The following is a 56825-nucleotide window of genomic DNA, read 5'->3' on the forward strand; positions in this document are numbered from 1 at the left end:
CGCACAGGCCCCAGCGTCACCAGCAGCCGTTCCAATTCCGGCTCACGTATCCCGAAGGACCGCAGCTCATGGAGTGTGGAGACAAGGTACTCCAGATTGCTGCCGGTCGTGCCCGCCGCCGAAACGAGAATGTTGGCCTGCTGTCGTAGCGTGAGCCCGCGCACGTAGCTCGGGTGCGCGCGCTCGGCGAGGAAAGCCAATGCAGTGAGCCGGTCGTGCGATCCAGACATAACCCGCACATTGACGTGCGCCTCACGATAGACGCCGCTGATCTGCTCGCGCCTGCGCAAATAATGCAACACCGCGTCGGCGTCCGCCTCGCCCACGCGGAATACCCGTCCGTGGCACGATCCGCCCCGGTCCAGGCCCAGTACGAGCCCCGGACGCTCGTCGGTGCCGCGATAGTGGCGTGATATGATGCAGAAGCGACGATGGAAACCATCGAGACGCGCCGGATGGACCTCTGCAAAGGGAAAGTCCGGCCGCCACATCAGCGAACCGTAGGCGAACACCCATAATCCGGGCGCCATATCGCCCATTGCGAACGGTCCTGTCAGCTCTGCCCACCAGCCCCGGACGGCCGCCTGCCGAAGTCTGGAGTTGGCGTGTCCTGGCCCGCCTGGATAATACCACGCCGGATGCTGCGCGCGTCGGTGAACAATTTTTCAAGTGTCTCGCCATCGCCAAAGCGAATGGCACGCTGAAGCACCGTCAGATCTTCGGAGAAGCGGCCCAGCATTTCGAGCACCGCTTCCTTGTTGTTCAGGAACACGTCGCGCCACATGACGGGATCCGATGCAGCAATGCGGGTGAAGTCGCGAAAACCGCCAGCCGAGAACTTGATGACTTCGCTGTCCGTGACGCGGGCGAGGTGCGCTGCGGTGTTGACGATGTTGAAGGCGATGAGATGCGGCACATGAGAGGTTATCGCCAGGACGAGATCATGATGTTCCGCGCTCATCAGCTCCACTTTCGAGCCGAGCCGCTGCCAAAACGTCTCCAACTGCGCCAAAGCGAGGCGATCCGTATCGGCATCCGGCGTGAGGATACACCAGCGACCGTCGAACAACTCGGCAAATCCCGCTTCTGGGCCGGATTGTTCGGTGCCCGCGATCGGATGACCTGGGATGAAATGCACACCCTTGGGCAAGTGAGGCGCCACGTCTCGCACCACGGCGGCCTTGACCGAACCAACATCGGTCAGAATGGCACCGGGTTTCAGATGCGGCCCTATCTCTTGCGCAATTCGTCCCAGCACGCCCACGGGCGTACACAGGATCACGAGATCAGCATCCTTTACGGCATCAGCGGCGCAAGCATACGCCTTCGACACGAGCCCAAGCGCCTCGGCCTTCTCGCGCGTTTCGGGTGTCGCCGAGGAGCCGACAATATCGCCAACAAGGTTGGCGCGGCGTGCCGCATGGCTGATCGACGAACCGATGAGTCCGACGCCGATCAGCGCCATGCGCTGAAACATGACATCATTGGTTCCGCTCATCACTTCACACCCATGTATTCGGCCAACGCCGAAATCGCCCGCTTGTTCTCTTCCTCCGAGCCGATAGTCATGCGCAGCGCATTGGGGAAACCGTATGCGCCAACCTTGCGCACGATGACGCCCTGAGACTTAAGGTACTCGTCAGCACCCGTCGCCGTCTTGGTGCCGCCCTTGGGAAAATGCATCAATAGGAAGTTGGCCACGCTCGGCGTCACGTCGAGGCCGAGCGCGCGTGCCTGCTCGCTCACCCAGGCAAGCCAGGTGTCGTTGTGGATCTTGGCAGCATCCATGTGCGCGACGTCGTCCATGGCCGCGGCCCCAGCCGCAATCGCAGGCGCCGAGAGGTTAAACGGACCGCGGATTCGATTTAGAGCGTCTGCGATGCCAGCCGGGCAATAGGCCCATCCGATACGCAGCGCAGCTAGGCCGTGAATCTTGGAGAACGTCCGCGTCATCACCGTGTTCGGCGTGGTCGCGACCAGTTCAATGCCAGCCTCATAGTCGTTGCGATCGACATATTCGGCGTAAGCGGCGTCGAGCACGAGTACGACGTTGGCCGGAAGCCCCGCACGCAAACGGCGAACCTCTGTAACGGGTAGATAGGTGCCGGTTGGATTATTCGGGTTGGCTAGGAAAACGACCCGCGTGCGATCGGTGACGCGCGCAAGGATCGCATCGACATCGGTTGTCAGGTTTCGCTCTGGCGCAATCACCGGCGTCGCGCCATTGGTCAGGATAGCGATGCGGTAAACGAGAAAGCCGTGCTCGGTGTAAATCCCCTCATCACCCGGACCAAGGAAAGCGCGTGCAATCAGCCCGAGCAGCTCATCGGAGCCCGATCCGCAAACGATGCGCGAAGCATCAAGACCGTAACGACGCGAAATCGCATTGCGCAGCGCAGTTGCCTGGCCGTCGGGATATCGCTCCAGTTCGCTCGCCGCAGAGGTGAATGCGGCGATTGCCTTGGGGCTGGGTCCAAGCGGTGTTTCGTTGGACGATAGCTTCGCGGGCTTTAATCCACCGGGCACCTTGCTTTCTCCGGGGACGTAGGCCTCGATCTGCTCGATACCGGGTCTTGGTTGAGGGCCGGCAACTACCATGGGACGTCTCGTCTTTTCGCTTTTCTCTGAGCCCTCGACGGGCTGCCCCACCCAGCGCGCGAGGGCTGGTCCGAAGCGGGTTGATTGATAGGGTAGGCCTTTAGAAAATCAAAGATTAAAGTTGACTTTCTGCCGCGGCAGCCTAGCTACGGCACGATCGGCGAAAGCTGCGAGGCGCATTCTGAAAGTCCATGACATCCGCTAACCCCGAGACCGGTTCAGGCACCAACGCCAGCGCGCGCTATCACGAGGTGCATACACCGCAGAGCCAGGTTGTGCGTTTCCCCGAAAGCGCACCTCTAAAACTCGCTTGTGGGCTGGATCTTAAGCCGTTCCAGATCGCCTATCAAACCTATGGCAGCCTTAACCCCGCTAAGAGCAATGCCATCCTCATTTGCCATGCCCTGACGGCCGATCAGCATGTCGCCAATCCCCACCCCATCACGGGCAAGCCAGGCTGGTGGGAGAATATGATCGGGCCGGGCCGGCTCATCGACACCAATCGCTTCTTCGTCATCTGCTCCAATATTCTCGGCGGCTGCATGGGCTCCACCGGCCCAGCGTCATTCAAGCCGGGCACCAACGAACCTTATGGTCTCGATTTTCCAGTCATCACCATCGGCGACATGGTCGACGCCCAGGCTCGGCTGATCGATCATCTGGGTATCCCCGATCTGTTCGCGGTCATCGGCGGCTCGATGGGCGGAATGCAAGTTCTGGAATGGGCCGCGCGCTATAAGGATCGCATCTTCGCGGCCATGCCCATTGCAACCGCACCGTGGCATTCATCCCAGAACATCGCGTTCCATGAAGTCGGCAGACAAGCCGTCATGGCCGATCCGGAGTGGAGCTCTGGAAATTACTATGCACAAGGCAAGGTGCCACGAAACGGCCTTGCCGTGGCGCGCATGGCCGCACACATCACCTACCTGTCCGAGGAGGCGCTCCATCGCAAATTCGGACGAAGTCTGCAGAACCGGTCGGCAGTGACGTTTTCGTTCAACGCCGACTTTCAGGTGGAAAGCTACTTGCGCCATCAGGGTTCGTCGTTCGTCGATCGCTTCGACGCCAACAGCTACCTCTACATTACGCGCGCCATGGATTATTTCGACATGAAGGCTGAGCACGGAGGTCAACTTGCCGAGGCTTTTCGTGGAACCAAGACCCGGTTCTGCGTCGTCTCCTTCACGTCCGATTGGCTTTATCCCACCCGCGAAAGCCGCGCGATTGTCCACGCGCTCAATGCTGTCGCGGCAAATGTGTCGTTCGTCGAAATCGAGAGCGACAAAGGGCATGATGCGTTCCTGCTCGAAGAGCCGGACTTCTTCAACACCATGCGCGGATTCCTTCACGCTGCCGCCGTCAAACGCGGCCTAAACGGCAACGGTGCGGCATGAGCGGGCCTTCCATGCCGAGCAAACCGACAAGTGCGAACGATGCGCGCGTTGACCATCTTCTCATTGCGGAGATGGTCGCGCCCGGATCGCGCGTGCTAGATGTCGGCTGCGGCGACGGTGCATTGCTCCAGCTGCTCAACGAGACGAAAGCCGTCGATGGTCGCGGCGTGGAGCTGTCACGCGAGAAGGTCAATGCGTGCGTGGCGCGGGGGCTTTCCGTCATTCAAGGCGACGCCGACCGCGATCTGTGGGACTACCCGGATCAAGCTTTTGACTACGCCGTGTTGTCGTTGACGATCCAGGCTACGCGCAGTCCCAAGACCGTATTGCAAAACCTGCTGCGCATCGGACGCCGCGCTATCGTTTCGTTTCCAAATTTCGGCCACTGGGAGATCCGCACTGCGCTGTTAATGAGCGGACGGATGCCCGTCACCCACAATCTGCCCGAGACTTGGTACGACAGCCCCAACGCACACCTTTGCACTATCCGTGACTTCACAGATCTTTGCGGTGAGCTCGGCGCGACCGTCGAAAGCGCGGTGGCCTTTAATGCTGCGGGCAAACGCTTGCCGATCAAGTGGTCGCTGTCGATGCAGAACCTATTTGGCGAAAAGGCTGTGTTCCTACTCAAGGGGCGCGAGGCTCAGAGCTGAGCTTTTACCCTCACGCCCACTCATCTGCTTTTGTTGGAAGGCTCCAGCAAGCGCCCGAAATTTCCAACTGGCTTGAATGCGGGCGCGGTTTTGACTGCGCGCACCCCGCCTCCAACCGGCGCCATCAGCTCTTTGTGCGCCTCAACCACGATGACACCGCCAAAGCCACGCGACAGCCGCGCGCCTGTACGCTCGAGCGCGGGCGCCATGCGCAAGAGGACGCGATTGGTCACCGGGGGAAAGAACAGCGCATCCCCCCAATCGACCGGGGTAAGCAGAGCGTCGGACAGCTCATGGGAAAGCTGCGTGCGGCTGAACGGCAGTCCCTGTCCGAACGGCGTCGTATCGATCCGCGACCACACACCTGAGCGGTTCGGCACGATTAAGATTAGCCGCCCATCGGGTGCCAGCACGCGCCACATCTCGCGCAACACAGGCCCGGTTCGCTCGGCCGCCTCGATCATGTGAACGGCAAGCAGGCGATCGACACTATTATCGGGAAGCGGCCAGTGGTGCTCTTCGACCAAGACCGTATGGCACTTCCCGGATGGCGGCCAGACCAGCGCCCCCTGCCGAGCCGGCATCAGGCAACCAGCACGCGCAGCCTCGGCACGGAACGAGCCTAAGAAGGGTGTCGGAAATCCAGCCCCTATCACCGTTAACCCGCTGATCGATTTCCAGCGCCGACGGATCTGCGCGATTAGCTGCCGGCGCACCACCTGCCCCAGCGGCGTCCGGTAGAAATCCCGCAGTCGCGCAGCGTCGAGTTGCATCAGCAGGTCCGATAAATGCGAAAAGCCGACTTTTCCTCATCCATAGTGCATTCGGCGCACTTGCTAAAGCCGGGGTGCTTTGATCAACCTACACGGACCGCGCGCGCCAAGGCTACCGGCAGCCTTGGCGCGCCCCTTTGACCTTTAAGCCACCTCCTGTTCAGATTGAAAATATGACCTCTCTTGAAATCGTCCTCCTGCCCTGCCTCTCCGATAACTATTGCGTGCTACTCCACGCTCCAAGCGGAGAGACCGCAGCCATCGACGCGCCGGACGCAACCGCAATTGAACAAGCCCTCGATGCGCGCGACTGGAAGCTGACCGATCTTTTTATCACTCACCATCATAACGATCACACAGGCGGAATCGCTGCACTCAAGGAGCGGTATAACTGCACGGTAACGGGCCCGGCCGGAGAGGCAGATCGCATTTCCGGATTGGATCGCACCGTCAGCGAGGCCACGCCATTTACCTGGGCTGGCCATAACGTTCGTGTCATCGAGACGCCCGGCCACACGCTTGGCCACATCGTTTACGTCCTGCCGGACGAGAACCTCGCCTTCACCGGAGACACGCTATTCGCAATGGGCTGCGGTCGCATCTTTGAAGGCGATGCGGAAGGCATGTGGAACGCGATTGAAAAGCTCATGTCGTTGCCCAACGAGACGACGATCTATTGTGGACATGAGTACACGGCGGCAAATGGCCGTTTCGCTCAGTCGTTGGAGCCCGAAAATCAAGAACTCACAGCACGCATGGCCCGGGTGACGGCGTTGCGCGCCGAGAACAAGCCGACAGTGCCAACCACGATGGCGCTTGAGAAGGCGACCAACCCCTTCTTGCGCGTGAATTCCTCGGCCATCCGCGCGCGGCTCGGCCTGGAACGTGCGCCGGAATGGGCGGTCTTCCAGCGTCTGCGTGAGCTGAAGAACAAGGCTTGAGCTACTGAAATCATACTACCTTTGAGCGAATTGCGCTTCGGCAACACCTAAAGTTCAAACCGCACGTTTTGCTGGTTTGTCCACAATGTCGACGACGTCCAGCGTGGCAAGAACGCCTTCAAACCGCAGATTATTTTCTTCTCCCCAGACCATCTTGGGGGGTCGGCTTGATGAGCACTTGCGACTCGTAAACATTGACCTCGAATCAAGTTCTACCGGCTTACGGGGGTTGCCGTCATATGAAGCGCGAGTCCTCAGGACCAATTCTGACAACGGTGTTTGTCGATTACGACAACATCTATCTGTCCTTGAAAAGAAAGAACGAAGAGGCCGCCAAACGCTTCGCCAAGGATAGTGCGTTGTGGTTGCAGGGCATCCTGTCGGGTGAATTGATCACACCGACCTCAAGCTATTTGTCGAATGGCGAACGTCGGCTTGCGATGAACCGCTGCTACGGTAATCCCGTGCCGCGCCGTAACTCCAACGACAATTCCACCGACATGAACTCTTTCCCGTTCATTCGGCATCACTTCCTGAAAGCCGGCTTTGAAGTTATCGACTGCCCGCCGCTGACCGCACAACTCAAGAATTCTGCCGACATCCGCATCGTAATGGATATCCGCGATATCCTTACGCACGACACATTCTTCGATGAGTTCATCATCTTGTCGGGAGATGCAGATTTCACCCCGGTTCTGCATCGGCTGCGCGCACACGCACGCCGTACCGTCGTATTTGCCAACGACAGCACCGTGCAACCGTACACAGCAATCAGCGATGGCGAGATTCGCGAAGCCAGCCTGATCCAGTTGCTGACGCGACCGCAAGGCGTGGCACAGATCACCAATGCCCGTGCCGAGCCCAATTCTCGCGAACTAACGTCACCCGCACGCTCCACGCCGCCGGTCGACATCGATGCTGCCCGCCGTTCGATCCTTTCCGAGGTTGTCAATTTCGTGCGTAGCGCGCCGCAGGCGGTTCCCATGGAAACGCTTGCCGATCGCGCCGTTCGCTTCGTCGGACACGATCGTACAATCGGTACGCAATGGGCCGGGCACGGTACGTTCCGCGACTTACTGCTTGCCAATCTGCCTGACGACATCCACCTGTCAGACACACCGCCGTACACGGTGTTCGACGCCAACAGGCACATCAATGCATCAGGCCTGATCGCGCCTCAGTTGCCGCCACCCACTGCAGAATACCGACAAGAGCCGGAACCGCGCCGCAGCGAGTCACGCTTTGGACTAGGCGAGCTTGCGCCAAGCCCTCAGCAGCGCCCCTTCCAACCTGCACCGGAAGCACGCTACGAGGCGCCGCGCACCGAAACACATGCGCCGGAAGTTCCACGTATGGCGGAGGCTCCGCGCATGGAGGCTCCTCGTCAAACTGTTCCCAGCCCGGCGCAATCGCCTTATGCCAGCGCACCGCTCGCACAGCAGCCGGCGAGGCGCCCCCCCGATGCGTTGCCGCCGCTGTCTTCGCGCCCCGTCGATCCTGCTTTCACGGCACGTCAGCAGCCTTTGCCGGGACAATCCTATACCTCTCAGCCTAGCGCTCCGGGCGCAGTGCCATCGCACGATGAGCGGCCAGCAGCGCAAGCTCCTGCCCCGCAGGCTGCACCTGCCGAGCCGCGTCGCGAGCCAGCACGCGCGCCGGCCGCACAGGCGACCTCTACGCCGAATGCCCAGCGCACTGCTGATCAGGCTACGCAGATCCAGCAGTCTATCGCTCGCATCCATGAGGCTTGCCAGGCACCGGCCCTCGCGCCCGCTGAATATCGCGTATTGTTCGAAGTGATGGCGCAGGAACTGACGGCCAACGGCCTTCAGGGCGCACAAACGCTTTCCAACATCACGCAGCGCGCACGCGAGTTCGGCCTTGATCTGAAGCGCGACGATCTTCGCTTCATCTTGGAGGTCGTGAGCGAAAGTGATCCGTGGTTCGAGCAGGGCGCTTCGGCGAACCTGTTTGCCGGACGCTTCCGCAATTTCGTAGTCGCACGCTGCCGCAGCCAGGGGCTCAATCTCTCCGCTGACGAGCTCGACCTTGTTGATGCCTGGTTCTCTTCGCAGAGCCCGCAAGCGTCCCGTGCGCCCGCCTATGGGCGCACCAGCCAGCCTGCAGCGGCGCCTCAGCAGCAGCCCGCTGGACCCCAGGCGGCTCCGGCGCAGCGCACCGATTATCCAGGACAGCCGCAAAGCGATCGTTGGTGGAGCCTTGAGGAAGGTCGCCAGCATATCGCCGAGCAGCGCTCGCAGGGCAGCAACTTGGGTGCTGAACAAGAGGACGAGTTCCCGCGTATCGTGCGTAGCCGGCTTCGCGGATAGATGCCGGCGCGCGGACACCAGTCCGCGTCCTCATTGCCAACGACCCCAGCAAAACGCCCCGGATTTTTTCCGGGGCGTTTTTAAATCCACCTTGCTTCGCACCACTCTAGAGGTTTGAGGAATCTTCCGCTGGAGGTGCGTCCTCTTTATTCTGCTTGTCGTCAGCTGGCGGTGATTTGCTGGCGTCCGTTCCGCTGCCTCCGGTCGCGCCCTTGGCTTCATCCAGTGCGTCGTTGGTGGCTTCTTTAGCCTTGTCGAGCACCTCGTTAGTGGCCTCTTTGGCCTTATCGAGGGCTTCATTGGTAGCCTTCTTGGCTTTGTCGATGGCCGGACCAGCTTCCGTCTTCGCCTTATCCAGTGCCTTCTTCACAGCCTCGGCCGCGGCCTCAATGGCTTTGATCGTGGCGTCCTTAGCCTTGTCGATGGCCGACTTCGTAGCCTCGGCAGCCTCGTCGATCGACTTTGCTGTATCGTTCTGTGCAGGGGGAGCCTGCGTTGCGGGCGCTTCTGCGGAGGGTGCTGGAGTGGCTGGAGCTTCCTCCGCGATGGCAGGTGTCGCCAGCAGGAGCACCAATACGCCCGCGCGCCAGAATATCGTACTCATGGAAAACCTCTTTGGGGAACCTGTGTGGGGGCCTTGGGCAAGCCGGAATTTAGCGGCTTTGAGTTTGAATGACGACTGTGGCCTTCTTCGGTTTCCTGAGTATGACAGACGGCCAGCACTTTCGGGCCCTATCACGACATCGTGCTTTTGCTCGAAAGCTGAGCTTATGCACTGAGCACATTTTAATCGACCACTCTGATTGCCAAAAAATACGTGGGCCAAACAAAAGCGGCGGAGAGGAGGCCCCTCTCCGCCGCTTCTTTTCTTGACTCAAGACTGCCGCGTGCTTCCCAGCACGTGCAGATGCAGCCTCAGATGAAGTACTGCCCGCCGTTGGCGGTGATGGTCGCGCCGGTGATGAAGCCAGCGTTGTCGGCGGCAAGAAACACCACACACCGAGCAATCTCCTCAGGCTCGCCGAGACGGCCGACCGGGATCTGCGGAAGGATGTTCTTTTCCATCACCTCTTGCGGTACGGCCTTGACCATTTCGGTCGCGATGTATCCGGGGCAGATCGCATTGACGGTGATGCCCGCGCGTGCACCCTCTTGAGCAAGCGCTTTGGTGAAGCCGAGATCACCCGCCTTGGAAGCGGAGTAATTGACCTGACCCATCTGACCCTTCTGGCCGTTGATGGAGGAGATGTTGATCACGCGACCGAACTTGCGCGCGCGCATACCTTCCCAGACCGGGCGGGTAACGTTGAACAGACCATTGAGGTTGGTGCCGATCACGGCGTCCCACTGCTCCCGGGTCATCTTATGGAACATGATGTCCTTGGTGATACCAGCGTTGTTCACCAGTACGTCGATGGGACCAAGATCCTTTTCGATCTGCTTGATGGCCTTATCGGACGCTTCGAAGCTCGAAACGTCGAACTTGTAGACCGGAATACCCGTTTCCGCCTGAAACGCCTGTGCGGCAGCATCGTTTCCGGCGTAGCTCGCCGCGACGCGATAGCCGGCATTCTTCAGTGCCACCGAAATAGCGTGGCCAATACCGCGCGTACCGCCTGTAACCAGGGCCACTCGTGCCATGTGTCTCCTCCTGTATGTTCTTTTGTTTTGCGTTCTTGTGAGTGAGTTCTAGTCGGGCGCTTCAGACCCCTGAAGTGAGGTCATGACGCCGCCGGAAGCAACAAAACCGGCGCGACCTCGGGGCCGCACCGGTTTTACTGGTCATCAGATTAGTCGCGCGCCACGCACATCGCAACGCCCATACCGCCACCGATGCAAAGCGTGGCGAGACCCTTCTTGGCGCCCGAACGCTTCATTTCGTGTACAAGAGTGTTGAGAATGCGGGCACCCGAAGCGCCGATGGGATGGCCGATCGCAATCGCGCCGCCATTGACGTTCACCTTGCTCGTATCCCAACCCAGGCCCTTGTTGACCGAGATGGCCTGTGCGGCGAACGCTTCATTGGCTTCGATAAGGTCGAGATCGTCGATCGTCCAGCCGGCGCGTTCCAATGCTTTCTTCGAGGCCGCGATCGGACCCGTGCCCATGATGGAGGGATCGACGCCCGTGGTTGCCCAGGAGACGATCCGCGCCAGAGGCGTGATCCCGCGCTTGGCGGCTTCAGCAGCCGTCATCAAAACCACAACCGCAGCACCGTCGTTGATGCCAGACGCATTGGCCGCTGTGACGGAACCTTCTTTGTCGAAAGCGGGGCGCAACTTGCCCACGGACTCAAGCGTTACCCCGTCCTTGATGTACTCGTCGGTGTCTACGACGACGTCACCCTTACGACCCTTGATCGTGACCGGAGCGATCTCGTCTTTGAACTTGCCAGCCTTGCGGGCGGCTTCAGCCTTATTCTGCGAGGCAACGGCGAACTTGTCCTGCTCTTCGCGGCTGATCTGCCACTGGCGAGCCACGTTCTCGGCCGTCGTGCCCATGTGGTAGTTGTTGAAGGCATCCCAAAGACCATCGCGCACCATTGTGTCGACCATCTTCACGTCGCCCATCTTGGTGCCTTCACGCATGTAGACCGCATGGTTCGATTGGCTCATGCTTTCCTGACCGCCTGCAACGACGATATTGGCCGAGCCGGTTGCGATCTGCTGCATGCCGAGAGCGACCGCACGCAAGCCCGAGCCACAAATCTGGTTGATGCCCCAGGCTGGCGCGTCGACGGGGATGCCGGCGCCAATCGATGCCTGGCGGGCTGGGCCCTGACCCTGACCGGCGGTCAGCACCTGACCAAGGATCACTTCAGACACGTCGCCGGGAGCAACGCCAGCCCGTTCGAGGGCCGCGCGAATGGCGACTTCGCCCAATTTGTGCGCCGGGACGCTTGCTAAAGACCCATTGAACGAGCCGACCGGCGTACGGGCGGCACTTGCGATTACGATGGTGTTAGAATCCTGGGTCATCTTAGCCCCTCCCTGGGCGCGAAGGTTATCCTTGAAACTTATTGCTGGGCTGGAATTGACTCTATCGCACAGTTTTTCCGGCCGTGAGCCGCTGGTTCGCTGCAGCGCGACCTTACCTTAGCTTTAGCAGTTGCTCGGGAAAATGAGCAATTGCGACGTGTTGACTAGTGCTGCTGAAAGATTTGGCAGAAACGTCTAGCAGCAGCGCCCCGGCATGTGGTACGCTGCCGCAGTGCAGCAACACCCTTACGAGCGCGTGCGCTCACAAAGGGTTTGCTGCGGTCCACGTTAAGCATTTCACTCAACCGGTCTCAACAACAGAGAACGCATCAACGATGCTCCCCAATGCTGAAGCTCCGACGCCGAGAAAAGAATCGGTTGTCATCAAGAAATACGCCAACCGCCGTCTCTATAACACCGAGACCAGCACCTATGTGACGCTGGAAGACTTGGCGAAGATGGTTCGGTCGGATCGTGATTTCGTAGTTTACGACGCAAAGAACGGGGACGACCTCACGCATCAGGTGCTTACGCAGATTATCGTTGAGCAGGAGAGCCGTGAAGGCGGGCAGACCCTTTTGCCCATTCCGTTCCTGCGGCAGCTCATTCGCTTTTATGACGACAGCATTGCCCGCATGGTTCCTAGCTATCTGCAATTCTCGATGGAGAATTTCGCTAAGGAGCAGGCCCGCTTCCGAGAACAATTCGCGACCGCATTCACCAATCCGTCGGCAGCCTTCGAGTTCTATCAAAAGCAGGCGCAGCAGAACATGGCGATGTTCGAGCAAGCGATGCAAATGTGGGGAGCCTTCGGGGCGGCTGCAGGCGGCAAGAAACCCGGTGGCGAGATCGATCCAACCAAGGCCTCAACGGAAACTGCAACCACAACTGGTCCTTTGAAGGATGAACTAGGCGAACTCAAAGCCCAGCTCTCGGCCATGCAGCAGAAGATCGAGAAGCTAACGCAGAACAAGCCCTGAGTTTCTAGGAGCGGCACGCCCGCTGATCCGGATCTTGAACCGCGAGCGACGATCGGACCGTGTCTGGTTTGCGATCAGGCAGCTTCTTCGAGTTCGTCCACCTCGATCGGCAGCCCGTAATAGAAGCCCTGCAAATATGTGATGCCGGCTTTCTTCAGCAGATCGACCGAGCGCTCATCGCCCACCCATTCGGCGACCGTTTCAAGCCCGAATGTGTTGGCCAATTCAATCATCGTCTTGATGAAGATTTGATCGGACGTGTCGTCGGCAACGTTCTTCACAAACGCACCGTCGATTTTGACCATATCGACGTTGAGGAGCTTTAAGTTCTTGAACGAGGTGTATCCCGCGCCAAAATCATCAATGGCGACGCGGCAACCGAGTTCCTTCAAGGTGTCGACGAAGTTGATCGACTGATCCAGGTCCTGAATGGCAGCCGTCTCGGTGATTTCCACGATAAGCCTGCTCGTCAGTTCCTTACGGCCGCCTGTCAGGCGCCGGAGCGTTACCAGCCACTCGTGATCGGAGCACGTCAGGCCCGAGACGTTGAGCGAGAGCGTAATTTGTGGATTGCGCTTCAGTATGCCAATCGACAATTCCAGAGTGCGCCTGTCGATCAAGCGCGACAACCCAAGTTGCTCGGCAATGGGAATGAACTCTCCCGCAGACGCTATGCTTCCGTCTGCCCGCTCCATGCGCAGCAGACATTCATAGATCTCGGGTTTGTCGGATTTTGCGCCGACCATCGGCTGCAGCACGAGCCGCATGCGCTGCTGATCGAGCGCCTCGATAACGTCGTCGGCCACTGAAATGGACTTGCGCCGATTGGACTCGGCCGCGCTAAGCGGCTCATAAGTCATGAAGCAGTCAAAGCGCTTCGACTTGGCACGATCGAGCGCATGCAAGGCATAGTTCAATGCCTGCTGCACGCTGTTGGCTTGATCTGGCAGTATCACGCCGCCGATTGAAAGCGTCGCCGTCAGATGGCAAGCCGAGGTCTTGATCGTGTGTTCGCGCACGGCCTTCATAAATCGTTCAGCCGCGATCCGCATCGCGCCGGGTCCGCAGTCGTGTAGGATGATGCCGAACTTGTTCGACGAATAGCGGCCAAGCACGTCGCCACCGCGAAGACGCTCTTTGATCTTGTGTGCCGCCGCCGAAATCACCTCATCGCCAACATCAAAACCGAAGGTCTCGTTGACGACGGCGAGGTTGTTCACCGCGGCCATCAGAAAGGCGCACGGCTGTCCCGTCCGTTGCGTGCGACCCAAGACGGCAGTCAGCGCCTCCGTCAGGCGAATGCGATTGAGCTGCCCAGTGAGCTCATCGTGATCGGAGCGATACAGAAGTCTCTGCTCCTCCAGATAGCGATCGTTGATAACACGCATCACACCGCGCGCACGCGCGGGCTTGCCGTCGGGACCGGGCCACCAGCGGCCGTGGTCCTCCAACCAAATGGAAGTGTCGGAGCGACGCCCCACGGGCAGAAAGCGATACTGTAAGCGGTAAGCTACCCCGCGCACGCCATCGATGGCGGCTGATTGACTGAAAGCTTCGGCGCGGCGCGCTAGATGCTCCGGCGAGATCAGAAGTTGAAAACCCGTCCCGGTGGCGATGCATTGCTGGTTGGGGACGCCAAGTATTTCGCTGGCGTTGCTTTCCCAATCGATCCGATCGCTTGCGATATCCCAGACGTAGGCCGTCTCGTCGATAGCCGAAAGAATACCGATAAGATCCAGTCCTTCGCCCTCAGTCAAAGGATCTGTCTGGACGCGACCGGCCTTTTGCAAACCGTCATCCATTGCCCGTCTTGCGCCGTTTCCTTCAGCGGAAGGAGGAGTGCCCACTATCGGCCTCGTGCTCGCACGCCCGCAGGCGAAAAGGCCATAAGCCAAGCCCCGCGGGTTAAATAAGGAGGAATTGTTTCTGTTCTGAACGTAGAGCGAAATTGCTAACAAGGCTTAAAAACGTGCCTCTGAAAGCGCCACCAGAAATAAAAACAGCCGACGCGAACGCCGGCCGTTGGATTTCATTGCCCTGATATGGCTGTCGCTGCGCCTTATTGATCGGCACCAATGGCGAGGTCGCGGCGGGCGACGCGGATACCGATCGTATAGCCCGCGATTACATCGATCAGCGACGCCACCAGAACCAGAAAGAAGACCGAGGTCGCCGCCTGCGGCGCCATCAGGAATTCAACGAGTATCGCGACGAATACGATCATGGAAAGAGCATGGTCGATCAAGGTCGACGTCGAGGTGAAGGTTGCCTTCACGATCTCGATGAACAGTAGCATCAACGTGACGAGCAAGATGAGATCGCCCCACGTGAAAACCCAATGACCTCCGCTCAAGAGGTTGACGGAAAAGATCTCGCCCCAAAGGCCACTAGCCGGCGTGTTCTCCGTGCCTGGCGCTCCTACGCCCATCGCCAGAACAATCGCGTTGTAGAGAAGGAATGAGAAGACAAGTGTGGGGATAGCTCTGAGCGACATATCGATTTCTCCTGGCGATCCGGTATGCGAAACCGGCGCGACCTTGTGGCATGCGTCAGCCCATTTGCCAAGCTATCCACCTACATTCTTCAACGCGAACAGCGGATGCCCGGTATGGACACCCGCTGAATATGCAGCTGAAAAAGGCTAAGCAGAGGCTAACCGTAGACCTCTCAGGCCTCGGTCTTTCAGACCTCGGTCTTGGGCTCGAGAATCTGACGGCCGCGGTACTTGCCCGACTTCAGATCGATATGGTGCGGGCGGCGACGCTCGCCTGAGTCCTTGTCCTCGACATAGGCCGGGGCGGAAAGCGCGTCGTGCGCACGGCGCTGGCCGCGCTTCATGCGCGAAACCTTTTTGCGCGGAACTGCCATCGTATTAGCTCCAAAACTTGAGCCCCAGGAACCAAATAAGGCCAGCGCCCGCGAAAGGGGCTCGCCAACGTGAAGCCTAGGGGTGAATATCCGGCGGGGGCCGTAGCAGCCGCTTTAAGCCGTCCATGGCGCGGGCTTATACGCGCAAAATCGGACCAGCGCCAGCCCCCCTTGAAAACATTCCAGGCGGCGTAGGAGCCCAAAATTGGGTCTTCGGGCCTCAGTTGGGCGCATACGACCCCAAGACGCACCCTGTGAGTGCTGATGAACTCCCTCGGGAACGGGCCATATTGAGCGATGCCAACCGCCGCGTTCCGGGGCCCGGTTTGCCGGCGTCTCGCCGAATTGGGTTGGGCAGCGCCACCGCAAGTTGCGACGCCTCCCGGTCGCTGAGCCTTCGGGCAGGCTTGCGGAAGTGATGGCGTGCTGCTTCTTCGGCGCCAAATACCCCAGGCCCCCATTCGGCAATATTCAGGTATACTTCCATGATGCGCCGCTTGGGCCAAAGCGTTTCAATGGCGACCGTCAGCGGCACTTCCAGCACCTTGCGAACGTAGCTCTTGGACGGCCAAAGGAAGAGGTTTTTAGCCACCTGCATGGAGATTGTGCTGGCGCCTCGTGGCGTGCCGTCACCCGATTTTGCAATGGCGGATTCGATTGCTTCGACATCGACGCCCCAATGCTGGCAAAAGCGCCCATCCTCGCTGACGATGACGGCGCGAACCAGTTTGGGCGAAATGGCAGCCAAAGGAACCCAGGTGTGCTTGACATCCTCTCCAATCAGTTTGCGCTGAAGCATGAGCGCCGACATCGGAGGATCGACGAACCGATAGGTCAAGATCAACAGAAAGACGGCCACCAGCCAGACCAATGCGGCGGCCATCAAGTATCTCGCGCAGCGCGCAACGACCCGTCCCCAATCTGCCTTCGGCGGCTCGGCCCCTGGTGCAGATCGACCATCGGAAAGTCCAGTCCAGGCATCCAAATTTGCCGAGGGGTGGTCTGCCCCTAAGCCGAGTGAAGGTTGTTGAGGCGGGACATAGACTTCGGAAGTCGGAAAGAAGCCTTGCCGGTCCGGCACAGCTTCATTTCCATTCAAGGCGCGTGGACTTGCGGCGAAAAGCGAGGAGAAATCTGGCTCGATACGCTTCGCAGCCCCTCGCGGAGCTGGAGCGGCGAAAGGTGCGGAACGAATATTCGAACCTGCCATCACGCCCGAAGGCGAGGGATCAGGCACACCGGGCCGTACGGGCTCCACTGCGCTCAAGCGCCGCGAAACCCGATCTGAGACGCCGCTGCGCACCGTTGGCGGCATGGCACCTTCTTCTTCATCCTGGCTGTACGACCGATCGTCCATGCTTTCCTTGAGCCAGCCAATGCGATATGGCCCCGCCTAGACCTAAACAATGGCCGAGTTACGAGTGCGCAACAAAGGATTTCGCCGCAGAGGTTAAAGGATTGATTCAATTGCCACAGCGACTCAGCGACGCCGCCGCGCTCACCGACCGCCGTCTGAGCGCCTTGCTCGACTTGCAGATCGGAGCCGGAACTCCGAAGCGTCTGGCTTCAGCCATGCAACATGCCGCACTGTCAGGGGGTAAGCGATTCCGCCCCTTCCTGCTGATTGAAAGCGCAGCCTTGTTCAATGTTCCAGCACACGCCGCCGTCGATGCGGCCGCGGCCCTTGAATGCGTGCACTGCTACTCTCTCGTTCATGATGATCTGCCTTCGATGGACAACGACCGGTTGAGGCGCGGACAGCCCACGGTTTGGACGGCCTTTGACGAGTGGACTGCAATTCTGGCGGGCGACGCTCTGCAAACCCTGGCGTTTGAAATTCTGGCCGCGCCGACCACGCATCCTGACGGAACCATCCGCAGTATGCTCGTCAGCGTACTCGCAAAGGCGTCGGGCCCTGCGGGAATGGTCGGCGGTCAAGCACTCGATCTTGAGGCGGAACGGCTCGCTGGCGACGGCCGTTCGGACGCAGCGCACATTTCAAATCTGCAAGCGATGAAGACCGGCAGACTTATTCGCGTAGCCTGTGAAATGGGTGCCATCCTTGGCGGCGCGAGCGACACAGAGCGAGCCGCACTTGCCAATTATGGTGAGGCGCTCGGCCTTGCTTTCCAGATCAGTGACGACCTGCTCGACGCCGAAGGGGGAGAGGAAATAGTCGGAAAAGCCACCGGCAAGGATGCAGCCGCAGGCAAGGCAACGCTCGTCGGCTTGTTGGGCACAGGACCTGCGCGAAAGGCACTCGATAAAACGATAGACGATGCGGTTCGGCACCTCGCGCCATTCGCCAGCAAGGCCGAGCATCTCGTTGAAGCAGCCCGCTTCATGGGGCGGCGGAAATCATAAAGCTCAACCAGGAGGGCGTTCGCCGGTGCGCCAGCGCGGATAGAGCCACGCCGCGTGCTTATTTTATTCCGCCGCGGCACCTTCGCCGTGGTTGGAAGACTTTGCGCCTGCACCGAACCGCTGCTGGATATAGTCCTCGACGATCAGCTTGAACTCGGCGGCTATATTCGGCCCGCGCAGCGTCATCGCCTTTTTGCCGTCGATGAACACGGGTGCCGCCGGCTGCTCTCCGGTGCCCGGAAGCGAAATACCAACATCTGCGTGCTTGCTCTCACCAGGGCCATTTACGATGCAGCCCATGACCGCGAAATTCAGCGTTTCGACGCCTGGATAAAGCGCCTTCCACTCCGGCATCCGGTCGCGGATCATATTTTGAACGTCGCGCGCCAACTCCTGGAAGACGGTTGAAGTCGTACGCCCGCAACCGGGGCACGCGGCAACGACGGGCACGAACGAGCGCAGTCCCATCGTCTGGAGCAACTCCTGCGCTGTGCGCACCTCCAGCGTGCGGTCCCCACCCGGTTCCGGCGTCAACGAGAAGCGGATGGTATCGCCGATGCCTTGTTGGAGGAGAATACCGATCGCAGCCGACGAGGCCACAATCCCTTTCGAGCCCATACCGGCTTCCGTCAGCCCCAGATGCAGCGCGTAGTGGCTGCGCGCCGCGAGAAGGGCGTAAACCGCAACCAGATCCTGCACGCTCGACACTTTCGCCGAGATGATAATTCTATCCGCGCCAAGTCCCATTTCCTCCGCACGCGCGGCTGACAGCAACGCGGAGCGAACCATGGCCTCGTGCATGACGGAGCGTGCCGACAACGGAGAACCTTTGGCCGCGTTCTCGTCCATCAAGAACGTTAGCAACTCCTGATCGAGCGATCCCCAGTTGACGCCGATGCGAACCGGCTTTCGGTGTTTCAGGGCAAGTTCGATGATGGCGCCGAACTGCTTGTCCTTCTTTTCCTTGAAGCCGACGTTGCCTGGATTGATGCGATACTTGTCGAGAGCCTGCGCGCAATCAGGATTTTCGCCCAGCAGCTTGTGGCCAATATAGTGAAAGTCGCCAACGATGGGCACCTCGACGCCGCGCGCGCGCAGTTGATCGCGGATGTGCGGTACGGCCTTGGCGGCCTCGTCACGATCCACCGTGATGCGCACCAGTTCAGAGCCCTGGCGCGCAAGTTCGGCAATTTGCTTGACGGTGCCAGCGATGTCGGCGGTATCGGTGTTAGTCATCGATTGCACGACGACAGGTGCGCCGCCGCCCACGATCACCCCGCCGACATCGACGGCATGGGTCTTGTGGCGGGTTGACAGCCCCAGATCGGGATAACTGGTCATGGGTTTTGCAAGCCTTAGCAGTTGCAGTCTCAGACAGTCCTCAAGTGGCGCGTCACCGTTTCAACGCGCGCCCAGCGATCAGAGAAATCACCGCCAATAGCGTCATCGCCAGTACGATGCTGGGCCCGCCAGGGGTATCATGAACGAGCGAAAGCGTTAAGCCCAGCACAGATCCGATGACGCCGAAGAGCGCGGCTAGAACCGCCATAGATTCCGGCGTGCGGGCAATGAAGCGAGCAGAAACCGCTGGAACGATAAGAAATGCCATCACCAGCAGGACGCCGACGATCTTCATGGCCACCGCAATAGTCACCGCGAGAAGGATGTCGAAAACAGCCTTAGGCACGACCGGATCCACGCCTTCGGCCGTAGCGAGGTCGGCGTCGATGGATAAGCGCAGCAACGGCCGCCAAAGCTTGATCATCACCGCGAATACGAAGCCTCCGCCTAGCGCGATCCAGCCAAGATCTCCGTTGGTAACGGCAAACACATCTCCAAACAGGAAACTCATAAGATCGACCGACGGACCTTTGAGCATGGATATGGCGAGCACTCCGAGCGCCAGCGTTGCGTGATGCATCAGGCCCAGGATGCTGTCGAGCGCAAGGAGCCGTTGTTGACCAAAGGCGATCAACACCGTCGCTGCGATAATCGCCGCCAAAATGACCGTGAACGTCAGATTGATTTGTAGCGCCAGGCCGAGGGCGACGCCGAGCAGGCTCGCCTGCGCCAACGTTTCCCCGACATAGGCCATGCGCCGCCAGACGATGATGCACCCCAACGGGGCCGCAATCGCAGCCAGTGCGGCAGCGGCGATCATCGCGCGCACGAAAAAAGGCTCAGGCCAAGACACGTTCGCTATCTCTCCTGCGCGTCCGGCGCATCATCGGAAATGGGCATCGCCGCACCCGTAATGTCGTGCTTGTGGTCGTGATGATGATGATAGATGGCTAATGACTTGGCCGCCTCTTCACCGAACAGGCGGATATATTCATCAGATCGCGCCACCGCCTCCGGGCGGCCCGAACAGCACACGTGTCCGTTGAGACAGAGGACCCGGTCGCTCTTTCTCATCACGACATGAAGGTCGTGACTGACGAGCAGTACGCCCAGCCGGTGTCGATCCCGAAGGCCGCCAATAAGATCATAAAGCTCGGCTTCCCCTGCGTAGTCCACGCCGCTCGCGGGCTCATCGAGCACGAGCAGATTGGGTTTGCGGAGCAACGCCCGGGCAATTAGTACCCGCTGGGTCTCGCCACCTGAAAGCTGGGTCAATTGCTGGTTTGCCGTGTGGGCCACGCCGGCTTCGTCCAGAGCCTTTGCGACCTCCGCCGCGCTCACGTCATTCCCCAACGCAAGAAATCGCTCGACCGTCATGGGAATTGTGCCGTCGGCCGCGAACTTCTGCGGAACATACCCGATGCGCGTTCCAGGCTGTTTGAAAATCGTTCCACGATCCGGCTTCAGGATCGAAAGGATGAGCTTGACCAGAGTGGATTTTCCAGCGCCGTTCGGCCCGATCAGAGTGACGATCTCGCCGGATCGGACATCGAGATCGACACCGGACAGGAGCGGGCGCCCTCCCCGAGTGATGGCGAGGTCGCGCGCGGAGATCAGCGCGTTCCGATCCACGGGGGCGGCCACATGATGGCCGCATCCACAGTCCGGACCGTGTTCAAAGTGTCGGTGAGCCACGTGGTCGTGGTCGTGAACGATTGTGGCGGGTTCAGCAGCGGACACGCTGGCGGACCTCCCGATGAAATGACTTCCAACTCAAGACTTCAATCGCCCGCCTTCTCCGCACACATTTGACAGGTGCCGGAGACTTCGACGAACTTTACGCGCGCCTCAAACTTCGCATCGTGCGTGGCTGCGTCGATGGCCGCGAAGATCTCGTCTCCGTCCGTCTCGAAGACACAACCGCACTGTTCGCAGGACAGAAAGATCGGACGACGCCCGTTGCGGCCCAAGGGACGGCGGCTGGCGAAATAGGCATTCTTACTTTCCAGCCGGTGGACGACGCCCGCTTCCAGGAGGGCATCGAGCGCCCGATAAACCGAAATGGGTGCCAGACGCGTGCCCTTCTTGGCGAGCCGGTCCAAAACCTCATAAGCTCCAACGCTTTCCTGCGTGGAGGCGATCTCCTCGAAAACCTTACGGCGGAGCTCCGTGAAGCGAAGGTTCTTCTCTGCGAAAATCTGCACAGCCTGCTCGATGGTCGCCTTGAGGCGATCTTTGGCTTTGGCTTCATCGCTTGCGGCCGTCGGCATCTGAACCTTTCAGCGTTGACTGCAATACCTTCTCCCCGCCCTTGCCGTGCCGGCGGCAATGGGTCAAGGATGAACTTTCAGGCGAACCGCGCCCGCTTGAAATTTCATGCCATAATATAGCACCTTGACGCACGGAGCCACGAAACCGCACCGACTTAGACGCAAACGGCCTTAACAATTGCGTGTTTGCTACCCAAATATGCGGTTCGTTCGCCATGGCCCCCCGTCGGTTCGACCTTCAACCGCCCCCCATGGCCGAGCCGGCGCGGGCCGGTGGTAATCTTCAGACCGATTTTCTGAAATAATTTCATGCGCAAGGCGCGATTGGGACGTAATCTTGGCCGGTTCGTCCGCCAAATGTCGCCAGAATGCTGGTAACGGATGCGTGGTGATCTGTCGGGAAGAAGGGTTAGCAAGGGATGGATTTCGTCTCACTGACAGCCGCACTGGGCGATAATGCCCGGCCACTTCTGGCTGCGTTTTTCCTTTTTGCGACAGTTACGTTCCTGCTGCGGACCAACCTTGCCAAACGGCTTTGGGCGGGGCTTGAGGAAACCGTATTCTCCAGCTGGCAGCTGGCGCTCCTTGGCCTTACCGGGTTCGTGCTTTCCCTCGCCTCGGGCTACACCACCTGGGACGGCATGCGCAATTTCACCGGCGAGCCGCTCTTATCCGGCATGATCACCTTTGGCATCCAGGGCGTGATGCTGATCGTCGCATGGCTGATCGGCGAAAGCTTCGCCACCGGCATGAACATGCAGGCCAAGCGGGCGGGCAGCAACCTCGTCAACGCGCAGGCACAAAGTTGGGTCGGCGCCGTCATTGGCCTGTTGCTGTTCGTCACCGGGCTGACGCTGATACTGCAATGGACCGGTCAAGCTGATGTGCGCCAGGCCACGAGCGATGCACTCGCGTGGTCCAAGATGGGCGACAAGATGCTCATCTTCGCTTTCGGTATCCTCACCGTGGCGCTGTTTGCGCTGTACGCGGCCAGCGATTTGATCCGCCCTTATATCCAGGGCAGCCGCGTGATCGTTCGCAACGCAATGCTGTGGGTGATGTTCTTTGCCTGCATGACGACCAGTGTGTTCTTCTCATTCGACTCGCTCTTTACGTCGATTTTCCCCCAGTCAGAGCGTGTGCGTGCCGCTGAATTGCGCGCGCAGAACCAGGTCTCCGGCCTCATCTCGGACATCGAGGCCGCACTTGGAGAGCGCAATGCAACCGAGGTCGGCAGCCTTCTGCAAAACGAGGCCTGGCTGGAGTACGAGAACAACCTTAACCAGATCGGCAAGGTGGCCGCTACGTCGCAAGGCGCGCTGGAACGCTACATCAACGGGCAGATCGAGGACCGCCGCCGCGCCGTGAAGGAGCAGCAGGAGCGGATGGCATCTGCCCAATCCGGACAGGCTGGTCTGGCCCAGAAGAAAGTTTCGTTGACCGAGGAAAAGAGCCGCTTGGCCGCCGAGCGCCCCGGTCTTGCGGCTGAATATGCCGAAAAGAAAGCGGATCTCGACGCCAAGGCCCGCGAGGTCGATGCCAAGCGCATCGAGGCGATGGCCGAGGACAAGGGCGTGGAAGGCACTGGTAAACAAGGGCGCGGTCCAGTCTATCGTCAGCGCATGGGTGAGCTGAACCTGCTTCAGAACGCCTACAAGATTGCCGATGAGCGCGCCAAGGATGCGCAAAAGCGCCTTTCGGCCACCGAAACACGGCTCGCGGCCATCGACCGTGAACTCGCCAACATCGACGGCGATTTGGCAAAGTTCAAAGGCGAAGCGGAAACCGCTCAGCAGCGCATCGACCTGGCGAAAGACACTGCCAGCGAGGACGTCGGCCAACGGCTTGATCCGTCGCGCCTGGTGCCCTCGTTCGACCGCGCGATCGCTGAGTTCCGAGAGAAGCCCTCTAGCGAGCAGCTCGCTTCGATTCAGAGCCTGTGTGGCGACATCTACACCGCCTTGCAGGGAACGCCAGAAACAAAATCGCAGATTCAGAACCTCAGCTGCGACCCCAAGAGCACATCCGACGCTGCGTCTAACCTGTTTGCGCTCCAGGCTGGGATCAAGCAGTTCGCCGCCACCTGTTCGGGCGGCGACAAACTCATCGCAAACCGCAATGCGGACGAGCTATTTGCGTTTGCACGTCGATGCCTCCAGGACAGCGGCTTGCCGAGCTCGGACACCGACGCGCTGCGCAACAAGATTAACCAGGTTGAGCTAGGGCGCGATGACAAGGCCCATCGCTTCGTTGTGACCTGGAACGCCTTTAACGATGGCAATCGGCTCGCCTACCTGGCGCTGGCCATCGCGATCGCCATCGATAGCCTTATCTTCATGTCAGGCTTGTTCGGCGCCAACGCCGTGCGCTCGCCGCTGTCCGACGTGCCGACCTTCAAGGCGCGTTCGGCGGCGCAGCTCGAAGCAACGATCAACGCGGCGCTCGGCCCACATCCGCACGAAACCGCGTGGTTGACCCTTCATGCCTTACGGCCGATGACCTACACGGACGGGTTCTCGGCCATATGCGATCTGTCCACGATGGACCGCACCACCGCTGGCCGCGTGCGCATGGTGCTGACGGCGGGCGCCGACATCGGAGCGGTAGAGACCATCAGCCACGACCCCGAATGCTACCGGGTGCGCAGCGAGTTGCGCGAGTACCTCTCGACGGTATGCTCCAAGCACTTCAACACCGACGCGACGGCCAAGGAAAAGGCTCAGCTGCAGAAACTGGTCGGTGCCGCGCTTGAGCCCCATCCGCGCGAGCACGCGGATATCGTTCTGCATTCGCTGGAGCCAATCCGCGAAACGGAAGGGTTCACCTCGATCGTCACGCTGGGTGAGGTCAAAGACCCCTACGAGTTGCGTGTCGTGCGCCGCGTCTTGAATGCGGGCGCTACGGTCGGCGCGGTTGCGCCCGACAAGAACGTTGAGGATCGCTACTGCATCCGGCCGGTGTTGTATGAGACGCTGCTGACGATCCTCGCCGGTTCGCAGCCCAGCCCGCAGTATGCGATCGAGCGCGGATTTGTCCTGGAGGATCGCACCAGATCCGTCATCGACGGTGGCCGCCTCAATGAAGCCACTGCGGAGCTACCGCTCGAACAGCAGCCACAGCGGTTGGAGCGGCCCCAGGCCAAACTGCCGGAAATGTCTCAGGAGCAGATCGACCAATGGCAAGTCTATTGCCGACAGGAGTTGCTCGGCGCCATTAACCTCGACATCGAAACCGTCGACCAGAGGTTGCTGTCGCAGGCGGCCCGTTCGTCCATCATGCAAGCCTACAAATCGCTTCTGGCAGTGAGCTATTCCAACGCGAACCTGGCGAACTACCTCGACACGTTCCAGAAGGAGCAGGGCCAAGTCTTGGATGACGCCATCCAGAGGCTCTATATCGAGGCGGGCGAAAGCAACGCTAAGCGTCAGATCGTCGATCTCGTTCAGAACCGCATGGAAGAAGACCATGCGCATTATATGCTGTTTCCAGAGTCGGGCATGATCTCATACCTGATTGAGGAGCTGGAGCGCGCAGCAACGCCCGATGATGGATTGTTGCAGGAGGAACAGCAGCTTCTGGAACAGTTGAAGTACGTGCGCGACGGTCTCTACGAGCTGAACCTCGCCGATCCGACTTCGTGGGCCGAGATCAACCAGCGTCTCGCGCCGCGCAAACCTCAACGCTATCCTGGCTTCGTGCAAAAGCCGGCACCGCGCAACCGGCAGAGCTAGTCTCACGCTGACCAATACTCTGGCCCAATGAGCGACCTGCGTGTCCCGCCACATGCAGGTCGAATTCTATTCACGATTTCGCCGCAGGAGTTTCCAGCTTTGGCCGTTCGATGCGGCTACAATCGGACTCATGTATCTCGGTCTGAGGGTCCCTGCCATGATCATGTCGCGCTTTGTTGCCGTTCCGCTGCTCGCTGTGTTTTCATTAGTTTTGAGCTTGGCGCTCCTCCCGCTACACCCAGGGGAGCATGAGATGTCGGCGCGCGCAAAGGTCGTAACAACACGGGCCTGATACCGCCCGCCTGAAGTCACTCGAACTAAAACGCAAAGGCCGCGCGCCCAAATGGAGCACGCGGCCTTCTTATATTTTCTCCAGTTGCTGGCTTCAGGCCTTAAACGGGACAACCAGCTGGCGCTGCTCGCCGAGCTTCTCAATCTTCAAGGTCATCACGTCTCCCGGTTTCAGATATTCCGGCGGCTTGCGGGCGGCGCCTACGCCCGGAGGCGTACCTGTGGTAATGACGTCGCCAGGCTCCAGCACCATGAACTCTGTCACGTAGGCGAGCAACTCAGGGATCTTGAAGATCATCGTTGAGGTCGATCCGCGCTGCTTGGAGACCCCGTTGATGTCCAGCGACATGGCAAGACTGTGGGGATCGGGCAGTTCGTCGGTTGTGACGAGCCAAGGCCCCAACGGACCGAAAGTTTCGGCTGATTTGCCTTTCACCCATTGGCCGTTGCGCTTCATCTGCCAGCGGCGCTCCGACACGTCGTTGCAGATGGTGTAGCCCGCGATGTACCTAACCGCATCGGCGGCGGTCACGTAACGCGCGCGTGTTCCGATCACGAAGGCGATCTCGCACTCCCAATCCATTCGATCGGAATTCTTCGGGTTCATCACGTTGTCGAACGGCCCGCAAATGCAGCTCGCCGCCTTATTGAACAGGATCGGTTCAGTGGGGATCTCTTGCCCGGTCTCCTTCGCGTGGTCGGCATAATTCAATCCGATCGCGATGAAAGTGCGTGTGCCCGCGACGGGTGCGCCAAGGCGGACACCTTCAGGCACAACGGGAAGTGCAGTGACATCGATCTTGCGGATCGCATCGAGGGCTGCCGGGCTCAAATGCTGTCCCGTGAAGTCGGGAACATGAGCAGACAGGTCGCGGATCTTTCCCGTGCCATCGACGATGCCCGGCTTTTCGGCGCCAAGCTCACCAAATCGAACCAGTTTCATGGGTAAGGCTTATCTCTTTTTTCGAGGACATTTTGGCCGTAAAGGGCAAGCGCGGCGCGGTCAAGGGGACATCGTAGATGAGACAGCCCCCGGCAAGTGTCCAGCGCTCAGGCAAACGCCTCTCGGGCAGCTGCTTGCCGTGCAGCTGCTTGTCGACACTGAGATCGCGCCGCACAATCCATCCGGTATCGGAACGAGTCACATTTCTGGCACCACAAAGCAGTCGCGCCGGATAATTCATTCAATGCGCGTGATACAGTAACAACAAGCCGTCTCTTCACGAGATCACACGAGCATTTTACCGATCGACGATCCTCCATAAGTCTTGTTTGGCTTCATTTTAGACCTCCGCCGCCTTGCTGAAACGACGTTCACATGTACCTTGACCATTCGGTACGCGAGTTGCGTGTCAGGCTTGTCTTGAAGGTCGATCGCCTCAGCCAAGTCAGCGCACCGTAATCCATATCGCCGGCATCGTTATTAACGATGACGCCTCGCCATTCGTCCTGCACTCGGTGATCGACATGAGATTCTTAATCAAGGCAGCAGCGCCACTTGCCCTGCTGATCTGCATGAGCCTGAACGCGACGGCTGCGGATACCTGCACTGGTGGCGATGATTGGATCGATGACCTCACACCGATTACGGCCGCTGATTGGAACGAAGGCAGAGCGGCCCACCTCATCGAACGCGCAGGCTTCGGCGAAACTCCCAGTGGAGTGGCCGAGCTGGCGAAACGAGACCCTGCAGACCTCGTCCATGAACTGACTGCACCGCAAGAAGTCGACAACTCTCAGCTTCAGCCCTTCGATGAGTCCGGCATTTGGGAGGAAGGCCTTGATCCGTTCCCACCGAGCCGCCCCGCCGTCACGGACCTCGCGAAAGAGAAAGGCGAGGCTCTGGGTGTCAAGGTCAAGCCCGAGGGCAATCGCCGCTTACAGCCCGTCGTCAATCGCTTCTTCTACTGGCTGCGAGCCTCCAAGCTCGAAACAGAGCGGCTTGGATTCTGGTGGGCCAACCGTATGCTCACGACCCATCGACCCCTTGAAGAGAAAATGGCGTTGTTCTGGCACGGCCACTTTGCAACCAGCGAAGACAAGGTGCGTGACTATCGCAAGATGCTCAAGCAGGTCACGCTGTTCCAGCAGAATGGACTTGGCGATTTCCGTACACTTCTCGTCGGTGTAGCCCAGGATCCGGCCATGCTCGCATTCCTGGATGCTGGCGTGAACGTGAAAGGCGCGCCCAACGAAAACTTCGCCCGCGAAATCATGGAACTGTTCACCATGGGCGTCGGCAACTACAGCGAATCCGACATCCGGGAGGGCGCCCGAGCCTTCACAGGCTGGAATTTCAAAGGCACGAAGTTCGTCGTAAACGACGCTCAGCATGATGGCGGTGAAAAGTCTTTCTTGGGCCAGAAAGGAAACTTTGACGGCGTCGACATTATCGACATCATCCTGAAGCAACCCGCTACGGCCGACTTTGTCGCCGCCAAGATTTATCGCTATTTCGTGCGCGACGACATCTCTCCAGAGACGCGCACGAAGCTTGGTGCGGTGCTACGCGACAACAACTATCAGATCGCCCCGCTGCTCAACACCATCTTCCTGTCTCGCGACTTCTACTCGAGTGCCAGTTGCGGCGGCCACATCAAGAGCCCTGTCGAGCTGCTGATCTCGACATATAAGAAGCTCGGACAATCCGCGGTTCCGGGCGTTCCCGACTTCTACGACACGACGACGGCTCTCGGCCAAACGCTGTTCTGGCCACCGACGGTTGCGGGCTGGGCACAAGGGCGCAGCTGGATTACGCCTGGCTTGCTCATCGAGCGGGGAAATTTTGCGCGTGACGTTGTGTTCCCCGATGTCGGCTTCATCCCGCCGGATCGCTATCCCGGCGCCGTCTATCAGATCCTTTCCGTGAGCGAAAAAACCGCTCAAGGCGTCGATATCTCGTCAGCAACTGCGCCCGACGACAAGGACCTGATGTCGATGTCCAACATGAATGCCGATCGCGATGAGGACTTCAACACGCGATATGCCAGCTATCGCGGCTGGCAGGAGGCTCTGGAGCGCGTCAAGCCGCTCCCGCGGGCGACTGCGCAACTCAATCTGACGCGGTTGGTACTCGATTCCAAAACCCCTCTGAAGACGCCCGAGGACGTCGTTGGCTTTTTCGTTGCGCGCATGTTCATCGTGCCACCGTCTGAAAAGGCACAAAAGCGGCTTGCCAAGTTCCTCGAAGGCGAGCTTGGCACCAGCAACATCGCCGACGCCCAAACCTACATGGAGGAGAGCCTGCGCATGTTGATGCACGCCCTTCTCAGCCTGCCCGAATATCAACTTGGATGACACCCAACGGCCTAAGCGGCCGGGAGACGACCATGAAGACGATCTATACCTCGATGACCCGCCGCAACGTTCTGCGTTCCGGTGCTGCTGCGCTCGCCCTTGGTGCTGCCGGTGAGGGTCTTACATTCGGGCTGACGCCGACGCTTGCGCGGGCTGCCGAAGAAACGAAAAAGAAGGGCGAGCGCATCCTCGTTGTGCTGGAACTTTCCGGCGCCAACGACGGCCTCAATACCCTGGTGCCATTTGCGGACGATGCCTACTACAAGCTCCGTCCGAAGATCGGCATCTCATCCGACAAAGTTCTCAAGATTGATGACCACTATGGCTTCAACAGCGGCATGAAGGGCTTTGAAAAACTCTACAAGGATGGTCATCTCGCTGTTATCCATGGATGCGGCTACGCACAGCCGTCCTTCTCACATTTCACCTCCATGGCCTATTGGCACACCGCAGCACCCAACAGCGGCCAGACGCTCGGATGGGTCGGACGGCTGGCCGATACGATGGATGCATCGGGCGCTTCGAACTACATCGTCAACATCGCCGAGTCCCAATCACTGGCCGTGAACGCCAAGATGCATACGCCGGTCGTCTTCAACGATCCCGACCGGTTCGTGCGCAAAGGCGATGCCGAAATCCGTCCTGTGTTCGACATCATCGAGGACCCTGATAGGGCGGAAACCAACGCTCAGCAATATCTTCGCCAAGTCGCCACCAGCGCGCGGGATGCGTCCAAGCAGGTGCGCGAGGCTTGGTCCCATTACAAGACCCCCGTCGATTACGGAATTATTCCGCTCGGACTGAACAAGATTGCGTCACTCATTGCTGCCGACATGCCGACGCGGCTTTACTACACGTCGTATCCTCACAACACGTTCGACACGCACGTCCATCAGGTCGATGCACACGCACGCTATCTCACATACGTCTCCGATGCCGTCCAAGGTTTCATGATGGATCTGGAGCGCATCGGGCGGGCCGACGACGTATCGGTTCTGATCTTCTCCGAATTCGGACGGCGCGCCGCTGAGAACACCTCGCTGGGTACCGATCACGGCACCGCCAACCTGATGTTCGTCGTGGGTAAAAATGTGAAGGGCGGTCACTACGGCGCGCCCTCAAGTCTCACCGAGCTGATGCCCGACGGAAACCTGCAATACACAACGGACTTCCGCCGCGTTTACGCAACGATGATCGATGGCTGGCTACAGCACCCAGACAGCGCATCCATCCTGCGCGATAAATTCGAGACGTTCCCGATCTTTGCCTGATTTCTGCATTCAGCCCGGAACTGGCGCTTAGCTTTCAAGAAGACCAGATGGCGCGGCCCTAATGAGGCCGCGCCATTTTTATGTCGCGCCCCGGTGTCGCACTTTCCCCTTCACAAGCCGTCCATCAACAATATAGCTTACAGGAAATAACGAAACGGAGCTTGTGACTATGGACGTCAAGAAGATTTCACCATCTCGCAGAGCCTGGTTGGCAATGCTTGCGCTACTTTTTTTGGCCTCTTACTTTCCCTGGCAAGGTCAGGTGGCCCATGCAGAGGGCCCCGCGCTCAAGATTTTCGCCGCAGCCAGCATGAAGGACGCATTCGACGCGGCGGGCCACGCTTACACAGAGAAGACAGGTCAGACGCTTTCCATCTCCTACGCGGCATCGTCCGCCCTGGCCAAGCAGATCGAACAGGCCGCGCCGGCGGATGTCTTCATCAGCGCGGACCTTGCCTGGATGGACTATCTGGCAGAGCGGTCATTGCTTCTTAAAGGCACGCGAAGGAATTTGGCGGGCAACGCACTCGTGTTGATCGGTCCCGCAGCAAGCACGCTCAACATCGATATCGCTCCGGGGTTTGATCTTGCTGGCGCGCTCGGTGACGGCCGACTTGCCGTCGGAAACGTTGCAAGTGTCCCTGCGGGCAAGTACGCCAAGGCGGCGCTTGAATCGCTAAAGGTGTGGGAAAGCGTAGCTGACAAACTCGCGCAGGCAGAAAACGTGCGCTCCGCCCTCGCCTATGTCGCCCAAGGTGAAACGCCGCTGGGCATTGTCTACAAGACAGACGCCGCAGCGGAGCCGAAGGTCAAGGTGATCGCCTCCTTCCCTGCGAACTCTCACCCGGCGATCATCTACCCGATCGCAGTCATGAAGCAGACCACCGCGCCCGACGCCGCAAAGGCGTTCGTCGCCTATCTCGGCACGGCAGACGCAATGGCAATTCTCGAAAAGCACGGCTTCGTCCCAGCGCCATAGCGGGACTGGAAGTTTCAAACATCCCGGCGGCCATTCTCGCAAAGCCGCGCTGGCGAGGGTAGCCGTTGCTGCGATCAGCGGTACCCAGGCGTCTCTACCTGGACCGCAGAACTCACGATTTTCAGAAAAATGATTGGTCGGAGCGAGAGGATTTGAACCTCCGACCCCCAGTCCCCCAGGCTACTGGTGCGAACCCTACCCAACCCTAGGGTTACCTCCGCATCATTGTTTTTTCAGCATTTTTACGCTAACATGGCCCTCTCCTACCCTCTGGAGGCCCCGGTAGGGGCGGCCCTGTAGTGTTCGAATAGTGTTCGGAGTACCCAATGCCTGCCCGCATCCGCATGACCGAGGCCAAGGTGAAAACCCTGCCGCCCGGCCTACATCGCGACGACAAAGTCCGTGGGCTGTTCGTCATGGTCGGCCCCCAGGGCAGCAGCTACAAGATCCAGTCGAGCTTCTACGGGTACGGCAAGCCAGTCAGCATCCGCATGACGTTGGGGCGCATAACGGACTACTCGCTCGATGAAGCCCGCAAGTGGGCCGACGACAAGCTGGGCATGATCCGCAGGGGCGAGGACCCCCGGTACGAGACCAAGGTCGAGCCGTGGACCGTCCGCCAGATGTACGACGAGTTTCTGGCCAGTCGCGCCCAGGAGCGACGCGACCCGGTGCATAGCGCGAACATCCGTACCAACCGCGACCGGCATCTCTCCAAGTGGCTTGCGATGCCCATGTCGGCCATCACCCACGACATGGTGCGCGCTCGGCATCGCGAGATCGGCGAGAGTGCACCAGTCACAGCCAACCATACCTTCAAGCAGTTTCGTGCCGCCTGGAACCACGCGATCGAAGCGCGAGGCGAACACAACATCCCGCCCAACCCGGCGCTAGGCCTAAAGTGGTTCCGCCCGAAGCCAATCGAGCGAGAGGAAGACGAGCAGGACAAAGCGCTCCTACCTTCAGAACTGCCCGGCTGGTGGCAGGCCGTGCAGGCGCTCGACAACCCGCTTCGGCGCAACCTGCATATCATGGCCCTGCTCACCGGCATCCGATACGGGCACCTCACGGGCATCCGTCGCGAATGGGTGCACTTGGACGAGGCGCGCATCTGGTTCCCAAAGATGAAGCGCCAGAAGCCCGTGGACCTACCACTGAGCGACTATCTCGTGGCGCTCGTCTCCGAGACTGAAAAGCTCAGCGAGGCCATGTACCCTGGCAATCCCTACCTGTTCCCGACGGTCGCAGCGCGCGGCAGCAAGGTGTATGGGCACAAGAAGGGCGCGGTCGTGCCGATACAGGATTGGCGAGAGGACACGCTCGCCACCGGCCATCGGCTTCGGCACACCTACATCAGCTTTGCCGACAAATTGGCGATACCGTTAACGCACCGCATGATGCTCGTGGACCACGCCGTTTCCGGCATGCACGGCCACTACGCAAATCGAAAGATTAAGTTTCCCGAGTTGCTCTCGGCGCAAAGTGAAATAACTCGTTTGCTGCTCGGGGCCTGCGGGGCCTTGTGACTTTTCCGCACGACAATTATATTGCGTGCATGCCAACGCCCTCGGCCTCCGAAAGCCGAGGACTAAGCGGTACGTCTGCCGCATTGATAGCGCCGATCCGCCCTCGGGCGAGTAGCGTCATGCGGGCTGGATAACATTGGTGGACGCGGTGACCAGGGCCAAGGCGCCTGGAGTTTAGCGGGCCACCTGGAAAACCAGCAACGCGGCAGGCCATGGCGACAACCCCTAATCCGGGTGTCGCTAAGCCGTGCGCGAAGGGACACCCATAGTTTAATGGAGTGTCCCATGGACGCGAAACCGTCCGAGCCGTCGCGGCTGCTTTCTCCCAACGAGGTCTCTGCGCTTACCGGCCTGAGCTACAAACAGCTCGAAGCCATGCGTCGGCGTGGCGAAGGTCCGAAGCACTTTAAGCTCTGCAATCGGGTCAAGTATCCGCTTGTCGCGCTTGAGGCTTGGGTACGCGAAAACGGGGGCGAGCTATGATCGGCAAGCTCCCCGGCCGCAGCCGCGCCGTAAACGAGACCGCCTTTTGGTGGTACTCGACCAGCCAATTCGTGCGCATCCTCGTGCCCAACCATCCGGCCTGGATCGGCACCGATGTGACCCACGAAGCGTTGCGCGCTGCCGCGCCGTCTCATGCGCCGCTAGAGGCTCTCGCCGTCGCTGCGCTCTGCTTCAAATCCCAGGACTGCTTCCGGAACAACGTCGCCTTCGAGTATTGGGCTGGCATCCAATACGCCGGGCGGGAAGTGTCGCCGGACACGCTGGTGCAGTACCTCTACACGGTCTGCGAATGGCCGGTTTACGAGAACTGCCGAGGCGGGATCGCGGTCGATCACCTCGGTACTGGCAAGCCCGAGCTCGATATGAGCTGGCACCTTCTCGAACCCATCTTTGCGAGCAGCGAGAAGCTGTACCCGAAAAAGTAAGCCCGGCATTCCGTCCCGAATGCCGGGCCTTTTCGCTTGCGCCTCTCAGACCCCAAAAGGCAGTGCAATGAGTAACACAGAGCAGACCTGGCCACCACTGGCCGAGCGCATCGAGCGCCTCTCGGAATGGATGCAGCGTATGCGCCCCGGACCGTGGCAGCTCGCTGCAATAAACCCGGCGAAGAAGGGTGCACCGAGGTGCGCGATTATCGATGCAAATGACAAGGTCGCACTCGCGGCCTTCATCAGTCAATACGATGGTCGCTTTAACATCTATTTCAGCGTCAATTCCGTTCGATCTGACCTGACCAAGAAGGCCGAGCGCACCGACATCGTGCAAGTCGACTTTCTGCATGTCGACATCGACCCCGAGGCTGACGCCGCTGCAATGCCGCTGAAGTTGCAGCGCGAGCGCATTCTGACCAGCCTCGTCGAGCGATTGCCCAAGGGGATACCGGCGCCGACAACTGTCGTCTTCTCGGGCGGCGGCTACCAAGCCTTCTGGAAGCTGGCTGCGCCGCTGCCGATCGACTGCAATCTGGAGGCGGCCGAGACCGCCAAGCTCTACAACGTCGAGCTGGAGCGCCGCTTTGCCGCCGACACCTGTCATAACGTCGATCGGCTTATGCGGCTGCCTTACACGATTAATGTGCCCGACGAGAAGAAGCTGGCGAAGGGTCGCACCACCGAGCTTGCGGTCGTTGCCGAAGCCGACTGGTCGCGCGTCTACGACATTTCCGTCTTCGCTCGTGGCCGGGCCGATCTTGTCCCGACAGCCAAGAAGGGGAAGAAAGAGCGGCAGAAAATAGAACTTCCGCCAGACCTGCCAAAGGTTGCTGCCATCGACGAGCTGGATCGCTGGCGCGTTCCCGCCCGCGTAAAGGCCATCGTGGTGCAGGGCCACTTCCGCGACGAGGAGGGTCCGAAGGAAACAGACGACTCGCGCTCGGCCTGGATGTTCGACGCGGTATGCAATCTCGTCCGCCGGAAGGTGCCGCCCGACATTATCGCATCGCTTTTGCTGGACCCAAAGTGGGGCGTGAGCGCCCATGTGCTGGAGCAAGGGGGTGCTGCCTACCGCTACGCGAAACGCCAGCTAGAGCGCGCGGTAGAGGCCGTTGGCGAGGAAGGCGGCGGCTTGCTTCGGATGTTCGCCGAAATGGTGCTGGACTCGTTCGCAACGCGCGTCATCCGCTTTATGGGCGTCTACTACGAGTTTCGCGACGGCCGCTACGTCGAAGTTGAGAAGGAGGCGATGCGCAAAGCCGTGGTCGAAGTCTGTGGCGGCGACACCGACACGAGCGCCATTACGAACGTTTTGGAGCACGTGAACGCCCTGACCCTGGTCCCATCGACCGACGGCGTCGCACCGCCGATGTTTATCGACGGCCGAAATGCGGACGTGCGCGACTACATCGTCTGCCGCAACGGCATCGTCGAGGTTGCCACCGGCAGGTTGCTCCCCCACGACGACAACCTGTTCGTCCTATCGGCGCTGCCGATCGACTACGATCCGAATGCCGGCGAGCCGCTTGTCTACAAGCGCTTCATCGAGACGGTAATCCCCGCAGATGCTCGCGAGACGGCGGAATACATCCTGGCCGATCTGCTGAACCCCAACCCGAAGATGCACTACATCTACAATTTTATCGGCGGCGGCGGCTCCGGTAAATCAACCATGGGTGCCTTGCAACAGATGCTCGTTGGCGAGCCCAACGTGGCCTATCTGCAGACGCACGAGCTTGCCCAGCAGCACGGGCAGGAGGGACTTATCGGCAAGCCCCTCATACAGTTCCACGAGATGGTGATCCCTTCGCGCGGCAACGATGCCGTGATCGCGCTCGGGCGCCTGAAGGCCATGAGTGGCAACGACCCGGTGGCCATTCAGCGGAAGTACAAGTCTGCCTGGAATGGTCGCCTGAACGCGCGGATGGTGAACATAAGCAACAAGGTGCCGAAGTGGCCCGATAACAGCACGGCCATCCAGAGGCGCATGCGGTTCATAAGCATGCCGTTTAGCTTCTACGAGGGCACCGCCAGCGTGCCCGAGGACCGCGATATGGCCGACAAGCTCCGCGCCGAGCTGCCGGCGATCCTGAAGCACCTGATCGCGAAGCGGCGCACCATGCCTGCACACATCGAGAGCCCGCCATCGGCGCGGTCTCTTGTCGAAGGCAGTAAGGCGGCCATCCATCTCTTCGTCGAAGAGGAATGCGTCCTCGATAGGGAAGCCCAAGTCGGAAAGCGAGAGGTGTTCGACCGCTTCTCCCAATGGTGCGACTATAACTGCCCGTCGGAGCGGATGGACTTTACGCAATTCAATGCCGCGCTCCGCGAGGCGCGCACGACGATCCGAGAGAAGCATGCGCGGCAAAATGGCGACCGGACGCGCGTTTGGGTTGGGCTCCGGCTGACGCCGAAGGACGATGTCCCGTTCTAGTTGCCATTTGTGCTGGCTAATTCGTGTGCCATGGCTGTGCCACTCGTGTGCCACTGCGGGATGGTGGCACAGGTGGCACGGAGGTGGCACAGGCGAGGATCGGCCTAAAAGAGCCGGAAATAGAGGGTTGGTACAGGTGGCACAGGTGGTACAGCAGTACAAACATTCTATGGGATCTTAAAAACTGCAATTCCCTATGGTCCCCTATGGCTACCAATTGCCTCCCCTATAGCGGCCCCTTTGGGTAATTGCATTTGCAAATGCCATATAGCAAAAGTTTTGGACGGATTGTCTGTGCCAAACCCAAAAAGCAATTCTTTCGCGGCCCATACGGCAATTCCTTTGGGCAGAGCGCCACAGGCGGCCGGATTTGTTCTCGGGCAGGCAGTAGCGGGTGGTTGCGAAACCCGCTGTGCGGGCTCCTGCGGGGCTTCTACGAGGCAATAAAAAGTTAGCGTCCGCCGCCCACGCTTCCTTGTAACGCATCGACCGTCCGTGTACTGCATACCACCAGTCCGCTGGGCTGGTGGTATGCAGGTTCTAAGTACATGGCTCGCAAGCTGAAAGACACCACTCAGGTTCCCGCGCAAACACTAAATGGCACACCGGCTGCCAAGGGATTGCGCCGTCCGGCGACCAAGTATGTGCGCCAAGTCGTGCTGCCGACAGGCGGCATCGAGTACGCCATTACGGAACGCGGCTACGAGGTGATCGAGACCCTGGCTCGCGAGGGTCGGGACATTGTTACCATCGCCTCGCAGTTGGGCATGGACAAGAACACCTTCCGGCGCATCCGCCAGCGGGACGAGCGTGCACAGACCGCCATCGACCAGGGTCGCGCTCGTTTGGGCGACGAGATAACCGACATCCTGCTCGACAAGGCCCGCGATGGCGAAACCACAGCAGCGATCTTCCTGGCCAAGGGCCGCCTGCACTGGCGCGACCACGGCCCCATCCCCGGCGAGGCAGCACAGCCGAACATCGTGGTGACCATTAACGCACCCATGTCGGACGACGACTTTGCGCGCATGGTCAACATAAAGCAGGTGCCGAATGACGAACCTGCCGACTAGCCCGTCCCCATTCCAGGCGCGCGTGCTGGCGTACCGCCGCCACTGCAACATCTTCAACGGCGGTGGGCGTGGCAGCGGCAAGAGCGTGAGCCTTTGCTTCGACGTGCTCGACCACTGCAAGGAGCTTGGCCCGGCAGCCAGTGTACTCGTACTCCGCGAGAGCCACGCCGGACTGCAAGAACTGATGTTCAAGCTGTACCAGCTCGCAGTGCTTATCTTCGGCACCGGCGTCGGCATGAACAAGGCAGCGGGAACCCTGCAACTTCCCAGCGGTGCCCTCGTAACCTTCTCTAACGTGGGCGATGCCGACAGCTACGCAAAAATCCAGGGCCGCACGTTCACGATGCTCGCCGCCGACGAGCTGGGCAATTACCCGATGCAGGCGATCCACTTCGTATCGCTTATCCGTTCCAATTTGCGCCCGCCCAAGGGCATTCGACCGCACATCCATGTGACGGCCAACCCGTTCGGCCGCGCGCACACGTTCTGCCTGAAGCAGTACGTTAATCGAGGCGCGCCTTGGGAGCCGTACCGTGAAAACGGCGATGGCGATTGGTGGGTCAACTGCCACTCGAACCTGGAGGACAATCCCCACATCGACCAAGAGCAGTACCGGCGCCAGTTGCAAGCCGCAACCACCAACAATCCCGCTCTTAACCAGGCCTGGGAGTTTGGCGATTGGGCCGCGAAGGGCGGCGGGCTTATGTTCGATATGTTCGAGCCCACCATCCATGTCCGCAAGCCACCTCGGGCGCGCATGCGCTACATAGTCGGGGGCGATTTCGGCACCGCCAGTCCCAGCACCGCGATCTTGCTGGGCGAGCTCCGCGACCATGCGAGCCACTTTGTGCCGGGCGACATTTTCGCCATCGACATGATCGACACGTGCCTCACGAGAGACGATTACGCCACGGGCGACGGCAGTCCACCTCCGTTTATCGCCGCGATGATCCGCGACATGCTTACGCGCAATAGTGCGAGCCTCAACACTGAGGTGATTTTCGACGACATGCGCGGCACGTTCTCCGAAACGGTCGTTGGCATTTTCCGCGACCACGGACTGAACGCCTACAAGCCGACGAACAAGGATCGCACGGGCACCTGGGCGCTTATGCGCACGCGCTTGCAGGCCGCCGCGAACGGCGACGGCAGAGGCCTATGGATCAGCCCGAAGTGCGGCCACCTGATCGACACGATTGGAATCGCACCGCGCGACGATCTTCGACCCGAAGATATTTCGCGGCACTTCCGCGAAGACCATGCCATCGACGGTTGCGGTTACGGTCTCCGCGAATTGGCAAGTGGCCCCCGCGTATCGCAGGGCCGCGTAATTGGGATGTGGTGACATGACAGACACGACGCGCGAATACCTAGAGGCCACCAAGTCGGAGACTGCTCGGCCCTTAACCGCCGCCCTGCAGAAGCGTCGGGTGGACTTCAGCGAACTTCAGCCAAAAGACCCCAAGTTCCGCGCACACATTCCGCCGGATCACCATCCCGACGTGCTGAACAAGGACGACGGGTTGGTGGCTACTGCAAAAGGGCACCATGCACTCGAAGTTCTCTGGAACATCCATGAGAAGCTGATCCAGACAGCCTTGCAGGTGCAGGACCGAGCCAAGTTGGCCACTCAGGTCGAAGGCCACGTCCTTAAGGCGATTAAGAACATGCGGGAAGAGATCGCCGGCCTCGACCGCCAGCACGAGCATCATACCAAGGAGATTGCCAGCTCCTTGGGAACGGGAGTTGGACAGCTCCAAGCGGAAGTGCGAAGCATCTGTCGCGATAAGCCCGAGGGCGAACGCCTTGCGTTCGTTCGCGCGCTTCTTGCCGCTGGCGATATTGACTCGCTCAAGGCTATCGCCGCCGTTTCTCCCGTCCTATCTGGGCTCGACGCCGAGTCGTATGCCTACGTTCGCGAGGAAGCAGAACGACTCGTCAATCCTAGGGCGTTTGCCGAACGAGCGGCAGCAGCAGTCGCACGAGAGCGATGCGCTCGCGCGCTTGCTGACTTCGACTCCACCATGGCCGGGAATATCGCGCGGTGGCGGTCGGGCGACGACCAGAAGATTGCCGACCTGATGACCAGCCTGGAGCCGAAGAAGGATGCCTGAGTACCAGCACTGGACAGCGCGGGGCCTTAAGCGTGAGCTTAAGGAACCCGTGATGCATCCCACCGCCCGCGAACTGGCGATGCGACCGCAATTTGTGGAACGGGCTCGGCTGTACTGGTGGCACCACCACGGACCGAGCCCGCTTCCACATGTTGGCTGGCCACCGGGCCGTGCACCGCGCGAGAGCGTCGCCGAGTACTGGCATCTGGTGATCCGCAAGCACCTTGACCACACGCCGGAACTTGTCACCGAGACAGCGAGCCTGGAGGAAAGCATTGCGCTGGCGCTCGCGCTTTCTGCTGCAAACCCGATGCTGGAGTTTTAACGATGGCCGATCACGTGAGGCTCTTTATCGAGGCCGAACTTCGACACACTGGCAATCGAGCCGATCTGGTGAATATTAACGATCTCTGGTGCCGCTATTGCAAACGGGCGGGCCAGAATCTGCCCGGCGAAGCGGCATTCGTCGATCATCTCGCACAATCGCTCCGCTACGACGTCTACGAAGACGCTACGCGGCCAAACGAGGCGTTTCTGGTGGGGTGGGTAGCGGCCAACGTATAGCCCGCGCCGTGGCCTACAGAGAGACGTTCCGTCACTTCGATCTGCTCCGCCACTGCCAGCCGGGCCACGACCCACGGCGGCGCATCGGTCAGCACGCACCATCCCGTCGGCAAGTGCTGAAGGCTTGCGAACCAGCCGTCCGCGAGTAGTGCTCTAACCAGACGATCCATCGTGCGCTCCATATTTCCGTGTACGCACGGTCAATGAAGTGCACGCCATGGTTGGAATGACAACGAAAAAGAAGGGCCGGGTTTCCCCGGCCCCCTTCGCGTCAGAACGGAATATCGGCTTTGTCGCCCGCATAGGCGGGGTAGGCCGAGGTCACGTTCGGCAGGTCGTCCCTGCCGATCAAGTAAAACGGCGGCTTGCCGTCCTTCTCGATTGGCGTGGGCAACTGAAGCTCATCAAGCGACCGCGTCTCGTCCAACCGGACACTGGCGTGGCGAAACCTGATGCTCTTCGTGCCTGAGCAACTCAGCGCCTTGAAGGCCTCGTAAGTCTTCTGCGACAAGAAGATGTTGCCGCTGTCGTACTCACTGATGCACACAAGTTGCAGGTTGCCCTCGGTGTCGGCCCAAACGGTGTATGGGCTTCCGCCGAAGCGGCCGTAGCGCGGATGCGCAGTCTTGGTATCGAACGCAATACTAGTCATTGAAGTCGCCCCTCCCAGGGGCGGACGGTCCTCCTTAATCGCCGTTGTGGCATCGAGCCCGGACGAAGTAGGCCCGATTGCGCGAAGGTCTCACGACAGCGCCAGTAAAGGTCGCGGTAACCCCCCTCGAATATCGTGGGGGGTTATGATGATTAGCGATCACGACTGGCAAACGGTGCAAACCGCATACGAGGTCGGCCGAGCCATGGAGACCAACCATGGCAAGGCGATAAAAGACCTCTATAGCCACGCGATAAATGAAGGTCGAGTGCGGGACGATCTAGATCGGCTGATGAAGTGTATCGCTACATGCAGCGACGACACCCTCCGTCTCCTTGACGCGCACCGTGATCCGAACTTGCTTCACAGCGGCTATCTTAAAGCCGAAGCGGAAGGCAAGATTGCTCCCGGATACTTCGCGAATGGTTTGTTCGCAAAGCACGTCGCAGAACTTGCAGAGCTGATGGTGCATCCCAACGAGGGACCCAAGTCAGCGCCGTGGAGGCATCGAGCTGCGGTCGGCGTGTTACGCTCGCTCTGGCCCGGCAAGAAGACACGCGGGCGGGGCAACCCCTACTTCAACCCGATGGTCCGCTGGATGGGCAGCCAGCTACAGAAGCTGGACCCTGCCCTTCGGGGCGAAGAGAACATCGAGGCCGCTAGACAAGCGGCGCACACAGCACTCACGCCGCCAACCGCACGCCCTCGTAAGCGACGCGACCGTCCTGCGTCGCCTTCACGGCACCAAGACGCGGCGCAGAAGCGCTCAGCGAACGCCAAAAGGCAAGCGGCTGGACGGGGTTGAGACCCTGACGTTCGCAGACTTGCTTGTAGGCATCTAAGGCTGCCATGGCCGTCACCGAATGCCCCGGAGCCTTTCGAATTGCAGCTTCGATAAAGGCATCCGGCTCGAGGCAATTCTTTATCGTCTGCTTCTGTATGATTTTCGACGTTACGAGCGATTTGGCCGCTTTCCCCAATTGGGCTGCGCTAGGAATTACGGCGTTCGCTGAATAGCGCTCACCCTTATCGACCTCCACCGCCGAATGGTTCGCGTAAGTCGCCCAGCTCGGCGCGTAATCCTCTGCCTGATCGCCCCAGACCGTCCAGCCTTTGCGTGGGCCACGAGCGAATAGCTCAAGGAACGGCCCTTCGCTGCACGCCTCGATGATGTCGTACAGCTCATCGGGCTTGCGAGAATGCTCCCGCTTCTGCGTCTTGATGATGTTGACCTGACGACGCCCGGCGGCTCTGGTCCGAGCGTTCTTACCGCGAACGCCGAACAAGATTAGCTCCGTAGTGTTGCGAAAATAGAAGCCTACACCGCGCCCATCAGGACCGCCGTCCTTCCGGATTTTGTGCCAGACGATGTTGCTCTTGTAGTTAAAGCCCCACGCCGTCATCACTCGCAGCCCCTCAGGCAGGAGCGCGTTCGGAACCCAGAGGTAGAGATGCGCCGGGGTATCGGCTATGTCGGCGACCGGCATTGCCAGCACTTCGTCGAGACTCATCGTGCCGTAGCGCGACAAGCGACGGTGCTCGGGCGCCATCTTGCCGGTGCGGTTCTGAAACTGCCACGGTGGATCGGCCAAGATAGTTCGGAACCGTCTACCCTCGAATTGCTCGAACATCTCAAAGTCCCCGTGAGTCGTTCCCGTTTTATACCTTCACCACCGAGTCAGGTATACCGATAAGGAGCAAGGGACACGGGTTGCCCACACCCCGGCTGACGCGGTCTTCGAGCTTCCGCCAGTGCGTGGTTGCCTCGCCAAACTTGTCGGATACGAATACGTCTACCCAGCCCTGCCGGAAGCCGACGCGGGCCGCGCGATCTTCGATAAGCTGTCGCTGTCGGCGCGTGGGCGAATAATTGTACGCGTCCAGGTCTTCAATGCTGTCCACTTCTTCCCGATTGGCAAAATCGAGAAGCATGCGCTTCAGATTCTGTTGCAGCGAGAGCCCGCGCGTAATGATCCCTCCGACCGAGATGGCCCCTTCCGCGTGCAACCGCTTGAAGCTCTCTAGGTCGCGATCGAAGAACGGGTCCTTGTTGTTCCACTCGATCTCCAGCGCAAAAACATGGTCACCGAACTTCTTCACGTGATCAATCTCGTGCGAGAGCGATTGCGTCTCTGTCTCTTCTTCGTCGAAACCGACCAGCTTCCGGACCGTCACGTTGCGCTTAGCCCAACCCAGTTCCGCCAACCGACGACGCTTCCTCTGCGTTGAGGGCGCCTCGCCGCCGCCACCGCTCACTAACTCCTCGACAGGGATTTCGAGCCCAAGGAGTACCGCTTCCAGATCGGCAATGGCCTGGGGCATGTCGTGTTGCAAAATGGCTGCCGCGTGATGCAGCGCCAACACATCGTATCCTGCTTGTCTGAGATCCTCGAGCATAGCCACCCCCGCAATGGGGGAGACTACAGAAGAGTCGCCGACTTCTCTACCCGATGCTCGAATAGTGTTCGAAACAGTGTTCGCCCCGCAAGGGGGTTAAAGGGCAAGAAATGTAATACGCTGTATCTATTTGGGAATTTTGGTCGGAGCGAGAGGATTTGAACCTCCGACCCCCAGTCCCCCAGACTGGTGCGCTAACCAGGCTGCGCTACGCTCCGATTCCGGCCCCCTTTTGCCCGCACGGGGGCCCAAGGTCAACCGCCATCCTCGGGTGGGCTTAAAACAAAGTCAGCTTGACGCATCAAGGGGGTGCTTGCGGCCTCGACGTCCTCTAAAACCAGCGGCACCAGGGCTTCTGGCGAGATCCGAGCCGCCCGAGCCAGCGCCACCGCCGCGACATAGCCAGCTACCGTCGCCTCCAGCGGGATATCCCAGGTGCGGTAGCTCGAAAGTGACCTGCCTGCCCCATGAGATCCATCCAAGCCGTCGAAGCCCGCTCCAAAGCCATAAGTCGCCGCAGGCGCCGTAGCCTGCACCTCGCCCGGCAAGTCGGCCAAGTCCGCAGCCTCGCCCGCCGGTCCCATAATCCCGGCCTCCTTCAGCACCGCGAGCAAGCCCCGCCCGTCGGCCTTGGCAAACGCCTCGACGCGGCACCACGCTTGGATGAAAGCGCGATCTTCCCCATCGGCGCTTGCAGGTAGCGGCACCTGCGCCTCGTCGCCGTTCGCATGGCCAAGGTCGACGCCGCCTGCCACTGCTTCCGCAAAACTGACGATGCGCGAACGGCGTGCGGCCGCCATCTTGCGTGGCGTGACACTTTCGAGATCGACGCCAAGCGGCGCAAACCTGGTAAGCGCGATAAGCGCAAACGGACCGGAGTGGGAGAGACTGAAATGCGGTGCCGGTGCAGGCAACAATGGGCGACCACCTACTGCAGTCTGAAAGGGTTGCGCACGAAAGACCGCGCCGCCCCACCGCTCCAGCAAAACGCGCAACGCGATATGAGCGGTTCGCCATCGCTGCCGCGCTTGCGCATCTGAGATGCCGGCGGCCCGCTGTTCCTCTTGCGCAGACAGCCGAGGGCATTCCACCTCAGCGTCAGCGAGCGCCCCCGCCATGGCATCGAGGTCGACGAACCAAAGCTCCAAGGCAGTGTCAGGCAGAGACGAAAGATAGGACGCCGGGCGGGCGCTCACGTACGCCCACCGGCTCGCGAACGCTTTGCGACTGCGCTCGCTTCTGCGATGACATTGCCGATGAGAAGAGCGCGGCACTGCTCCAGCTCCCGGATCACGGAACGAATAACATCGGCACGATTTTTCTGCGTGCCAGGTATTGCTTCACCCACAGCCTGCGCGGAGGCGGCAGGGGGCGATTGGGCAGGCGTTTGCGGCGTGGTTGCCTTCCCGTCCTTCAGTCCTCGGACGCTAGCCTTTGCAGCCCCCGCGCGACGACCGGTCGAAGGAGCGGCGCGGGTGGCAGCAACCTTGACTTGATCGACACCCTGCTCACGCAGGATCTTCTGAACGCCTTTGATCGTATAGCCTTCGGCGTGCAGAAGGTGACGAATGCCGCGCAGCAACGCCATGTCTTCCGGCCGGTAATAGCGCCGACCGCCACCACGTTTCATGGGCTTGATCTGCGGAAACTTTCCTTCCCAGAATCGCAGCACGTGCTTTGGAACATCCAGTTCATCCGCGACCTCGCCGATGGTGCGGAATGCATCTGCGGATTTGTTCATAGTCTAACCTCGCCCTCAGCCTCATGTGCTTGGGCGAAAGCGCAAGACCGCGCTAAGCTTACGCACCTTCTATGAGGCACGCGCGCTGATGTCGGAAAACCCAAATGCTAAGAAGATGACACAGCGCGTGATGCGCGATCATACCTCAATGAATGTCAAAACGACAAAAGCAAAAAAATTTCTTGGCGAGTTCGTCGCGTCACTCTGCGGCACGCTTTGAGTGCCCCTTGTTGATGCGATCCTTCATAATGTTGGAAGGACGAAACACCAGAACACGGCGCGGCGTAATCGGCACTTCCTTGCCCGTCTTCGGATTGCGTCCGACGCGCTCGCCCTTTTGCCGGATTCCGAAAGAACCAAACGAAGAGAGCTTCACAGCCTCGCCACCCGCGAGGCTGCCCGAAATCTCTTCGAGCACACGCTCGACCAGATCCTGGCTTTCATTGCGCGGCAGCCCGACTTTTTCGACCACCGCCTCCGCCAGATCGGCGCGGGTCAACGTTTTGCCTCCCATTGTCCTCTCCCTTGACCGGACTATGAATTTTTGCGCGATGCTACCGGGTGATTTCGTCGCGGTCAACGCGGGAAGCAACTGAAATTTCTGCTTTTTTCGTTGTTGCAGCGCACCCGCTCCTGCGACGCGAGGCTTTTGGAGGCGTTTACCGAGCTTGTTAAGACAAAAAGCACGCGCGGACGCACGCGCACGAGCCGCGGAAAACGGCAGCTGTTCCGTCACCGCAAATGGGGATAAGGGCCCGCTAGACGAGGCCGTCGGACCTACCAGCGGGCGAGAACTGCACCCCAGGTGAAGCCGCCACCCATCGCTTCCATCAGAACAAGGCTACCTTCTTTGAGACGGTGCTGCTCGAAGGCTTCATTGAGCGCCAGGGGAATTGAGGCTGCCGACGTGTTGCCGTGCTTGTCGAGGGTCATAACGATCTTGCCCGGATCAACGCCGAGTTTCTTTGCAATGCCATCAAGGATGCGTTGATTGGCTTGGTGAGGCACGAACAGGTCAATCTCACTCGCGGTGAATCCTGTCATGACAAGAGTTTCTTCGATAACGCCGGAGATTTTCTGAACGGCATGGCGGAAAACTTCTCGGCCGTTCATGCGCAGATGTCCGGTCGTCTTGGTGGAACCAGGGCCGCCGTCAACATAGAGCAGATCCTCGAAGCGTCCATCAGAGCGGATGCGCGTCGCTAGAATACCGCGGTCGTCACGCCCGCCGTTTTGTGGCTGCGCCTCAAGCACAATCGCACCCGCGCCATCTCCGAACAGCACGCACGTCGTGCGATCCTGCCAATCGAGAATGCGCGAGAACGTCTCAGCCCCGATCACGATGGCGCGTTTGAATTGGCCGGTCCGCAGGAAATTATCTGCCACCGTCATCGCAAAGACAAAGCCTGAACAGACGGCTTGAACGTCAAAGGCGGCGCCGCGCGTTATACCGAGCATCTGTTGGATGCGCACGGCAGTGGCAGGAAACGTGCGATCCGGCGTCGCGGTGGCGCAGATCACCAGATCGATGTCGACCGGGTCGATACCCGCGCGTACCAGCGCCTGCTTGGCTGCCGCGGCGCCGAGATCGGACGTATGCTCATTTTCGCCGGCAACGTAGCGCTGTCGAATGCCCGTGCGCTCCACGATCCATTCGTTGGACGTATCGACGATCTTGGCCATCTCGTCATTTGTCACCACGCGCTTCGGCAGATGCGCGCCGATACCGCGAATGACCGATCGAATGACTGCCACGAATACTTTCCTTCTCGCTTTCCTGGCCTTTTTCTGGCCCGCACCTAGCCGGTACGTTCGGCAGATGCCGGCGGAGCACTGTCCACCGCCTGCTCGATCTTATGGTGAAACGCGTCCAGATCGTCCGTCAGTCGGGAGATAAGGCCGGAGTCAGCCATCTCGTAGGCGAGATCGACGGCGCTGGCAAATCCGAAGGCATCGGTGCCGCCGTGGCTCTTTACCGCTATGCCTTTCAGGCCCAGAAACGTGCCGCCGTTGACCCGCCGAGGATCCATCTTGGCTTTCAAAGCCCTGAACCCACCGCGCGCCAATAGCGCCCCGATCTTGGTCAAAAGAGAACTCGTCATCGCACCCTTGAGATAGACGCCGATCTGGCGCGCCGTACCTTCGGCTGTCTTCAGTGCGATGTTTCCGGCGAAGCCTTCCACAACGATGACGTCGGCGGCGCCGTGGCCGATCTGATCGCCTTCCACAAAGCCCTTGTAGTCAAAGGGGAGGTCGGCCGCCCCACGCAACCAAGCGTGCGCCTCGCGCACCTCTTCGACGCCTTTGACGTCCTCCACGCCGACGTTGAGCAAACCGACTGTCGGGCGTTCGATGTGAAAGATCGCCCTCGCCATCGCTGCGCCCATCAGTGCAAGCTCCGACAGCTTGCGAGCGGTCGCACCGACATTGGCGCCAACGTCAAGCACAATGCACTCAGAGCGGATCGTGGGCCAAAGAGCTGCCAGCGCCGGACGCTCGATACCCGCGATGGGGCGCAGAATGAGCTTTGCCATCGCCATCAGCGCGCCAGTGTTGCCAGCCGAAACAGCGGCATGAGCGTCACCGATTTTCACCGCCTCCAAGGTCAGCCACATGCTCGACCCCTTGCCACGGCGAAGCGCCTGACTGGGCTTATCATGCATGGCGACCACGTTGGTGGTGTGAACGACCCGAGACTTGGCCTTAAGCGAGGTATGCTGATCGAGCACCGCGTTGATGCGCGCTTCGTCACCGAAGAAGATGAAGCTTAAGGCGGGGTGCCGCTCAAGCGACAGAGCAGCACCGGGGACGACCACTTCTGGACCGTGGTCACCTCCCATGGCGTCGAGCGCAATTGTCTTCGAGCTCGCCATTGTTTTTGCCTTACGTTCCCACCCGTCCGCAATGCGCCGTCAAACGGCGGCATTGGCCTTCGCCGCATATAAATCGCGAAATCGGCTGGACCATAACGTCTTTGCGGTGCGAGACAACCAGCAATTCACGGTTCTGCACGCTTGCCGCAGCGGTCATTCACTCCTTGTCCTTTAGTTGTGCAAGTACCGAGAATGGGTTGGCTTTTTCAGCGTTACCGGTCTTGTCCTTCCAATCGAAAGCGGCACCTTCCTTGCGGGGATATGGATCGATCGCGCTCGAAAGCGTCTCAAAGACAATACGTCCGACGGGGATATCGTCTCCAACAAGGGTCTCCACATCCGGACCTTCCAAGACGCTTTTGTCTTCGCCGCCCTCAGGCTCGGAGGTTTCTCGCCAAAACTCCACCTCGAAGGGTTCATCGATTGTCGAAGCGACAGGTTCGAGCGTGACGACGCAAGACTGCACGACATCCGCCCCGACCTGCCCCTTCAGTCGCCATCCGCCACCTGCCACACTTATGATCCGGTAGCGCGCCTCCAGAGCGTCGAGCGAAGAAAGTTTCAGAGCGCTGGCAATTTCTGCACGCTCCGCATCACCGGCTTTACGGACCAATTCAAGACCTTGCTCCGGTACATCGACGGTCGCGTGGGACCAGGATGCCAGGGGCGGCACACTTGTAGCCACTTTCGTCATATCGTCACCTCGTGTCAGTCGCAGAAACGCCGCCCTTAGCCCTGAGCGCACAGCGCATTTTGCAGTACGGCGACAAGCTCTGAAGGAGCAGCGAGTGCGGTGTCGTCGGCGCTTTCGAGCGCGTCCGCCTGCCGTCGCACAGCCCCCGCCAATGCTTGCGCGGACATTTGGTCGGTGGGCTTTCCATCCCATATGTGATGGGCAAGGGCGGTTGCGAGGGCGGAACTCCCCTCGCCCGCCAGCCCCTCCCGATAATCCTTTGCCCGCTCGTAGAACGCCGCAGCCGCCCGCTTGACCTTCTTGGGCACAGTCAAATCGCCCACACCCATCTCGCGCATGCAGTCGTCCATATCGGTGATGAACGTCTCTATCGTGGCCTGAGAAAGGTCCATGCCGCCTTTGGTGCGCTTTACGCGCTCCAGGACCAGATAAAGCACCAATGCGATCATTTCGAACCGCCCGCGGGTGGTGTCGGGGACACAAAAGTCCGAATAATATCCGGGAGTTCTGGCGAGCGTCACGACTGCGCCATAAAGCTCTTCTGCTTTAGCACGGCCGGGACGGGACGTAAGCCAAGCAAACATCTCGTTCGATATCCTCATTCTGAGCCGGATCTATCCCCGGTGCAAGCTGGGGATCGCCTGCCCTTGCAGCGTCGCCAACATTGCGTTGCCGCCTTCTACAGTCTAATCGCCTTGTGTCCATGGAAAGAAATGATTCTCACCCCATGAAGCCCGATCTGCGACGAAAGCCCCGACTACGCCCCGCCGGAACACTGGCTGCTTTGGCGATCGTCCTCGCTGTCGCGGGCTGCGGCGAGCAGATCATCAAGCATGGATATCAATTCCGCGACACCGATCTGCAGGCGATTCAGCCTGGCATGAGCCAGGACCAGGTGCGCTCCACTTTAGGCACGCCAGCAACCACCACTATGCTCGGTGGCGGCAGCGCCTATTATTATATTTCGAGCACGATGTCGCAGACATCCTTCATGCTGCCCGACGAGAAGGACCGAAAGGTTGTTGCGGTCTATTTCAACGAAGGTGGCACAGTCCAGCAGGTCGCCAACTACGGGTTGAAGGATGGCAAGGTGTTCGACTTCATCTCAGCCCAGACGCCAGCGCCTGGATCGAAAGACGAGGGGATACTGAAGTCGCTATTCCGCAACCTCGGCAAGAAGACCAACATCTTCGGCGACGGAACTTGATAACCAGCTAGTTGGTCAGACGCAGCCCGCGCACATTCTTTGCGATGCCCGACGCGATGAATTCGATCATTGACGTATTGGCTTCCTCAACAGTGCCACCGTGCGTGAACGACTGCCAAGTCTTCACCTCAAGCCAACCTGTCTGGCCATCTCCCCAGTCCTGGCTGGGATCGCCGAAGAACAAAATCTGCTTGTGCGTTTGATCAATGGTTGCCGCCGAATCCCATTTATTGCGGAACGCACCATAGGTCCGCGGCATGACGCTTGCTGACGGATAGGCGGGATTGGCCAGCGAGTTCGTGAACGGCAAGGGATGAGTTGATGCATCCGTCCACACGACGATCAACGGGTAGACGTCTGTTACCTTGGTGTTGAAACCCGCGGGCTGGTCGCCGACCTTCATCCATGTCGAGCTCATTGCAGCGTTGAGGCATTCAAGACCGCTTTCGGCCCAGTCCGCACCACCACTGGCAACCTGCGGAGAAACGAAGCTGTTGAATGTGGACGCTTCGTCGGGAAGCATGAAGAAATTCGACGTCACCAGGGGATCGGAATCCCAAATGCCGGGCGCAGTGTCGCCAAAGTCCTTGAAGTAGAGCATGCGGACGCGAACTAGCGGGAACTGCTGAATTCCCTTCGCAGCAAGCGCGGAATTCAGATTGTCGTAGAAGTTCATCGCGTTGTTCTTGACGGCGTTCAGCGAGGTCTGCATGGAGCCTGTCGAGTCCACGCACATAGCGATGTCAAGAACCGGAAATCCGGGGGTTACGCTAGCTTCCGAACTGCCACTGATGGTAATTTTGTTAAAGCCGAGCGTTGCCGACAGCGTGGTGTTGCTCGTCGCCGTATAGTCGATATGGGACTTCCAAAGACCCGAATCCTGCGTCAGCGTTACATTCAGTTTGGCGATCTTGACCGAGGTGAGATCGGCAAGGTTGGCGAAGAAGTAGTTTTTCGCGATCTCCTGAGCCTGTGCGATCACTTGCGCACTATCGGCGCTAGGGTCAACCTCCCCCGCGCTTGCTGACGCGCGCGCAGCTGCCAAGTTGGCGGCGTCTGCGGCTTGGGACACGCGGGAGCGCACGCGCTCTTGGCGGATGAAATCCATCGCGAGGCCCGAAACGCCAACGAGCACGCTTAGCAAGAGCGCAAACAGGGGCACAATCGAACCACTCGTATTGCTCCGAGCCTGATGCACCCGCTGCAATGTTCTCTTAACGCGGGAATGCATGAACGGGACCTTGGCTACTGACGCTTTTACTTGAGGTGCGCCCACCGTATCGCGCCGATAGAAAAAACCTTCGAAAAATTCCCGTACAATTTGAAGTATCTCGCGCCCGAGAGCCGACACGGCAGCTGAAACAGTTTCCCCGAATTCACAATAAAGAGCTTGTTAAGAGAAGAAGGGTCCCGGAGTTGCCTCCGGGACCCTTCGCAAGATCGTGTCTGATCGTTGCGTGTTAGCCGTGGGCCAGAACAGCCAGCAGCAGCAACGCAACAATGTTGGTGATCTTAATTGCCGGGTTCACCGCCGGACCAGCGGTATCCTTGTAGGGATCGCCGACGGTATCGCCTGTCACCGATGCCTTGTGAGCTTCCGACCCCTTGACGTGCTTCACGCCATCTTTGTCGACGAAGCCGTCTTCGAAGCTCTTCTTTGCATTATCCCACGCGCCGCCGCCGGAAGTCATCGAAATCGCGACGAAAATACCAGTGACGATCACACCGAGTAGCATCGCACCGACAGCAGAGAACGCTTCGCCTTTACCAGCAATCGCGCTGATTACGACGAAGAGGACAATCGGAGAGAGAACGGGCAGAAGCGAGGGGATCACCATCTCCTTGATCGCAGCCTTGGTGAGAAGGTCAACGGCCGCGGCATAATCAGGTTTCTCGGTGCCCTTCATAATGCCGGGCTTCGCCTTAAACTGACGGCGCACTTCCTCAACGATGGCACTGCCTGCACGACCGACCGCTGTCATGGCCATTCCCCCAAAAAGGAAGGGGATGAGACCGCCAAGAAGCAACCCGACCACGACGTATGGGTTCTCAAGACCGAAGTTGACGTTGACGCCCTTGAAGAACTGATAGCCGGTCGCGCCTTCCTTGTTGGCTTCCGTGATGAAGTGATGCAGATCGTAGTTGTAGGCTGCAAACAGCACGAGAGCGCCAAGGCCGGCGGAACCGATTGCGTACCCCTTGGTGACAGCCTTGGTCGTGTTGCCCACGGCATCGAGGGCGTCGGTCGAACGGCGAACCTCTTTAGGCAGGCCTGCCATTTCGGCGATGCCGCCTGCGTTGTCCGTAACCGGGCCGAAGGCGTCGAGCGCAACGATCATACCGGCAAGGCCGAGCATGGTGGTCGTTGCGATCGCGGTGCCGAACAGACCCCCGAGGTTATAGGTCAGGATAATGCTGGCGACGATGGCGAGCGTCGGCAGAGCGCAGGCTTCAAGCGAAACAGCCAGACCCTGAATGACGTTGGTGCCATGACCGGTGACCGAGGCTTGGCTGATCGAGCGCACCGGACGATAGCCGATACCGGTGTAGTATTCGGTGATCCAGACGATCAGGCCCGTCAGCGCAAGACCAACCAGACCGCACCAAAGCAGGTTGAGGCCGGTAATCTCGACACCGTTAGCCGTACCGACCGGACCATAGCCACCGAGCACGTACTGGGTCGCGCCCCAAAGTCCAAAGATCGACAGCGCGCCCGAAGCGAGCACGCCCTTGTAAAGGGCGCCCATGATCGAACCGTTGGCGCCAAGTTTGACAAAGTAAGTGCCGATGATCGAGGTGACGATGCACGCCGCGCAAATGGCCAGCGGGTAGACAATCAACGCCTGGAGATTCGGCTGACCGGCAAACAGGATCGCTGCCAAAACCATGGTCGCAACGACAGTCACGGCGTACGTTTCAAACAAGTCGGCCGCCATGCCGGCGCAATCGCCAACGTTGTCACCGACGTTATCAGCGATGGTCGCAGGGTTGCGTGGGTCGTCCTCGGGAATGCCAGCTTCGACTTTGCCGACGAGATCGCCGCCGACATCCGCACCCTTCGTGAAGATGCCACCGCCAAGACGCGCGAAAATCGAGATCAGCGACGCGCCGAAGCCAAGCGCCACCAGAGCGTCGATAACTTCGCGGCCGCCCGGCTCCTTGCCCATCATGTTGGTGAGGACATAGTAGTAGACGGACACACCCAGCAGCGCGAGACCGGCAACCAGCATGCCGGTGATGGCACCGGCCTTGAATGCGATATCGAGACCGCGGCCGAGCGATTGGGTCGCGGCCTGAGCTGTGCGAACGTTGGCGCGTACCGAAACGTTCATGCCGATGTAGCCAGCGAGGCCCGAGAGCACCGCACCGATGGCGAAGCCAACAGCCTGTAGCGGTCCAAGCAGCGCCCAAGCGAGAATGAAGATGACAGCGCCAACGATCGCGATCGTGCGATACTGGCGATTGAGATAAGCCTGCGCGCCTTCACGGATGGCGCCGGCAATTTCCTGCATGCGGGCATTGCCAGCGTCCGAGCCCATCACCGCGTTCGATGTGATGAAGGCATAGACGATGGAGAGTGCGCCACAGGCGATAATCCCCAACAGTATGTTGCTCATTTTGAGGTCCCTTTTGGCCCTAGATTTTTAGATGTATTCTCGGACGGCGTGACTTCCCCGGACGCCCGGCCCCGCCCCCCATTTGTTCTTCAGGCGAGAGTCGCGGCGGACCATGCCAAAACTGCCGCGGCGTTGCAACACGGGCACAACTGTCTTTTAGTTGAGAAGCGGCTCTGAAGCCCTCGCGGACACAGTTAATCGGCCCTCTTCCGCCAAACGGATGCGGCAGGACGACCTCAATGCAGCCCAGCGCCCTTTTCTACGTCGGTTGACCGGTTTGGGTCCCTACCCAACTAGCGTCAAGCCGACGCAGCGCATATAACCCGCGCTAATCCTTCCTCATCGAGCGCGGAGCGCCCCAACTTGAACATCAACAAGCTCATCGATAGCACTCCTGGTGCGTCACCCGTCCGAAACCTTTCCACCGCCTTCGGTGTCGACCCAACCAGGGCCGAGCCCGCTGTGGATATGCTGGCCCAATCGCTGGCAGACCGCATTGAGCGCAACACGCTGTCTCGCGGTGGTATCGCTGACGTATTCGACTTGCTTGCCCGCCCAGAGGCGGGCGTGGCTCTGAATGAGCCTCAGGCGCTTGCTTCCGAGCATGTTGAAGAGGTTGGCAACGGAATCCTCGACGTCCTGCTTGGCTCCAAGCACATCAGTCGTGGCCTTGCGGCAAAGGCCGCTCGTGAAAGCGGACTGAGCGAAGAAACCCTGAAGAAGATGCTGCCCGCGGTGGCCAGCATGGTGATTGGGGCTCTTCAAAACAAAACCATGCCGCAGATTGAAAAGGCGATGCACGCGATGCCTGCAATTCCTGGCAGCCCGCTGCCGCTGCCGGGCGAACCGCGTGGGTCGATTCCTCAGAACCATCCTAATTTGCCGCAAACGGCCGGAGGCGGACGCAGCGGCGGCACGGCAGGTCGCAGCCCGCTGCCATTACCCGGGGACGATATTCCAGGGATCGAAGGGCCCAGCCGCTTCCCGCAGATTCCCGACATCATTCGGAAGGGCGGGCGGCAGATTCAGGTTCCAGGGCCTACAGGCGGTTCTCTCGACGAAATTATTCGACAGATCCTGGCAAACGTCCTCGGATTCAAGAACTCCGGCGTGCTGGCTTGGATCTTGAAGATCATCTTCTCGCGATGGTTCCTCGGTCTTCTGTCGCGCATTTTGTTCCGCCGGAAGTAGACGAGTGGCGCATTTGCACAAAGTGCAATCAATCGAAACAACAGAGGCCGGTCTTGAGACCGGCCTTTGCTTTTAAGAGATCTCGCGGGAGTCGCGTCTCACGAACGGCAGGGCCGCGCTTCGACAGAACAGCCCCAACCGCCGGAACCCTGCGAGCAAGTCATCTTCTTGCTACCGGCCTTGCGGTAGCTGGCCCAGGCGGAGCCATATTCAAAATCGACAAACGACGACCAGGCAGAAACAGCAGCCTGCTCGGCCTGGCGTTTGGTCGCCTTGCCGCTCGATGAGCCGTAATGGAAGTGGTCCGAATAGCAGACGTATCCGCGCTCATAGCGGGCGTCGTGCATCGCCTCGCCAACGGTCTCGGCCTGCAACGACTTCTTGCGCGCAGCCTCTGCATGGCCGGCCGCGAACAGCGCGACAACGGCCAAAATTCCTGAAAATACTTTGGTGAATGTCATGGCGTTGTGTCCCATAGAATCTGCACTCCCCCGAATGCGGAGCTAACTTTGGCAAAAGCGAACGACAATTCAACGCCGCCAGACGCCTTCGCGCCGGACAAGCGCTAAAATCTCCAACTTGCGGCCAGGATGACACACTTGTCACGCTGACGATCCACACAAACAAAAGGCCGAACTCCGACTTACGTCAGGTCCGGCCGATATTCTTGTAAGCTAGCCGTGAGCTAGCGACTGCAAGGAATTGCGTGAACCTCGCAGCCCCAACTCGTGCCAGACTGTGAGCACTTCAGGTCCTTCTTGGCCGCCACCGAATAGCTAGACCATTGACCACCGTATTCCAGATCAACGAGTTCGAACCAGGACTCGACCGCCTCTGCCTTTGCCTTCGCAAGGGTCGGCTGTCCCGAGCTGGAACCGAAGTGAACGTGTTCAGCGAAGCAATAGCGATTGCCGTAACGCGCGAGATCGTGGATGGCAGCCGCACCGGTCAGAACCGGAGGTTTCCGGCCAGCGCCAGCATTTGCAGTATCGACTGCACTTGGCAGAAACAGCGCCGCAGCCAAGGCGCAAAAGGCGAGCGAAATGCGCCGTGTTGTATGGAAAGACATATGGAATTCCCTCGGAATGTCGCGAATCGTATTGGGCGAGACGGTGGCAATTCTGGCTGCAATTGGGCCCAAGCTCGATATTCGAAATCAAGTCGAGATCACAAATCTTGCCAGGCGCGGCAAAGATGGCACACGCATGCAAGCCGCAACGCCTTGACGGCGCTCAACGACCTTACAGCGCCAGACGATACCGAGCGCACACCTCCATCCGGGCAAGGGGCCCGAGCGAAGATCGTCTGGATTTGTAAAGCCCAGACGCCGATGCTTTGAGATGCTAACGACGAACCGCTACTTCGCGGCGACGACGGAGATCTCCACCAGCATCCGAGGATCGATCAGCTTGGCTTCTATACAAGCCCGCGCAGGCGCATCCTTCCCGCCAAGCCAAGCGCCCCAAGCCTTATTCATTGCATCACGATGGCGAATGTCATTCAGCCAGACGGTCGCCTGAACGACCTTGGACTTGTCGGTACCGCACAGCGCCAGAAGACGGTCGATTTCGGTGAGCACTTCCTGGGTCTGACCTTCGCAGTCCTTGCCCAAGTCAGTCGGAATGACGCCTGCTGTGAACACGAAGCCGTTTGCCTCCGTCACCTTGGAATAGACGGGCGAGGACTCGTGGCGCTTGATGGACATCTGTGGGGCTCCCGGAAAATTTCATATGGTTGGATGGCAGGGCGCCCTCTTAGCCCAGGTCTGCTCAAAGCGTGAAGCCAACAGACCGGCGGCAAATCGCGCAAAGCATCCCCGTCGCTGTGGCACCGCCTCGGCCGGGGAGATTTTGCCGCGTTGCATTAACCCTTTGCAGGAAGCCTGGGAGCCCCTATAGTTGCAAATGACTTGCAACTGCAGTTACCAGTCTCCGCCTCTCGGGGGCGCGGATCTTAGGAGCCCGAATTGGAAGCCCACCCGGACGTGATTTCCAAGAGCGCCCCGATAGCCAGCGGAGGCTGGCTGCGCGCCCGCGGAGAAGCCGCGCTCAACGACGTCTACCGCACGATTCCCGTAGCGCGCTCAGGCCCGGCATGGCGACGGCTCCTCGCCTACCTCGGCCCAGGATACATGGTCGCCGTAGGCTACATGGATCCAGGCAACTGGGCCACCTCCATCGCTGGCGGCGCTCAATTCGGATACACACTACTCGCCGTTGCCATGCTTTCCAATATCATGGCGATCATCCTCCAGTCCCTGGCGGCGCGACTTGCAATTGGCTCGGGACGAGACCTCGCGCAAGCTTGCCGAGACGGTCTTCCGCGCTGGACAGTCTGGCCACTCTGGCTGCTGGCGGAAGCCGCCATCGTTGCCACCGACATCGCGGAAGTCATTGGAACGGCCATCGGTCTGAAGCTATTGTTTGGCATTCCGCTGGCGATGGGCGTCGTCATAACGGCGCTCGACGTATTCCTAATATTGTTTCTGCAGCGCCTGGGGTTTCGCTACCTTGAGGCCTTCATCGTTGCCGGTCTGGCGGCCATCGCCATTTGCTTTGCGTTGCAGCTCGCTCTAGCAAATCCGGACTGGCATGAGGTTTTCGCGGGCTTTCTCCCAAGAACGGAAATTGTCACTAATCCGCAGATGCTCTACCTCGCGCTCGGTATTATCGGCGCAACCGTCATGCCGCATAACCTCTATCTGCATTCCGCGATCGTCGGTACGCGCGACTTCGGACAGTCTGA

General features: G+C 59.7%; 55 protein-coding genes and 1 tRNA gene (2 of these 56 cut by a window edge). 22 read left to right on the top strand and 34 right to left on the bottom strand.

The window, feature by feature from the left end; genetic code table 11:
* The 3 genes in view from R3D51_00340 to hisC are tightly spaced (at most 14 nt apart) and all read right to left on the bottom strand, a layout consistent with a single transcriptional unit that may run on beyond the window.
* Positions 1 to 539: the 5' portion of a gamma-glutamylcyclotransferase gene (locus R3D51_00340; protein ID MEZ5897917.1), read on the bottom strand. It extends 124 nt beyond the left edge of the window; the window shows 539 of its 663 coding nt (coding positions 1–539); its start codon is at positions 537 to 539; its stop codon lies off the left edge, out of view.
* 14 nt (positions 540 to 553) lie between these two features.
* Positions 554 to 1498, bottom strand: coding sequence for a prephenate/arogenate dehydrogenase family protein (locus R3D51_00345; protein MEZ5897918.1), 945 nt, complete (start codon positions 1496 to 1498; stop codon positions 554 to 556).
* Positions 1498 to 2598 (bottom strand): histidinol-phosphate transaminase, encoded by a 1101-nt coding sequence (gene hisC / locus R3D51_00350; GenBank protein ID MEZ5897919.1) that lies wholly within the window; start codon positions 2596 to 2598, stop codon positions 1498 to 1500. Before hisC ends, R3D51_00345 begins: the two co-directional genes overlap by 1 nt.
* 191 nt (positions 2599 to 2789) lie before the next feature.
* Between hisC and R3D51_00355 the strand changes: the two genes are divergently transcribed.
* Together R3D51_00355 and metW are read left to right on the top strand one after the other, a co-directional pair.
* The gene (locus R3D51_00355) at positions 2790 to 3995 is read left to right on the top strand and encodes a homoserine O-acetyltransferase (GenBank protein ID MEZ5897920.1); all 1206 of its coding nucleotides are present in this window, start codon (positions 2790 to 2792) and stop codon (positions 3993 to 3995) included.
* Positions 3996 to 4006: 11 nt separating this feature from the next.
* A complete protein-coding gene (gene metW / locus R3D51_00360; GenBank protein ID MEZ5897921.1) occupies positions 4007 to 4648 on the top strand; it encodes a methionine biosynthesis protein MetW in 642 nt (213 codons plus the stop codon).
* 20 nt (positions 4649 to 4668) lie between these two features.
* On the opposite strand, the gene R3D51_00365 is transcribed toward metW, so the two are convergent.
* On the bottom strand, positions 4669 to 5421 hold the full coding sequence (locus tag R3D51_00365; GenBank protein ID MEZ5897922.1) for a class I SAM-dependent methyltransferase: 753 nt from the start codon (positions 5419 to 5421) through the stop codon (positions 4669 to 4671).
* 173 nt (positions 5422 to 5594) lie between these two features.
* Here R3D51_00365 and gloB point away from each other — a divergent pair, with 173 nt between their 5' ends.
* Together gloB and R3D51_00375 are read left to right on the top strand one after the other, a co-directional pair.
* Complete coding sequence (gene gloB / locus R3D51_00370; protein ID MEZ5897923.1) at positions 5595 to 6362, top strand: hydroxyacylglutathione hydrolase; 768 nt, start codon at positions 5595 to 5597, stop codon at positions 6360 to 6362.
* Positions 6363 to 6601: 239 nt separating this feature from the next.
* On the top strand, positions 6602 to 8692 hold the full coding sequence (locus R3D51_00375) for an NYN domain-containing protein (GenBank protein MEZ5897924.1): 2091 nt from the start codon (positions 6602 to 6604) through the stop codon (positions 8690 to 8692).
* Between the two features lie 106 nt (positions 8693 to 8798).
* Here the strand turns inward: R3D51_00375 and R3D51_00380 are convergent, their stop codons facing one another.
* The 3 genes from R3D51_00380 to R3D51_00390 form a co-directional block, all read right to left on the bottom strand.
* A complete protein-coding gene (locus R3D51_00380; protein ID MEZ5897925.1) occupies positions 8799 to 9296 on the bottom strand; it encodes a hypothetical protein in 498 nt (165 codons plus the stop codon).
* Between the two features lie 311 nt (positions 9297 to 9607).
* Positions 9608 to 10333, bottom strand: coding sequence for an acetoacetyl-CoA reductase (phbB, locus tag R3D51_00385; protein ID MEZ5897926.1), 726 nt, complete (start codon positions 10331 to 10333; stop codon positions 9608 to 9610).
* Positions 10334 to 10482: 149 nt separating this feature from the next.
* Complete coding sequence (locus R3D51_00390) at positions 10483 to 11670, bottom strand: acetyl-CoA C-acetyltransferase (GenBank protein MEZ5897927.1); 1188 nt, start codon at positions 11668 to 11670, stop codon at positions 10483 to 10485.
* A gap of 335 nt (positions 11671 to 12005) precedes the next feature.
* On the opposite strand from R3D51_00390, the gene phaR reads away from it, so the two are divergent.
* Positions 12006 to 12650, top strand: a complete 645-nt coding sequence (phaR, locus tag R3D51_00395) for a polyhydroxyalkanoate synthesis repressor PhaR (GenBank protein ID MEZ5897928.1) — start codon at positions 12006 to 12008, stop codon at positions 12648 to 12650.
* Positions 12651 to 12724: 74 nt separating this feature from the next.
* On the opposite strand, the gene R3D51_00400 is transcribed toward phaR, so the two are convergent.
* The 4 genes from R3D51_00400 to mtgA form a co-directional block, all read right to left on the bottom strand.
* Positions 12725 to 14452: an EAL domain-containing protein gene (locus tag R3D51_00400; protein MEZ5897929.1), complete on the bottom strand. Its 1728-nt coding sequence runs from the start codon at positions 14450 to 14452 to the stop codon at positions 12725 to 12727.
* Positions 14453 to 14709: 257 nt separating this feature from the next.
* Positions 14710 to 15144: a hypothetical protein gene (locus R3D51_00405; protein ID MEZ5897930.1), complete on the bottom strand. Its 435-nt coding sequence runs from the start codon at positions 15142 to 15144 to the stop codon at positions 14710 to 14712.
* A 188-nt stretch (positions 15145 to 15332) separates the two neighbouring features.
* Entirely contained in the window at positions 15333 to 15518 is a 186-nt protein-coding gene (gene rpmF, locus R3D51_00410) for a 50S ribosomal protein L32 (protein MEZ5897931.1), read from the bottom strand.
* Between the two features lie 220 nt (positions 15519 to 15738).
* On the bottom strand, positions 15739 to 16875 hold the full coding sequence (mtgA, locus tag R3D51_00415) for a monofunctional biosynthetic peptidoglycan transglycosylase (protein ID MEZ5897932.1): 1137 nt from the start codon (positions 16873 to 16875) through the stop codon (positions 15739 to 15741).
* Positions 16876 to 16979: 104 nt separating this feature from the next.
* Between mtgA and R3D51_00420 the strand changes: the two genes are divergently transcribed.
* Positions 16980 to 17882 (top strand): polyprenyl synthetase family protein, encoded by a 903-nt coding sequence (locus R3D51_00420; protein MEZ5897933.1) that lies wholly within the window; start codon positions 16980 to 16982, stop codon positions 17880 to 17882.
* Between the two features lie 63 nt (positions 17883 to 17945).
* Here the strand turns inward: R3D51_00420 and ispG are convergent, their stop codons facing one another.
* From ispG to R3D51_00440, 4 genes are read right to left on the bottom strand one after another with little or no spacing between them, the layout of a single operon-like run.
* Entirely contained in the window at positions 17946 to 19223 is a 1278-nt protein-coding gene (gene ispG, locus R3D51_00425; GenBank protein MEZ5897934.1) for a flavodoxin-dependent (E)-4-hydroxy-3-methylbut-2-enyl-diphosphate synthase, read from the bottom strand.
* Positions 19224 to 19275: 52 nt separating this feature from the next.
* A complete protein-coding gene (locus R3D51_00430) occupies positions 19276 to 20076 on the bottom strand; it encodes a metal ABC transporter permease (protein MEZ5897935.1) in 801 nt (266 codons plus the stop codon).
* A gap of 5 nt (positions 20077 to 20081) precedes the next feature.
* A complete protein-coding gene (locus tag R3D51_00435; GenBank protein MEZ5897936.1) occupies positions 20082 to 20963 on the bottom strand; it encodes a metal ABC transporter ATP-binding protein in 882 nt (293 codons plus the stop codon).
* A gap of 41 nt (positions 20964 to 21004) precedes the next feature.
* Complete coding sequence (locus R3D51_00440) at positions 21005 to 21493, bottom strand: Fur family transcriptional regulator (protein ID MEZ5897937.1); 489 nt, start codon at positions 21491 to 21493, stop codon at positions 21005 to 21007.
* A gap of 419 nt (positions 21494 to 21912) precedes the next feature.
* Between R3D51_00440 and R3D51_00445 the strand changes: the two genes are divergently transcribed.
* On the top strand, positions 21913 to 25224 hold the full coding sequence (locus R3D51_00445; protein ID MEZ5897938.1) for a hypothetical protein: 3312 nt from the start codon (positions 21913 to 21915) through the stop codon (positions 25222 to 25224).
* Positions 25225 to 25609: 385 nt separating this feature from the next.
* Here R3D51_00445 and R3D51_00450 read toward each other — a convergent pair whose 3' ends face one another.
* Entirely contained in the window at positions 25610 to 26458 is an 849-nt protein-coding gene (locus tag R3D51_00450) for a fumarylacetoacetate hydrolase family protein (protein ID MEZ5897939.1), read from the bottom strand.
* A 524-nt stretch (positions 26459 to 26982) separates the two neighbouring features.
* On the opposite strand from R3D51_00450, the gene R3D51_00455 reads away from it, so the two are divergent.
* The 11 genes from R3D51_00455 (at position 26983) to R3D51_00505 (ending at position 39469) form a co-directional block, all read left to right on the top strand.
* Positions 26983 to 28812 carry a DUF1800 domain-containing protein gene (locus tag R3D51_00455; protein ID MEZ5897940.1) on the top strand — a complete coding sequence of 610 codons (1830 nt, stop codon included), beginning with the start codon at positions 26983 to 26985 and terminating at the stop codon, positions 28810 to 28812.
* A gap of 32 nt (positions 28813 to 28844) precedes the next feature.
* Complete coding sequence (locus tag R3D51_00460) at positions 28845 to 30083, top strand: DUF1501 domain-containing protein (GenBank protein MEZ5897941.1); 1239 nt, start codon at positions 28845 to 28847, stop codon at positions 30081 to 30083.
* 169 nt (positions 30084 to 30252) lie between these two features.
* Positions 30253 to 31062 carry a molybdate ABC transporter substrate-binding protein gene (gene modA, locus R3D51_00465; protein ID MEZ5897942.1) on the top strand — a complete coding sequence of 270 codons (810 nt, stop codon included), beginning with the start codon at positions 30253 to 30255 and terminating at the stop codon, positions 31060 to 31062.
* Positions 31063 to 31388: 326 nt separating this feature from the next.
* Positions 31389 to 32588: an integrase family protein gene (locus R3D51_00470; GenBank protein ID MEZ5897943.1), complete on the top strand. Its 1200-nt coding sequence runs from the start codon at positions 31389 to 31391 to the stop codon at positions 32586 to 32588.
* 285 nt (positions 32589 to 32873) lie between these two features.
* A complete protein-coding gene (locus R3D51_00475) occupies positions 32874 to 33071 on the top strand; it encodes a helix-turn-helix domain-containing protein (GenBank protein ID MEZ5897944.1) in 198 nt (65 codons plus the stop codon).
* On the top strand, positions 33068 to 33517 hold the full coding sequence (locus tag R3D51_00480; protein MEZ5897945.1) for a hypothetical protein: 450 nt from the start codon (positions 33068 to 33070) through the stop codon (positions 33515 to 33517). Before R3D51_00475 ends, R3D51_00480 begins: the two co-directional genes overlap by 4 nt.
* 67 nt (positions 33518 to 33584) lie before the next feature.
* On the top strand, positions 33585 to 35957 hold the full coding sequence (locus tag R3D51_00485; protein ID MEZ5897946.1) for a phage/plasmid primase, P4 family: 2373 nt from the start codon (positions 33585 to 33587) through the stop codon (positions 35955 to 35957).
* A 548-nt stretch (positions 35958 to 36505) separates the two neighbouring features.
* Positions 36506 to 37030, top strand: a complete 525-nt coding sequence (locus R3D51_00490; protein ID MEZ5897947.1) for a hypothetical protein — start codon at positions 36506 to 36508, stop codon at positions 37028 to 37030.
* Entirely contained in the window at positions 37011 to 38375 is a 1365-nt protein-coding gene (locus tag R3D51_00495) for a phage terminase large subunit (protein MEZ5897948.1), read from the top strand. Before R3D51_00490 ends, R3D51_00495 begins: the two co-directional genes overlap by 20 nt.
* Position 38376: 1 nt before the next feature.
* On the top strand, positions 38377 to 39144 hold the full coding sequence (locus tag R3D51_00500; protein MEZ5897949.1) for a hypothetical protein: 768 nt from the start codon (positions 38377 to 38379) through the stop codon (positions 39142 to 39144).
* On the top strand, positions 39137 to 39469 hold the full coding sequence (locus tag R3D51_00505; protein MEZ5897950.1) for a hypothetical protein: 333 nt from the start codon (positions 39137 to 39139) through the stop codon (positions 39467 to 39469). The genes R3D51_00500 and R3D51_00505 overlap by 8 nt, the downstream gene beginning before the upstream one ends.
* On the opposite strand, the gene R3D51_00510 is transcribed toward R3D51_00505, so the two are convergent.
* The 13 genes from R3D51_00510 to R3D51_00570 all read right to left on the bottom strand — a co-directional run bounded on the left by R3D51_00510 (position 39466) and on the right by R3D51_00570 (position 48667).
* A complete protein-coding gene (locus R3D51_00510) occupies positions 39466 to 39618 on the bottom strand; it encodes a hypothetical protein (GenBank protein ID MEZ5897951.1) in 153 nt (50 codons plus the stop codon). The genes R3D51_00505 and R3D51_00510 overlap by 4 nt on opposite strands.
* Before the next feature lie 26 nt (positions 39619 to 39644).
* On the bottom strand, positions 39645 to 39878 hold the full coding sequence (locus tag R3D51_00515) for a hypothetical protein (protein MEZ5897952.1): 234 nt from the start codon (positions 39876 to 39878) through the stop codon (positions 39645 to 39647).
* Positions 39879 to 39979: 101 nt separating this feature from the next.
* Entirely contained in the window at positions 39980 to 40360 is a 381-nt protein-coding gene (locus R3D51_00520; GenBank protein ID MEZ5897953.1) for a hypothetical protein, read from the bottom strand.
* 683 nt (positions 40361 to 41043) lie between these two features.
* A complete protein-coding gene (locus tag R3D51_00525; GenBank protein ID MEZ5897954.1) occupies positions 41044 to 41952 on the bottom strand; it encodes an MT-A70 family methyltransferase in 909 nt (302 codons plus the stop codon).
* A gap of 67 nt (positions 41953 to 42019) precedes the next feature.
* Positions 42020 to 42757, bottom strand: coding sequence for a BglII/BstYI family type II restriction endonuclease (locus tag R3D51_00530; GenBank protein ID MEZ5897955.1), 738 nt, complete (start codon positions 42755 to 42757; stop codon positions 42020 to 42022).
* Between the two features lie 140 nt (positions 42758 to 42897).
* A tRNA-Pro gene (locus tag R3D51_00535) sits at positions 42898 to 42975 on the bottom strand.
* A gap of 36 nt (positions 42976 to 43011) precedes the next feature.
* Positions 43012 to 43953, bottom strand: a complete 942-nt coding sequence (locus R3D51_00540) for a hypothetical protein (GenBank protein ID MEZ5897956.1) — start codon at positions 43951 to 43953, stop codon at positions 43012 to 43014.
* Positions 43950 to 44498, bottom strand: coding sequence for a MerR family transcriptional regulator (locus tag R3D51_00545; protein ID MEZ5897957.1), 549 nt, complete (start codon positions 44496 to 44498; stop codon positions 43950 to 43952). The genes R3D51_00540 and R3D51_00545 overlap by 4 nt, the downstream gene beginning before the upstream one ends.
* 199 nt (positions 44499 to 44697) lie before the next feature.
* Positions 44698 to 45012, bottom strand: coding sequence for an integration host factor subunit alpha (locus R3D51_00550; GenBank protein MEZ5897958.1), 315 nt, complete (start codon positions 45010 to 45012; stop codon positions 44698 to 44700).
* 263 nt (positions 45013 to 45275) lie between these two features.
* A complete protein-coding gene (locus tag R3D51_00555) occupies positions 45276 to 46253 on the bottom strand; it encodes a beta-ketoacyl-ACP synthase III (protein ID MEZ5897959.1) in 978 nt (325 codons plus the stop codon).
* Positions 46254 to 46297: 44 nt separating this feature from the next.
* The gene (gene plsX, locus R3D51_00560) at positions 46298 to 47371 is read right to left on the bottom strand and encodes a phosphate acyltransferase PlsX (GenBank protein MEZ5897960.1); all 1074 of its coding nucleotides are present in this window, start codon (positions 47369 to 47371) and stop codon (positions 46298 to 46300) included.
* Positions 47372 to 47528: 157 nt separating this feature from the next.
* Positions 47529 to 48065 carry a DUF177 domain-containing protein gene (locus R3D51_00565; GenBank protein ID MEZ5897961.1) on the bottom strand — a complete coding sequence of 179 codons (537 nt, stop codon included), beginning with the start codon at positions 48063 to 48065 and terminating at the stop codon, positions 47529 to 47531.
* Positions 48066 to 48100: 35 nt separating this feature from the next.
* A complete protein-coding gene (locus R3D51_00570) occupies positions 48101 to 48667 on the bottom strand; it encodes a ubiquinol-cytochrome C chaperone family protein (protein MEZ5897962.1) in 567 nt (188 codons plus the stop codon).
* 125 nt (positions 48668 to 48792) lie between these two features.
* Between R3D51_00570 and bamE the strand changes: the two genes are divergently transcribed.
* Positions 48793 to 49272 (top strand): outer membrane protein assembly factor BamE, encoded by a 480-nt coding sequence (gene bamE / locus R3D51_00575; GenBank protein ID MEZ5897963.1) that lies wholly within the window; start codon positions 48793 to 48795, stop codon positions 49270 to 49272.
* 7 nt (positions 49273 to 49279) lie between these two features.
* Here bamE and R3D51_00580 read toward each other — a convergent pair whose 3' ends face one another.
* Together R3D51_00580 and R3D51_00585 are read right to left on the bottom strand one after the other, a co-directional pair.
* Positions 49280 to 50503, bottom strand: coding sequence for a pilus assembly protein TadG-related protein (locus R3D51_00580; GenBank protein MEZ5897964.1), 1224 nt, complete (start codon positions 50501 to 50503; stop codon positions 49280 to 49282).
* 229 nt (positions 50504 to 50732) lie between these two features.
* Positions 50733 to 52889 (bottom strand): sodium-translocating pyrophosphatase, encoded by a 2157-nt coding sequence (locus tag R3D51_00585; GenBank protein MEZ5897965.1) that lies wholly within the window; start codon positions 52887 to 52889, stop codon positions 50733 to 50735.
* Between the two features lie 363 nt (positions 52890 to 53252).
* Here R3D51_00585 and R3D51_00590 point away from each other — a divergent pair, with 363 nt between their 5' ends.
* Complete coding sequence (locus R3D51_00590) at positions 53253 to 54080, top strand: DUF937 domain-containing protein (protein MEZ5897966.1); 828 nt, start codon at positions 53253 to 53255, stop codon at positions 54078 to 54080.
* 98 nt (positions 54081 to 54178) lie between these two features.
* On the opposite strand, the gene R3D51_00595 is transcribed toward R3D51_00590, so the two are convergent.
* Both R3D51_00595 and R3D51_00600 read right to left on the bottom strand, forming a co-directional pair.
* A complete protein-coding gene (locus R3D51_00595) occupies positions 54179 to 54541 on the bottom strand; it encodes a hypothetical protein (GenBank protein MEZ5897967.1) in 363 nt (120 codons plus the stop codon).
* 224 nt (positions 54542 to 54765) lie between these two features.
* On the bottom strand, positions 54766 to 55149 hold the full coding sequence (locus R3D51_00600; protein MEZ5897968.1) for a hypothetical protein: 384 nt from the start codon (positions 55147 to 55149) through the stop codon (positions 54766 to 54768).
* Positions 55150 to 55165: 16 nt separating this feature from the next.
* Between R3D51_00600 and R3D51_00605 the strand changes: the two genes are divergently transcribed.
* Positions 55166 to 55306, top strand: coding sequence for a hypothetical protein (locus tag R3D51_00605; GenBank protein ID MEZ5897969.1), 141 nt, complete (start codon positions 55166 to 55168; stop codon positions 55304 to 55306).
* Between the two features lie 131 nt (positions 55307 to 55437).
* Here the strand turns inward: R3D51_00605 and R3D51_00610 are convergent, their stop codons facing one another.
* Positions 55438 to 55785: a RidA family protein gene (locus R3D51_00610; protein MEZ5897970.1), complete on the bottom strand. Its 348-nt coding sequence runs from the start codon at positions 55783 to 55785 to the stop codon at positions 55438 to 55440.
* A gap of 261 nt (positions 55786 to 56046) precedes the next feature.
* On the opposite strand from R3D51_00610, the gene R3D51_00615 reads away from it, so the two are divergent.
* Positions 56047 to 56825, top strand: partial view of an Nramp family divalent metal transporter gene (locus R3D51_00615; GenBank protein ID MEZ5897971.1) — the 5' portion only. It continues 601 nt past the right edge of the window; only the first 779 of its 1380 coding nucleotides appear in the window; it begins with the start codon at positions 56047 to 56049; the stop codon falls past the right edge of the window.

The organism is Hyphomicrobiaceae bacterium, from assembly GCA_041397645.1.
GTDB lineage: Bacteria > Pseudomonadota > Alphaproteobacteria > Rhizobiales > Hyphomicrobiaceae > Hyphomicrobium_B.

What these genes read in the sequence shown, in the direction of transcription:
- R3D51_00345 (MEZ5897918.1), bottom strand. Translation starts at nt 1,498, where the DNA reads ATGAGCGGAACCAATGATGTCATGTTTCAGCGCATGGCGCTGATCGGC.
- phaR (MEZ5897928.1), top strand. Translation starts at nt 12,006, where the DNA reads ATGCTCCCCAATGCTGAAGCTCCGACGCCGAGAAAAGAATCGGTTGTC.
- plsX (MEZ5897960.1), bottom strand. Translation starts at nt 47,371, where the DNA reads ATGGCGAGCTCGAAGACAATTGCGCTCGACGCCATGGGAGGTGACCAC.
- R3D51_00365 (MEZ5897922.1), bottom strand. Translation starts at nt 5,421, where the DNA reads ATGCAACTCGACGCTGCGCGACTGCGGGATTTCTACCGGACGCCGCTG.
- R3D51_00445 (MEZ5897938.1), top strand. Translation starts at nt 21,913, where the DNA reads ATGGATTTCGTCTCACTGACAGCCGCACTGGGCGATAATGCCCGGCCA.
- R3D51_00460 (MEZ5897941.1), top strand. Translation starts at nt 28,845, where the DNA reads ATGAAGACGATCTATACCTCGATGACCCGCCGCAACGTTCTGCGTTCC.
- R3D51_00530 (MEZ5897955.1), bottom strand. Translation starts at nt 42,757, where the DNA reads ATGCTCGAGGATCTCAGACAAGCAGGATACGATGTGTTGGCGCTGCAT.
- R3D51_00610 (MEZ5897970.1), bottom strand. Translation starts at nt 55,785, where the DNA reads ATGTCCATCAAGCGCCACGAGTCCTCGCCCGTCTATTCCAAGGTGACG.
- R3D51_00470 (MEZ5897943.1), top strand. Translation starts at nt 31,389, where the DNA reads ATGCCTGCCCGCATCCGCATGACCGAGGCCAAGGTGAAAACCCTGCCG.
- phbB (MEZ5897926.1), bottom strand. Translation starts at nt 10,333, where the DNA reads ATGGCACGAGTGGCCCTGGTTACAGGCGGTACGCGCGGTATTGGCCAC.
- R3D51_00390 (MEZ5897927.1), bottom strand. Translation starts at nt 11,670, where the DNA reads ATGACCCAGGATTCTAACACCATCGTAATCGCAAGTGCCGCCCGTACG.
- metW (MEZ5897921.1), top strand. Translation starts at nt 4,007, where the DNA reads ATGCCGAGCAAACCGACAAGTGCGAACGATGCGCGCGTTGACCATCTT.
- R3D51_00455 (MEZ5897940.1), top strand. Translation starts at nt 26,983, where the DNA reads ATGAGATTCTTAATCAAGGCAGCAGCGCCACTTGCCCTGCTGATCTGC.
- rpmF (MEZ5897931.1), bottom strand. Translation starts at nt 15,518, where the DNA reads ATGGCAGTTCCGCGCAAAAAGGTTTCGCGCATGAAGCGCGGCCAGCGC.
- R3D51_00375 (MEZ5897924.1), top strand. Translation starts at nt 6,602, where the DNA reads ATGAAGCGCGAGTCCTCAGGACCAATTCTGACAACGGTGTTTGTCGAT.
- R3D51_00495 (MEZ5897948.1), top strand. Translation starts at nt 37,011, where the DNA reads ATGACGAACCTGCCGACTAGCCCGTCCCCATTCCAGGCGCGCGTGCTG.
- R3D51_00450 (MEZ5897939.1), bottom strand. Translation starts at nt 26,458, where the DNA reads ATGAAACTGGTTCGATTTGGTGAGCTTGGCGCCGAAAAGCCGGGCATC.
- modA (MEZ5897942.1), top strand. Translation starts at nt 30,253, where the DNA reads ATGGACGTCAAGAAGATTTCACCATCTCGCAGAGCCTGGTTGGCAATG.
- R3D51_00565 (MEZ5897961.1), bottom strand. Translation starts at nt 48,065, where the DNA reads ATGACGAAAGTGGCTACAAGTGTGCCGCCCCTGGCATCCTGGTCCCAC.
- R3D51_00480 (MEZ5897945.1), top strand. Translation starts at nt 33,068, where the DNA reads ATGATCGGCAAGCTCCCCGGCCGCAGCCGCGCCGTAAACGAGACCGCC.
- R3D51_00405 (MEZ5897930.1), bottom strand. Translation starts at nt 15,144, where the DNA reads ATGTCGCTCAGAGCTATCCCCACACTTGTCTTCTCATTCCTTCTCTAC.
- ispG (MEZ5897934.1), bottom strand. Translation starts at nt 19,223, where the DNA reads ATGACCAGTTATCCCGATCTGGGGCTGTCAACCCGCCACAAGACCCAT.
- R3D51_00485 (MEZ5897946.1), top strand. Translation starts at nt 33,585, where the DNA reads ATGAGTAACACAGAGCAGACCTGGCCACCACTGGCCGAGCGCATCGAG.
- R3D51_00545 (MEZ5897957.1), bottom strand. Translation starts at nt 44,498, where the DNA reads ATGAACAAATCCGCAGATGCATTCCGCACCATCGGCGAGGTCGCGGAT.
- bamE (MEZ5897963.1), top strand. Translation starts at nt 48,793, where the DNA reads ATGAAGCCCGATCTGCGACGAAAGCCCCGACTACGCCCCGCCGGAACA.
- R3D51_00440 (MEZ5897937.1), bottom strand. Translation starts at nt 21,493, where the DNA reads ATGCCGACGGCCGCAAGCGATGAAGCCAAAGCCAAAGATCGCCTCAAG.
- R3D51_00580 (MEZ5897964.1), bottom strand. Translation starts at nt 50,503, where the DNA reads ATGCATTCCCGCGTTAAGAGAACATTGCAGCGGGTGCATCAGGCTCGG.
- hisC (MEZ5897919.1), bottom strand. Translation starts at nt 2,598, where the DNA reads ATGGTAGTTGCCGGCCCTCAACCAAGACCCGGTATCGAGCAGATCGAG.
- R3D51_00505 (MEZ5897950.1), top strand. Translation starts at nt 39,137, where the DNA reads ATGCCTGAGTACCAGCACTGGACAGCGCGGGGCCTTAAGCGTGAGCTT.
- R3D51_00600 (MEZ5897968.1), bottom strand. Translation starts at nt 55,149, where the DNA reads ATGTCTTTCCATACAACACGGCGCATTTCGCTCGCCTTTTGCGCCTTG.
- R3D51_00490 (MEZ5897947.1), top strand. Translation starts at nt 36,506, where the DNA reads ATGGCTCGCAAGCTGAAAGACACCACTCAGGTTCCCGCGCAAACACTA.
- R3D51_00595 (MEZ5897967.1), bottom strand. Translation starts at nt 54,541, where the DNA reads ATGACATTCACCAAAGTATTTTCAGGAATTTTGGCCGTTGTCGCGCTG.
- R3D51_00550 (MEZ5897958.1), bottom strand. Translation starts at nt 45,012, where the DNA reads ATGGGAGGCAAAACGTTGACCCGCGCCGATCTGGCGGAGGCGGTGGTC.
- mtgA (MEZ5897932.1), bottom strand. Translation starts at nt 16,875, where the DNA reads ATGGACGATCGGTCGTACAGCCAGGATGAAGAAGAAGGTGCCATGCCG.
- R3D51_00515 (MEZ5897952.1), bottom strand. Translation starts at nt 39,878, where the DNA reads ATGGATCGTCTGGTTAGAGCACTACTCGCGGACGGCTGGTTCGCAAGC.
- R3D51_00380 (MEZ5897925.1), bottom strand. Translation starts at nt 9,296, where the DNA reads ATGAGTACGATATTCTGGCGCGCGGGCGTATTGGTGCTCCTGCTGGCG.
- gloB (MEZ5897923.1), top strand. Translation starts at nt 5,595, where the DNA reads ATGACCTCTCTTGAAATCGTCCTCCTGCCCTGCCTCTCCGATAACTAT.
- R3D51_00475 (MEZ5897944.1), top strand. Translation starts at nt 32,874, where the DNA reads ATGGACGCGAAACCGTCCGAGCCGTCGCGGCTGCTTTCTCCCAACGAG.
- R3D51_00605 (MEZ5897969.1), top strand. Translation starts at nt 55,166, where the DNA reads ATGTCGCGAATCGTATTGGGCGAGACGGTGGCAATTCTGGCTGCAATT.
- R3D51_00520 (MEZ5897953.1), bottom strand. Translation starts at nt 40,360, where the DNA reads ATGACTAGTATTGCGTTCGATACCAAGACTGCGCATCCGCGCTACGGC.
- R3D51_00510 (MEZ5897951.1), bottom strand. Translation starts at nt 39,618, where the DNA reads ATGATCGACGAATGCCGCTTCGCCGGGCAGATTCTGGCCCGCCCGTTT.
- R3D51_00570 (MEZ5897962.1), bottom strand. Translation starts at nt 48,667, where the DNA reads ATGAGGATATCGAACGAGATGTTTGCTTGGCTTACGTCCCGTCCCGGC.
- R3D51_00585 (MEZ5897965.1), bottom strand. Translation starts at nt 52,889, where the DNA reads ATGAGCAACATACTGTTGGGGATTATCGCCTGTGGCGCACTCTCCATC.
- R3D51_00400 (MEZ5897929.1), bottom strand. Translation starts at nt 14,452, where the DNA reads ATGGATGACGGTTTGCAAAAGGCCGGTCGCGTCCAGACAGATCCTTTG.
- R3D51_00355 (MEZ5897920.1), top strand. Translation starts at nt 2,790, where the DNA reads ATGACATCCGCTAACCCCGAGACCGGTTCAGGCACCAACGCCAGCGCG.
- R3D51_00500 (MEZ5897949.1), top strand. Translation starts at nt 38,377, where the DNA reads ATGACAGACACGACGCGCGAATACCTAGAGGCCACCAAGTCGGAGACT.